At 61.2% G+C, this 56,893-nt stretch carries 53 protein-coding genes (1 of these 53 only partly in view); 32 read left to right on the forward strand and 21 right to left on the reverse strand.

The window, feature by feature from the left end; translation table 11 throughout:
- Positions 1-742 (reverse strand): DUF2059 domain-containing protein (locus HX783_RS18180; RefSeq protein ID WP_177017802.1); only part of this gene is annotated, 742 nt, incomplete at its 3' end.
- A gap of 131 nt (positions 743-873) precedes the next feature.
- Here HX783_RS18180 and HX783_RS18185 point away from each other — a divergent pair.
- Both HX783_RS18185 and HX783_RS18190 read left to right on the forward strand, forming a co-directional pair.
- Positions 874-1,506: a 2OG-Fe(II) oxygenase gene (locus tag HX783_RS18185; RefSeq protein ID WP_177017970.1), complete on the forward strand. Its 633-nt coding sequence runs from the start codon at positions 874-876 to the stop codon at positions 1,504-1,506.
- A 2-nt stretch (positions 1,507-1,508) separates the two neighbouring features.
- Positions 1,509-2,003, forward strand: a complete 495-nt coding sequence (locus tag HX783_RS18190; protein WP_177017803.1) for a DUF523 domain-containing protein — start codon at positions 1,509-1,511, stop codon at positions 2,001-2,003.
- A gap of 36 nt (positions 2,004-2,039) precedes the next feature.
- Here HX783_RS18190 and HX783_RS18195 read toward each other — a convergent pair whose 3' ends face one another.
- Positions 2,040-2,513, reverse strand: a complete 474-nt coding sequence (locus HX783_RS18195) for a transporter substrate-binding domain-containing protein (RefSeq protein WP_177017804.1) — start codon at positions 2,511-2,513, stop codon at positions 2,040-2,042.
- Between the two features lie 133 nt (positions 2,514-2,646).
- Between HX783_RS18195 and HX783_RS18200 the strand changes: the two genes are divergently transcribed.
- On the forward strand, positions 2,647-3,087 hold the full coding sequence (locus HX783_RS18200; RefSeq protein ID WP_177017805.1) for a DUF4399 domain-containing protein: 441 nt from the start codon (positions 2,647-2,649) through the stop codon (positions 3,085-3,087).
- A gap of 62 nt (positions 3,088-3,149) precedes the next feature.
- Here the strand turns inward: HX783_RS18200 and serA are convergent, their stop codons facing one another.
- Complete coding sequence (gene serA / locus HX783_RS18205; protein ID WP_010167810.1) at positions 3,150-4,379, reverse strand: phosphoglycerate dehydrogenase; 1,230 nt, start codon at positions 4,377-4,379, stop codon at positions 3,150-3,152.
- Between the two features lie 225 nt (positions 4,380-4,604).
- Here serA and HX783_RS18210 point away from each other — a divergent pair, with 225 nt between their 5' ends.
- From HX783_RS18210 to HX783_RS18225, 4 genes are all read left to right on the forward strand, one after another.
- On the forward strand, positions 4,605-5,999 hold the full coding sequence (locus HX783_RS18210) for an FAD-binding oxidoreductase (protein WP_159960747.1): 1,395 nt from the start codon (positions 4,605-4,607) through the stop codon (positions 5,997-5,999).
- A gap of 21 nt (positions 6,000-6,020) precedes the next feature.
- A complete protein-coding gene (locus HX783_RS18215) occupies positions 6,021-6,686 on the forward strand; it encodes a fumarylacetoacetate hydrolase family protein (RefSeq protein ID WP_177017806.1) in 666 nt (221 codons plus the stop codon).
- A 255-nt stretch (positions 6,687-6,941) separates the two neighbouring features.
- Positions 6,942-7,865, forward strand: coding sequence for an SdiA-regulated domain-containing protein (locus HX783_RS18220; protein WP_177017807.1), 924 nt, complete (start codon positions 6,942-6,944; stop codon positions 7,863-7,865).
- Positions 7,866-7,985: 120 nt separating this feature from the next.
- Positions 7,986-8,894, forward strand: a complete 909-nt coding sequence (locus HX783_RS18225) for an SdiA-regulated domain-containing protein (protein WP_177017808.1) — start codon at positions 7,986-7,988, stop codon at positions 8,892-8,894.
- On the opposite strand, the gene HX783_RS18230 is transcribed toward HX783_RS18225, so the two are convergent.
- Positions 8,895-10,841, reverse strand: coding sequence for an autotransporter domain-containing protein (locus HX783_RS18230; RefSeq protein WP_177017809.1), 1,947 nt, complete (start codon positions 10,839-10,841; stop codon positions 8,895-8,897). It abuts the gene before it with no gap.
- 367 nt (positions 10,842-11,208) lie between these two features.
- A complete protein-coding gene (gene rpiA / locus HX783_RS18235; RefSeq protein WP_159960739.1) occupies positions 11,209-11,880 on the reverse strand; it encodes a ribose-5-phosphate isomerase RpiA in 672 nt (223 codons plus the stop codon).
- A 137-nt stretch (positions 11,881-12,017) separates the two neighbouring features.
- Here rpiA and ilvA point away from each other — a divergent pair, with 137 nt between their 5' ends.
- From ilvA to HX783_RS18255, 4 genes are read left to right on the forward strand one after another with little or no spacing between them, the layout of a single operon-like run.
- Complete coding sequence (gene ilvA, locus HX783_RS18240; RefSeq protein ID WP_177017810.1) at positions 12,018-13,532, forward strand: threonine ammonia-lyase, biosynthetic; 1,515 nt, start codon at positions 12,018-12,020, stop codon at positions 13,530-13,532.
- 41 nt (positions 13,533-13,573) lie between these two features.
- Entirely contained in the window at positions 13,574-13,987 is a 414-nt protein-coding gene (locus HX783_RS18245) for a DUF2269 family protein (RefSeq protein WP_177017811.1), read from the forward strand.
- Positions 13,988-13,996: 9 nt separating this feature from the next.
- On the forward strand, positions 13,997-15,262 hold the full coding sequence (locus HX783_RS18250; protein ID WP_177017812.1) for an SDR family oxidoreductase: 1,266 nt from the start codon (positions 13,997-13,999) through the stop codon (positions 15,260-15,262).
- Positions 15,259-15,726 (forward strand): DUF2269 domain-containing protein, encoded by a 468-nt coding sequence (locus HX783_RS18255; protein WP_159960731.1) that lies wholly within the window; start codon positions 15,259-15,261, stop codon positions 15,724-15,726. The genes HX783_RS18250 and HX783_RS18255 overlap by 4 nt, the downstream gene beginning before the upstream one ends.
- 101 nt (positions 15,727-15,827) lie before the next feature.
- On the opposite strand, the gene HX783_RS18260 is transcribed toward HX783_RS18255, so the two are convergent.
- Positions 15,828-16,484: an HAD family phosphatase gene (locus HX783_RS18260; RefSeq protein ID WP_177017813.1), complete on the reverse strand. Its 657-nt coding sequence runs from the start codon at positions 16,482-16,484 to the stop codon at positions 15,828-15,830.
- A 143-nt stretch (positions 16,485-16,627) separates the two neighbouring features.
- On the opposite strand from HX783_RS18260, the gene HX783_RS18265 reads away from it, so the two are divergent.
- The gene (locus HX783_RS18265; protein WP_003176750.1) at positions 16,628-17,107 is read left to right on the forward strand and encodes an RNA pyrophosphohydrolase; all 480 of its coding nucleotides are present in this window, start codon (positions 16,628-16,630) and stop codon (positions 17,105-17,107) included.
- 22 nt (positions 17,108-17,129) lie between these two features.
- A complete protein-coding gene (gene ptsP, locus HX783_RS18270; protein WP_159960727.1) occupies positions 17,130-19,409 on the forward strand; it encodes a phosphoenolpyruvate--protein phosphotransferase in 2,280 nt (759 codons plus the stop codon).
- A gap of 124 nt (positions 19,410-19,533) precedes the next feature.
- Here ptsP and HX783_RS18275 read toward each other — a convergent pair whose 3' ends face one another.
- A complete protein-coding gene (locus HX783_RS18275) occupies positions 19,534-20,280 on the reverse strand; it encodes an NRDE family protein (protein WP_177017814.1) in 747 nt (248 codons plus the stop codon).
- 214 nt (positions 20,281-20,494) lie between these two features.
- On the opposite strand from HX783_RS18275, the gene lgt reads away from it, so the two are divergent.
- Positions 20,495-21,307 (forward strand): prolipoprotein diacylglyceryl transferase, encoded by an 813-nt coding sequence (lgt, locus tag HX783_RS18280; protein ID WP_159960723.1) that lies wholly within the window; start codon positions 20,495-20,497, stop codon positions 21,305-21,307.
- A gap of 54 nt (positions 21,308-21,361) precedes the next feature.
- Positions 21,362-22,195, forward strand: coding sequence for a thymidylate synthase (locus HX783_RS18285; protein ID WP_106575719.1), 834 nt, complete (start codon positions 21,362-21,364; stop codon positions 22,193-22,195).
- Positions 22,196-22,320: 125 nt separating this feature from the next.
- Here HX783_RS18285 and cadR read toward each other — a convergent pair whose 3' ends face one another.
- Positions 22,321-22,770 (reverse strand): Cd(II)/Pb(II)-responsive transcriptional regulator, encoded by a 450-nt coding sequence (cadR, locus tag HX783_RS18290; RefSeq protein WP_159960721.1) that lies wholly within the window; start codon positions 22,768-22,770, stop codon positions 22,321-22,323.
- Positions 22,771-22,855: 85 nt separating this feature from the next.
- Here cadR and HX783_RS18295 point away from each other — a divergent pair, with 85 nt between their 5' ends.
- The 10 genes from HX783_RS18295 (at position 22,856) to HX783_RS18340 (ending at position 33,761) form a co-directional block, all read left to right on the forward strand.
- Entirely contained in the window at positions 22,856-25,138 is a 2,283-nt protein-coding gene (locus tag HX783_RS18295) for a heavy metal translocating P-type ATPase (protein WP_177017815.1), read from the forward strand.
- Between the two features lie 16 nt (positions 25,139-25,154).
- Positions 25,155-26,018, forward strand: coding sequence for a LysR family transcriptional regulator (locus tag HX783_RS18300; protein ID WP_159960717.1), 864 nt, complete (start codon positions 25,155-25,157; stop codon positions 26,016-26,018).
- 229 nt (positions 26,019-26,247) lie between these two features.
- Complete coding sequence (locus HX783_RS18305; protein ID WP_177017816.1) at positions 26,248-27,312, forward strand: putative 2-aminoethylphosphonate ABC transporter ATP-binding protein; 1,065 nt, start codon at positions 26,248-26,250, stop codon at positions 27,310-27,312.
- Between the two features lies 1 nt (position 27,313).
- On the forward strand, positions 27,314-29,020 hold the full coding sequence (locus tag HX783_RS18310; protein ID WP_177017817.1) for a putative 2-aminoethylphosphonate ABC transporter permease subunit: 1,707 nt from the start codon (positions 27,314-27,316) through the stop codon (positions 29,018-29,020).
- Between the two features lie 22 nt (positions 29,021-29,042).
- Positions 29,043-30,056: a putative 2-aminoethylphosphonate ABC transporter substrate-binding protein gene (locus tag HX783_RS18315; RefSeq protein ID WP_177017818.1), complete on the forward strand. Its 1,014-nt coding sequence runs from the start codon at positions 29,043-29,045 to the stop codon at positions 30,054-30,056.
- Positions 30,057-30,179: 123 nt separating this feature from the next.
- Positions 30,180-31,310 (forward strand): TIGR03364 family FAD-dependent oxidoreductase, encoded by a 1,131-nt coding sequence (locus HX783_RS18320; protein WP_177017819.1) that lies wholly within the window; start codon positions 30,180-30,182, stop codon positions 31,308-31,310.
- On the forward strand, positions 31,307-31,900 hold the full coding sequence (locus HX783_RS18325; RefSeq protein WP_177017820.1) for a phosphonate degradation HD-domain oxygenase: 594 nt from the start codon (positions 31,307-31,309) through the stop codon (positions 31,898-31,900). The genes HX783_RS18320 and HX783_RS18325 overlap by 4 nt, the downstream gene beginning before the upstream one ends.
- A 59-nt stretch (positions 31,901-31,959) precedes the next feature.
- A complete protein-coding gene (locus HX783_RS18330; RefSeq protein WP_177017821.1) occupies positions 31,960-32,496 on the forward strand; it encodes a hypothetical protein in 537 nt (178 codons plus the stop codon).
- Between the two features lie 48 nt (positions 32,497-32,544).
- Positions 32,545-33,120 carry a hypothetical protein gene (locus tag HX783_RS18335; RefSeq protein ID WP_177017822.1) on the forward strand — a complete coding sequence of 192 codons (576 nt, stop codon included), beginning with the start codon at positions 32,545-32,547 and terminating at the stop codon, positions 33,118-33,120.
- A 113-nt stretch (positions 33,121-33,233) separates the two neighbouring features.
- Entirely contained in the window at positions 33,234-33,761 is a 528-nt protein-coding gene (locus HX783_RS18340; RefSeq protein WP_177017823.1) for a hypothetical protein, read from the forward strand.
- Here HX783_RS18340 and HX783_RS18345 read toward each other — a convergent pair.
- Complete coding sequence (locus tag HX783_RS18345) at positions 33,758-35,125, reverse strand: DUF3482 domain-containing protein (RefSeq protein WP_177017824.1); 1,368 nt, start codon at positions 35,123-35,125, stop codon at positions 33,758-33,760. The genes HX783_RS18340 and HX783_RS18345 overlap by 4 nt on opposite strands.
- Entirely contained in the window at positions 35,118-36,497 is a 1,380-nt protein-coding gene (locus HX783_RS18350) for a DUF2868 domain-containing protein (protein ID WP_177017825.1), read from the reverse strand. Before HX783_RS18350 ends, HX783_RS18345 begins: the two co-directional genes overlap by 8 nt.
- 69 nt (positions 36,498-36,566) lie before the next feature.
- Between HX783_RS18350 and HX783_RS18355 the strand changes: the two genes are divergently transcribed.
- A complete protein-coding gene (locus tag HX783_RS18355; RefSeq protein ID WP_177017826.1) occupies positions 36,567-37,079 on the forward strand; it encodes a dihydrofolate reductase in 513 nt (170 codons plus the stop codon).
- A 130-nt stretch (positions 37,080-37,209) separates the two neighbouring features.
- Here the strand turns inward: HX783_RS18355 and HX783_RS18360 are convergent, their stop codons facing one another.
- A complete protein-coding gene (locus tag HX783_RS18360; protein ID WP_177017827.1) occupies positions 37,210-38,601 on the reverse strand; it encodes an L-cystine transporter in 1,392 nt (463 codons plus the stop codon).
- 241 nt (positions 38,602-38,842) lie between these two features.
- On the opposite strand from HX783_RS18360, the gene HX783_RS18365 reads away from it, so the two are divergent.
- Positions 38,843-39,901, forward strand: coding sequence for a haloacid dehalogenase-like hydrolase (locus HX783_RS18365; protein ID WP_177017828.1), 1,059 nt, complete (start codon positions 38,843-38,845; stop codon positions 39,899-39,901).
- Between the two features lie 186 nt (positions 39,902-40,087).
- Here HX783_RS18365 and ilvD read toward each other — a convergent pair whose 3' ends face one another.
- Positions 40,088-41,929 carry a dihydroxy-acid dehydratase gene (gene ilvD / locus HX783_RS18370; protein ID WP_159960700.1) on the reverse strand — a complete coding sequence of 614 codons (1,842 nt, stop codon included), beginning with the start codon at positions 41,927-41,929 and terminating at the stop codon, positions 40,088-40,090.
- 305 nt (positions 41,930-42,234) lie between these two features.
- On the opposite strand from ilvD, the gene HX783_RS18375 reads away from it, so the two are divergent.
- Positions 42,235-43,968 carry a DUF4153 domain-containing protein gene (locus HX783_RS18375; RefSeq protein ID WP_177017829.1) on the forward strand — a complete coding sequence of 578 codons (1,734 nt, stop codon included), beginning with the start codon at positions 42,235-42,237 and terminating at the stop codon, positions 43,966-43,968.
- A gap of 37 nt (positions 43,969-44,005) precedes the next feature.
- Here HX783_RS18375 and HX783_RS18380 read toward each other — a convergent pair whose 3' ends face one another.
- Positions 44,006-45,202, reverse strand: a complete 1,197-nt coding sequence (locus tag HX783_RS18380) for a class I SAM-dependent rRNA methyltransferase (protein ID WP_003213799.1) — start codon at positions 45,200-45,202, stop codon at positions 44,006-44,008.
- Positions 45,203-45,498: 296 nt separating this feature from the next.
- Here HX783_RS18380 and HX783_RS18385 point away from each other — a divergent pair, with 296 nt between their 5' ends.
- Together HX783_RS18385 and mutM are read left to right on the forward strand one after the other, a co-directional pair.
- Positions 45,499-46,311 (forward strand): HDOD domain-containing protein, encoded by an 813-nt coding sequence (locus HX783_RS18385; RefSeq protein WP_177017971.1) that lies wholly within the window; start codon positions 45,499-45,501, stop codon positions 46,309-46,311.
- Positions 46,312-46,332: 21 nt separating this feature from the next.
- The gene (gene mutM, locus HX783_RS18390) at positions 46,333-47,145 is read left to right on the forward strand and encodes a bifunctional DNA-formamidopyrimidine glycosylase/DNA-(apurinic or apyrimidinic site) lyase (protein WP_159960696.1); all 813 of its coding nucleotides are present in this window, start codon (positions 46,333-46,335) and stop codon (positions 47,143-47,145) included.
- Positions 47,146-47,278: 133 nt separating this feature from the next.
- On the opposite strand, the gene HX783_RS18395 is transcribed toward mutM, so the two are convergent.
- From HX783_RS18395 to HX783_RS18415, 5 genes are all read right to left on the reverse strand, one after another.
- Complete coding sequence (locus tag HX783_RS18395; protein ID WP_003213796.1) at positions 47,279-47,530, reverse strand: YfhL family 4Fe-4S dicluster ferredoxin; 252 nt, start codon at positions 47,528-47,530, stop codon at positions 47,279-47,281.
- Positions 47,531-47,755: 225 nt separating this feature from the next.
- A complete protein-coding gene (gene coaD / locus HX783_RS18400) occupies positions 47,756-48,235 on the reverse strand; it encodes a pantetheine-phosphate adenylyltransferase (RefSeq protein WP_003176711.1) in 480 nt (159 codons plus the stop codon).
- A 114-nt stretch (positions 48,236-48,349) separates the two neighbouring features.
- Complete coding sequence (locus tag HX783_RS18405) at positions 48,350-49,945, reverse strand: GMC family oxidoreductase (RefSeq protein ID WP_177017830.1); 1,596 nt, start codon at positions 49,943-49,945, stop codon at positions 48,350-48,352.
- Positions 49,946-50,096: 151 nt separating this feature from the next.
- Positions 50,097-50,642 (reverse strand): twin-arginine translocation pathway signal protein, encoded by a 546-nt coding sequence (locus tag HX783_RS18410; RefSeq protein WP_177017831.1) that lies wholly within the window; start codon positions 50,640-50,642, stop codon positions 50,097-50,099.
- Positions 50,643-50,670: 28 nt separating this feature from the next.
- Positions 50,671-52,098 (reverse strand): coniferyl aldehyde dehydrogenase, encoded by a 1,428-nt coding sequence (locus HX783_RS18415; protein ID WP_177017832.1) that lies wholly within the window; start codon positions 52,096-52,098, stop codon positions 50,671-50,673.
- A gap of 146 nt (positions 52,099-52,244) precedes the next feature.
- Between HX783_RS18415 and HX783_RS18420 the strand changes: the two genes are divergently transcribed.
- The gene (locus HX783_RS18420; RefSeq protein ID WP_177017833.1) at positions 52,245-52,916 is read left to right on the forward strand and encodes a TetR/AcrR family transcriptional regulator; all 672 of its coding nucleotides are present in this window, start codon (positions 52,245-52,247) and stop codon (positions 52,914-52,916) included.
- A 33-nt stretch (positions 52,917-52,949) separates the two neighbouring features.
- Entirely contained in the window at positions 52,950-53,804 is an 855-nt protein-coding gene (locus HX783_RS18425; protein ID WP_177017834.1) for a sulfurtransferase, read from the forward strand.
- Positions 53,805-53,925: 121 nt separating this feature from the next.
- Here HX783_RS18425 and HX783_RS18430 read toward each other — a convergent pair whose 3' ends face one another.
- The 3 genes from HX783_RS18430 to HX783_RS18440 all read right to left on the reverse strand — a co-directional run.
- A complete protein-coding gene (locus HX783_RS18430; protein ID WP_177017835.1) occupies positions 53,926-54,921 on the reverse strand; it encodes a hydrolase in 996 nt (331 codons plus the stop codon).
- A 103-nt stretch (positions 54,922-55,024) separates the two neighbouring features.
- Complete coding sequence (rsmD, locus tag HX783_RS18435; RefSeq protein WP_159960682.1) at positions 55,025-55,642, reverse strand: 16S rRNA (guanine(966)-N(2))-methyltransferase RsmD; 618 nt, start codon at positions 55,640-55,642, stop codon at positions 55,025-55,027.
- A protein-coding gene (locus tag HX783_RS18440) for a pitrilysin family protein (protein WP_177017836.1) crosses the window boundary here: on the reverse strand, positions 55,642-56,893 show its 3' portion. The gene runs 239 nt beyond the window's last position; 1,252 of the gene's 1,491 nt are visible here — the last part of the coding sequence; the start codon falls outside the window, past its right edge; it ends in the stop codon at positions 55,642-55,644. The genes rsmD and HX783_RS18440 overlap by 1 nt, the downstream gene beginning before the upstream one ends.

The following is a 56,893-nucleotide window of genomic DNA, read 5'->3' on the forward strand; positions in this document are numbered from 1 at the left end:
GGCTTGAGGTGCTTTGGCCGACGGCAAGGCCAGCGCGAATCGCTGCCAGCGCCGCCTTGTAATACGCCCGACCGTCCGGCGACTCCGCAAAGGTGGCGAATTCCTCCAGCTCCGGGTCAGACAAATCCCGATAGACGTACAGCAGCGTGTTATTCAGGTCATTGCCAATCTGCTGCATCAGCCGCTCACGCTGACCATTCAACATGCCTTGCGCCTGACCGCCGCCCAACAGGCCGGGAATCATCTGGCTCAAGCTGTCGGCGGCCACGCCGGCAATCGCCAGGCTGACCTCCGCACCGGCTTCGCGCGCAGGCAGCGCTTGGGCCAGGTGGCCGATGATCAGGCTGCGGGTGGCGTCGGCCTCGATGTGTGGCAGGCCTTGGGCGTTTTTCGCCAACTGGTCGCGGCGCGTGGCCAGCAACTCGGCGGCGACAATCTTGCGGCCCAGCGGCGACTGGAAAAACGCCAGGGCGGGTTTCGGGTCTGCGAGGTTCTTGCGCAATTGCGCCTCGGCGCGCTGGTCCACGGCCTGGGCGGCGAAGCGTTTATTGCTATTGTCCACCAGCGCCTGGTACACCGCCGGCGGCAGGCTATTGCGGTAGCGTTGCTGGGCGGCAGTGAGGGCGTCATTGAAATGCGCACGTTGTTCGGCCCAGCCGGCGACCTTGTACAACTGGTCATGGCCGTCTGCCCAAGCGGGCAAAACGCAGAACATCAGCATGGAAAAAAACAAACGACGCATATGGACTCCTGTCAGTCGGCCACTATTGTCCGTGTCGGGCGTAGGATTTGTCGAGAAATCCTATCGGTCACCTGACTAAAGTGTATTCAGACGCTCGGCGGCTCTGTCGGATTTACAGGCGTATGGATACTATGCGCGCCATGCAAATACCCCTCGATCATCCTCTGCTGCAACGCATTGTCGACGACCTGGCCGAAAAAGGTTGGTCGCAGCAGAACGGCTTCCTGCCCCAGGCTCTGACCCTGGAACTGGCGGCTGAGTGCCGTAAACGTGCGGCGCAGGGGGAATTGGCACCTGCTGCTGTAGGACGCGGCCCGGCCCAGGAGATCCGCGAGGGCATTCGCGGTGACCATATCCAGTGGCTGGAAGAAGGCGATGCGGCCGTCTGCGAGACCTACATGGGCGTGATGGACAGCCTGCGCCAGGCGATGAATCGTGGTTTGTTCCTCGGCCTGGAAGACTTTGAAAGCCACTTTGCGATGTACCCGCCGGGTGCGTTTTACCTCAAGCACGTGGACCGTTTTCGCGACGATGACCGGCGCATGGTCTCGGCGGTGGTGTACCTGAATGACGCGTGGCTGCCCGAACACGGCGGCCAACTGCGCATGTACCTCAAGGACGGCGTCGAATACGATGTGGTGCCCACGGGCGGTTGCCTGGTGGTGTTCCTGTCGGGTGAAGTGCCCCACGAAGTCCTGCCCGCCACGCGCGAACGCCTGTCCTTGACCGGCTGGTTTCGCCGGCGGGGTAACGAGCCGTTTTAAACATGGAAAAGATTCTGATCAGCCGCTGCCTGCTCGGGCACAAAGTGCGCTACGACGGCGGGGCCAGCGGCCCGTTCGACCAACTGGCGGCGTGGCAGGCTGAAGGCCGTGTGGTTGCGATCTGCCCGGAAGTGTCGGGCGGTTTGCCTACGCCGCGGCCCTCCGCCGAGATCCCTGGCGGGCAGGGCATTGATGTGTGGGAAGGCCGCGCCCAGGTGCTGACGGCCGAGGGCGAAGATTTCAGTGCCGCCTTTCTCGACGGCGCTCGCCATGCGTTGGCGTTGGTGCAGCGCCACGGCATCCGCATTGCCATTCTCAAGGCCAATAGCCCGTCCTGCGGCAACGTGCTGACCTATGACGGCACGTTCAGCGGTGTGAAGGTCAGCGGCGAAGGGGTGACGGCGGCGTTGCTCAAGCGCCATGGGGTGTTGGTGTTCAGTGAGCTGGAGTTGCCTGAGGCGGTGCAGGCGCTGACGCAACTCTCTGGCCGAACCTGAATCGAGTGTGGGAGCCAGCTCCCACATTGACCGCATTTACTCAGACTCGAACCACTTCTGCGTCAACGCCTTCAGTCGGCCATCGGCCTTGATGTGCTGCAACGCCTTGTCCAGGCTACTTTTGAACGCTGGGTTACCCTTTTGGAATGGAATCGCCAGCTCAGGTGTTTCCTTATAGGGTGCACTGAAATCGAAACGATCCCGTAGCTCGGCAGTCATAGCGATATGGTTGATGGCTACGTCGTATTTGCCGGTTTCAACGCCTGGCAGCAAATCGGTGTCATCGGTGGTGATGAACGAGGGGCGCACATCCATTTCCTTCGCCAGTTGCTCGCCCAGTTCCACTTCGAACCCGGTGAGCTTGTCACCGTCCTTGAAGTTGAACGGCGGCGTGTTGGCTTCCAGGGCAATGCGCAGTTCGCCGCGATCAAACACATCATCGATCAATTCGGCGTGAGCCAAAGGACTCAGAAGGGGTAGCAACAGTACAAGGCCAGGCGAAAAGCGCATGGTCACTCCTAAAGAATTCGTAATGCGAGGCGCCATTCAGCATCGCTTTGCTATGGTGTTGAGTGCCTTGGACAGCAATTTGTCGCGAAGTTGTCATAACCCAACAGATTTCCTGCAGAAACTGGAGAAGTGAATGAAAGCTCTATTGTCCCGTGCAACGATTGCCAGCCTGCTGCTGGGTGCCTCGATTTTGGCCACTGCTGCTGACGGTATTCCGCGCAGCGCGCCACCTGAAGGTGCCAAAGTCTTTATCGTGTCGCCAAAAGACGGCGCCACCGTGGATAAAACCTTCACCGTCAAATTCGGCATGGAAGGCCTCAAACTGGCCCCGGCTACCAGCCAGGACCCAGGCACTGGTCACCATCACCTGCTGATCGACCAGAAAGAGCTGCCTGACGCCAGCGTACCGATCCCGGCCACCGACACCGTGATTCACTACGGCAAGGCCCAGACCGAAACCGAGCTGACCCTCACCCCAGGCAAGCACACGCTGCAACTGGTCGCGGGCGACAAACTGCACATGCAGTTCAACCCGACCGTAGCCTCGAAAGTCATCACGGTTAACGTCAAGTAAGCGTCGTTGAGACGAAAAAAAGGGAGCCCTAAGGGCTCCCTTTTTTGTGCAGCGTTGAAGCCTTAGAACAACACGCGGCTACGAATCGTGCCGTTGATGTGCTGCAGCTTCTCTTGCGCCAGGTCCGAGTACTCGGCGTCGACGTCGATCACCACGTAGCCGACCTTCTCGTTGGTCTGGAGGAACTGACCGGAGATGTTGATGCCGTTTTCCGCGAAGACCTTGTTGATCTCCATCATCACGCCAGGAATGTTCTGGTGGATGTGCAGCAAACGGTGCTTGCCAGGGTGAGCCGGCAGCGCCACTTCCGGGAAGTTGACCGAGGACACCGACGTACCGTTGTCGCTGTACTTGACCAGTTTTTCGGACACTTCCAGGCCGATGTTGGCTTGGGCTTCAGCGGTGGAACCGCCGATGTGCGGGGTCAGGATCACGTTGTCCAGGCCACGCAGCGGGCTTTCGAAGATGTCGTCGTTGGAGCGTGGCTCTACCGGGAACACGTCGATGGCGGCGCCGATCAGGTGCTTGTCCTTGATCGCGTCGGCCAGGGCGTCCAGCTCAACCACAGTGCCGCGTGCCGCGTTGATCAGGATGCCGCCTTTCTTGATGGCGCGGATTTCCTTCTCGCCGATCATCCACTGGGTCTCAGCGGTTTCCGGCACGTGCAGGGTGACGATGTCGGACATGCCCAGCAGTTCGGTCAGGCTCGACACCTGGGTGGCGTTGCCCAATGGCAGCTTGGTCAGGGTGTCGTAGAAGAACACCTGCATGCCCAAGCCTTCGGCCAGGACGGACAACTGCGTGCCGATCGAGCCGTAACCGACGATACCCAGCTTCTTGCCGCGGATTTCGAAGGAGTTGGCCGCGCTTTTGATCCAGCCGCCACGGTGGCAGGAAGCGTTCTTCTCAGGGATACCGCGCAACAGCAGGATGGCTTCCGCTAACACAAGCTCCGCAACGGAACGGGTGTTGGAGTACGGGGCGTTGAACACCGCGATGCCGCGCTCGCGCGCTGCGTTGAGGTCGACCTGGTTGGTGCCGATGCAGAAACAGCCGACAGCCACGAGTTTCTTGGCGTGGTCGAAGATCTCTTCGGTCAGCTGAGTGCGGGAGCGAATGCCGATAAAGTGCGCGTCGGCGATCTTTTCCTTTAACTGGGCTTCCGGCAGAGAACTGGTGATGTACTCAATGCTGGAGTACCCAGCGGCTTTCAGTACGTCGACAGCCGATGGGTGGACGCCTTCCAGAAGAAGGAACTTGATCTTGCTCTTATCGAGAGAAGTCTTGCTCATCTGCGTAAACCTGTATCCCGGAGAAAAATGGCAGGGAATCGAGCAGTTAGTGCCCTGAACCAGTGCACAAGAGCTGACCCGGACGGCAGGAAAGCCGTCACCGCAGAACGCCCTTGGGCTCTGTCCTGCGGGGGCGGTATGCTAGCATACGCGCCCCGCTAAACACCTATTCCTGCGACGTGAAGCGTTCTCAGGATGACCATGAATTGTTCGAGAGTTCTGTCGATGACCCATCCTGCCCTGATTGATGAGCTAAAGACCCTGGTTGAGCCCGGTAAAGTGCTGACCGATGCAGACTCCCTGGAGGCTTACGGCAAGGATTGGACCAAGCACTTCGCACCCGCGCCTAGCGCCATCGTGTTCCCCAAGACCACCGAGCAGGTGCAAGCCATCGTGCGTTGGGCCAATGAACACAAGGTCGCGCTGGTGCCATCCGGTGGCCGTACTGGTCTGTCGGCTGCTGCTGTGGCGGCTAATGGCGAAGTGGTGGTGTCGTTCGACTACATGAACCAGATTCTCGACGTGAACCTCACCGACCGCACCGCCGTGTGCCAGCCGGGTGTGGTCACCAAGCAATTGCAGAACGTCGCCGAAGAAAAAGGCCTGTACTACCCGGTGGACTTCGCGTCGTCGGGTTCGAGCCAGATTGGCGGCAATATCGGCACCAATGCCGGCGGGATCAAGGTCATTCGCTACGGCATGACCCGCAACTGGGTGGCCGGTATGAAAGTGGTCACCGGCAAAGGTGACGTGCTGGAACTGAACCGCGACCTGATCAAGAACGCCACCGGCTACGACATGCGTCAGCTGTTTATCGGCGCCGAAGGCACGCTGGGCTTTGTGGTCGAAGCCACCATGCGCCTGGACCGGGCGCCGAAAAACCTCACCGCGATGGTGCTCGGTACTACCGACTTCGACTCGATCATGCCGGTGCTGCACGCATTCCAGAGCAAACTTGACCTGACCGCCTTCGAATTCTTCTCCGACAAAGCCCTGGCCAAAGTGATGGGCCGTGGCGACGTACCGGCGCCGTTCGAAACCGAGTGCCCGTTCTACGCACTGCTGGAATTCGAAGCCACCACCGAAGAAGTCGCCAACCACGCGCTGGAAACCTTCGAACACTGCGTCGAGCAGGGCTGGGTGCTGGACGGCGTGATGAGCCAGAGCGAAACCCAACTGCACAACCTGTGGAAACTGCGCGAGTACATCTCCGAGACCATTTCCCACTGGACGCCCTACAAGAACGATATCTCGGTGACTGTCTCCAAAGTGCCAGCGTTCTTGAAGGAAATTGACGCGATCGTCGGCGAACACTACCCGGATTTCGAAATTGTCTGGTTCGGCCACATCGGCGACGGCAACCTGCACTTGAACATCCTCAAGCCGGAAAACCTGAGCAAGGACGAGTTCTTCGCCAAGTGCGCCACTGTGAACAAGTGGGTGTTTGAAACCGTCGAGAAGTACAACGGCTCGATCTCCGCCGAACACGGCGTGGGCATGACCAAGCGCGATTACCTGACCTATAGCCGCTCGCCGGTTGAAATCGAATACATGAAGGCAGTGAAAGCGGTGTTCGACCCTAACGGGATCATGAACCCTGGCAAGATCTTCGCTGTTTAACCGCCCTGAAGGAGTCGTTTCATGAGCTACCAGCACAAGTATGTCGACGGCACCAACATTCACTTTCCCCTCGGCAAAGTGGTATGCATCGGGCGTAACTACGCCGAACATGCCAAGGAACTGGACAACCCGGTGCCGACCGAGCCGTTGCTGTTCATCAAACCGGGCAGTTGCGTGGTCGCGCTGGAAGGCGGCTTTGCCATCCCAACCGAGCGCGGTTCGGTGCACTACGAAGCGGAAATCGCGGTGTTGATCGGCAAGCCGTTGTCGACCAAGCCCAGCCGTGAAGAAGTGCTGGACGCCATCTCCGGCTTCGCCCCGGCGCTGGACCTGACCCTGCGCGACAAGCAGGCCGAGCTGAAAGCCAAGGGCCTGCCGTGGGAAATCGCCAAGTCCTTCGACGGCGCGGCGGTGATTGCACCGTTTGTGGTCAGCAGCACGTTTGCCGACGTGACCGACATCGGCATTCGCCTGACCATCAACGGCGAAGTGCGTCAGGACGGCAACAGTTCACAGATGCTCAACCCGATCATCCCGATGATCCAGCACATGTCCGGCTGCTTCTCGCTGCAGGCTGGCGACGTGATTCTCACCGGCACACCGGCCGGTGTTGGGCCGTTGAATGTGGGTGATGAGCTGGTGCTGGAATTGGCGGGCGTGAGCCGCTTCGAAAGCAGCGTTCGCTAAAGGCTGTATACAGCGCCGATCGTTCCCACGCTTTGCGTGGGAATGCAGCCCTGGACGCTCCGCGTCCGCCCTTGAGTTCGTGACGCGGAGCGTCACAAGAGGCATTCCCACGCGGAGCGTAGGAACGATCAGTACGTTCTGGATCCCTGCTTTTGCATTTTTTTCACACGCCATCCGGATAATCCTCAGCCTCCTGCGCGCGGGCCCGTTGATCCTGTGCTATCACCTAACGCTGACTTCCCGGAAAAGCGCTCAATGGCCGTGACTTTGCCCTCCGCTGCACCCAAGCCCCGTTCACGCTTTGCCCTGCGCTGGTATTCCTGGCTGTTTCTGGCCGGTGCGATTGTGTATGGCGTTGCCTGGCTGATGCATTGGGACGACCGTGGCGTGCTGTGGGTGGCGGAGCGCTTTGAATCGCCGGCCGAGCGACAAGCCAGCGTGTGGCTGCCGAACTACCACGTCGTCATCGACGCCAAGTTGCTGCCGGGCATGGAGAAGGACGAGGCTTCCGACCTGTCCTACAACCCGCAGACCAAAACCCTGTTTTCCGTCATGGGCAAAAACCCTTTCCTGGTCGAGCTGAACCTGCAAGGTGACGTGCTGCGCAAAATGCCCCTCAACGGCTGGAACAACGCGGAAGGCGTGACGGTGATGGAAAACGGCCTGATGGCCATCGTCGATGAGCGCATGCACACCCTGACCGTGGTGAAGGTCGACGCAAACACCCAACAACTGAATATCGCCGACTTCAAAAGCTACGACCTGGGCCCCTCCAAGGACCAGAACAAAGCCTTCGAAGGCGTGACCTGGGACAAGCGCAACCAACAGATCGTGCTCGGCGAAGAGCGCCCACCGGCGCTGTTCACCTGGAAAAGCGATGGCGCCACGCTGACGGGCGACAAGCAAAAAATCGCCAACACCGAATTGGACATGCGCAACCTCTCGGCCCTGGCCGTCGACCCGCGCACCGGGCACTTGCTGGTGTTGTCGGCCGACTCACACCTGTTGCTGGAGCTGGATGAAAAGGGCGAGCAAGTCAGCTTCATGACCCTGCTCGGCGGCTTCAACGGCCTCAAGCACACCATTCCGCGTGCCGAAGGCGTGACCATGGATGAGGGCGGCACGTTGTACATGGTCAGTGAGCCGAACCTGTTTTACCGTTTCGAAAAACAGAAATAACCCAGGTTTACGTCGAGTATTTCTCCAATAGCGGCATTCGCCACACATCCGGCAGCGTTTAAGTTTAAATTCAGACAGGCGTGATATTCATTCGCCACTTTTTGACTTCGAGCTGCCCTGATGCGTCGATTTGCCCGCCCCAAACCCGCGTTTTTCATTGTGTTGCTGATCGCCCTCGTGGCTGCCGGGGTGGTCGCACAGCAATTTCGCTTGTTCGAGCGCGCGTGGTTTAACTGGCAGGCCTGGCGCCAGCCCGCCGACGAGCGCTCGATTGGCTTGGCCGATTACCGCGTCAGCCTGGAGGCCAAGGTGATCGACGGCCTCGACGATGATGTCTCGGCCCTCACCTATGACCCAGTGCGCAAAAGCCTGTTTACCGTCACCAACAAAAACGCCGAGCTGATCGAACTGTCCCTGGACGGCAAGATTCTGCGGCGCATTCCCCTGGTGGGTTTTGGTGATGCGGAAGCGGTGGAGTTCATCAGCGACAACATCTACGTGATCAGCGATGAAGCCCAGCAGCGGCTGATCAAAGTGCATGTGGATGACGACACCCAGTTTCTCGACGCCGCCGACGCGGAGCAGATGACGCTGGGCGTGCACATCGGTGGCAACAAGGGCTTTGAGGGCCTGGCCTACGACTCGGTGGGCAAGCGCCTGTTCGTGGCCAAGGAGCGCGACCCGATGCTGATCTACGAGGTCCACGGTTTCCCCCACTTCAAGCCGGAAAAAACCTACTCGGTGCACGTAATCAACAACCCCAAGCGCGATGCCGGGCTGTTTGTGCGCGACCTGTCGAGCCTGCAATACGACGAGCGCAGCGGGCATTTGCTGGCGCTGTCGGATGAGTCGTTTCTGGTGCTGGAGCTGGACATCGACGGTCGCCCATTGAGCAGTCTTTCTCTGCTCAACGGGCGCCATGGCCTGCAAAAACGCGTGCCCCAGGCCGAAGGCATCGCCATGGATGACGAAGGCTCGCTCTACGTGGTCAGCGAGCCGAACCTGTTTTACGTGTTCAAGAAGCCCTGATCAGAACATCCATTGCACGCCCAGTGAATAGCCGGTCTGGCTGCCTTCGGTGTGCCCAAGGCGGCTGTTCACCTCGGCGTAAACGCCCAGCTGCGGGGTGATCGCCAACTGGCTGCCGACTTGTGCGCGGCCAAAACTTTTATCCACTGAGCCCAATTTGGCGGTGCGTGCCTGGCCATCGGCGTGGGCGGTCAATTGCAGGTCGTCGAGGCGCCCGTCGGCCAGCTCCCTGACCCAGGCGATATCGCCGTAAGGCAACAGGCTCAAGCCATAGGGCAGGGCGACCGCGCCGCGCACGCGCCAACCCAGGCTGGCTTCCACGGAGTCGAAAGACTGCTCTTCGTACTCCAGCGCGGTGCGCAGGTTTTGTTTTTCGTGGAATTTATCGATGCGCGAGTGGCTGTAGTCCAGGCCGGCAAACGGCCCGCTCTTGATCGCGCCGAAGTCGAAGTCATAACCACCCAGTACGCGTGCGCCTAATGTCAGGGCGTCGGTGTTGCCGCTGAGTTGCTGGTTGAGCAGCACCGGGCCGCCGTTGGCCTGGATCAGCAGGTTGCGCTTGGCGTCGAACCGCGTATGGCCGACGCTCAGGTCACCGGCCAGCCAGCTCGGCCCTCCGTCGTTGAGCAAGGCGTAGGCCGCGGCCTGCCAAGTGTCGCTGTCGAGTTTGCCGCGGTGTTCGAGTTTGTCGCGGCCGTTGAGGTAGCTCAGGCTTGCGCCGATGTTCAGGCTGGAAGTGAGTTGATAGTCGCCGAGGGCATGCACGCCCAGGCGGTGGGCGTCGCGGTTCAGCGGGCTGTCGAAGCCGCTGTCCGGGGTGTATTCACCGTCCACGCCGACTTCTCCATCGAAGCTGCCCACCTCGCGGCTGGCCGCTTGCAACGTCAGCCAGCGGCGATCATGCAGGCGCACCATGGCCTGGTGCTGGCGCTGCAAGTTGTCCTGCATATTGCGCGCAACCGCGCCGCCCGAAGCAGTGGAGGCCATCAGGTCGGCGTTGGTCAGCTCCAGCACCAGGCGGCTGAGCAGGCGCGAATAATCGCGCAGGCGCTGGTCGATGCGCGCCTGGCCGAAGGCGTCGGTGAGCACGGCTTTGTTGTCTTCGGCAGGGTCGTGCCAGGTGGAACCGCCGGGGATTTTCGGGTTGTTGGTCTGGGTATAACCGTCCAGGTCGCCCAGCTCCCAGTTGGTGGCTTCTATGTACAGAATCGGGATTTTCAGCGGTTCAAAAGGCTCGCCATCGCTGCAGCAGCCGGTGCCCTTGGGGTATTGCGGGTCCAGGCCCGGGTTGGTGAACAGTGGGATATTCAACTCCCTGGCAATCTGGAAAGCGTGCTCGCGCAATGACGCCAAGGCCGGGTTGGCGGTGCTGTTCTGGCCGGCGTGGGCGTACATCATGTCGCCGGTGATCAGGCTGTCGAGGTTGATCATCGCCAGCATGTTTGCGCGCTGGCTGGCGCTCAGTGAGTCGACAAATGCCTTGGAGCCGCGCAGGCCTTCTTCTTCCGCGCCAAAGCCGACAATCTGCAAGCCATTCTCCAATTGCAGGCCGCCGAGGTTCTTCGCCACTTCGGTCAGCACGCTGGCGCCGGAGCCGTTGTCGTCCAGGCCTTGCAGGGTGGGGCGGCCGAAGTAGGTGTCGAAATGCGCGCCAATCACCACGTACTGCGCTTTGGTGCCGGCGGCGTAGGCCACCACGTTTTGCGAGGCGCGACTGCCGTTGTTCCAGGTGAAGTTCTGGCGGCTGAGGCTGTAGGCCGAGCCCATCTGGCTCTGCATCCAGTCTGCAGCCCCGGCGAAGTTGGCGGTGCCGCGATACCGGCCGGGGTAGTCGTTGATCAGCTTTTCCAGAGTGGTGTTGGCGTGCTGGCCGTAATCGTAGGCCTGGGTTTGCATCGACAGCAGGCTGCCGACAACGCTGATGGCGAGGGCTAGGGGCTTTATCACAAGGTCGTCCTTGAGGTGATAGGGAGGTTCGAGTCCAGACCCATTGCACAATGCGCGCCTTATTCCCTGGGCGATTGCGAAGTGGCGCATTGTTAAACGCGTGGGTCGCTTGGCTGTAATTTGTAACAGGTTTGATACTAATGCAGGCGTGACATGCCGTGAGGTAGCGCACGATTTTGGCGAGGGGTGCAGCGAAAGGTAGCGTTTTTGTTACATAAATATCGAGGTCAGCACATAACAAATGTGGGAGCGGGCTTGCTCGCGAATGCGGTGTGTCAGGCAACTGATCTGGGGACTGACCCACCGTATTCGCGAGCAAGCCCGCTCACACACAAAACCGGTTCCCACAGGGGGATTGGCGGTGCTTTTAGGCCTTGAGGGTTTTCACGCCTTCAGAAGTGCCCAGCAACAACACATCCGCAGGGCGCGCGGCGAACAAACCATTGGTCACTACGCCCACGATTGCATTGATCTGCGTTTCCAACTCCACCGGGTTGGTGATCTGCATGTTGAACACATCAATGATGATATTGCCGTTGTCGGTCAGCACACCTTCGCGGTACACCGGGTCGCCGCCCAGTTTCACCAGCTCGCGGGCCACGTGGCTGCGGGCCATCGGGATCACTTCCACCGGCAGCGGGAACGCGCCGAGTACTGGCACCAATTTGCTCGCGTCGGCGATGCAGATAAAGGTCTTGGCCACGGCCGCGACGATCTTCTCGCGGGTCAGGGCGGCGCCGCCGCCTTTGATCAGGTTCAGGTGCGCGTCGCTTTCGTCGGCGCCGTCGACGTAGAACTCCAGGTCGCTCACGGTGTTGAGCTCATACACCGGAATGCCATGGCCCTTGAGGCGTGCGGCGGTGGCTTCGGAGCTGGCCACGGCGCCGTCGAACGCGCCCTTGTGCAGGGCCAGCGCGTCGATAAAGCAGTTGGCGGTGGAACCGGTGCCGACACCGACGATGCTCTTGTCGTCGAGTTTAGGAAGGATTAAATCGACGGCGGCTTGGGCCACTGCCTGTTTGAGTTGATCCTGGGTCATGCGGGCTCCGGAACGGGCGGGGAGTTATCGAGGGCGGCGAGTATAACCCAACAAAACCTCGGGATTCGTGTGGTCGCCCGGCCAAACGCTGGGTTAGACTCCTTGGCCCTGCCCAACCTGCTCAGTGATGCCCGCCGATGCTTGAACAGTACGTCAAAAAGATCCTCACCTCGCGCGTTTACGACGTTGCCGTCGAAACCCCCTTGCAGACCGCTCGCCAGCTCTCCGAGCGGCTGGGCAACAAGGTCTGGCTCAAGCGTGAAGACTTGCAGCCGGTGTTCTCGTTCAAGATTCGCGGCGCCTACAACAAGCTGACCCAACTGAGCAGCGAGGAGCGTGCGCGCGGCGTGGTCACCGCGTCTGCCGGCAACCACGCCCAGGGCCTGGCCCTGGCGGCCAAGGTGCTGGGGGTCAAGGCGACGATCGTGATGCCCAAGACCACCCCGGAAATCAAGGTCGAAGGTGTGCGCTCACGTGGCGGCAAAGTGGTGTTGCACGGTGATTCCTTCCCGGAAGCGCTGGCCTACTCGCTGAAGTTGGTCGACGAAAAAGGCTACGTCTACATTCACCCCTACGATGATCCACACACCATTGCCGGGCAGGGCACCGTGGCAATGGAGATTCTGCGCCAGCACCCTGGGCCGCTGGACGCGATTTTCGTACCGGTGGGCGGCGGCGGGCTGATTGCCGGTATCGCGGCGTACGTGAAATACCTGCGCCCGGAAATCAAGATCATCGGCGTCGAGCCGGACGACTCCAACTGCCTGCAAGCCGCCATGGCTGCCGGCGAGCGTGTGGTGTTGCCGACCGTCGGTATCTTCGCCGATGGCGTGGCCGTGGCGCAGATCGGCCAGCACACCTTCGACATCTGCAAAGACTATGTGGACGAAGTGATCACCGTCAGCACCGACGAAATCTGCGCGGCGATCAAGGACATCTACGACGACACCCGCTCGATCACCGAGCCGGCTGGTGCGCTGGGCGTGGCCGGGATCAAGAAATACGTGGAGACCCGTGGCGTTACCGGGCAAACCCTGGTGGCCATCGACTCCGGCGCCAACGTCAACTTCGACCGCCTGCGCCATGTGGCCGAACGCGCCGAGCTGGGTGAAGGCCGCGAAGCCATTATCGCCGTGACCATCCCCGAAAAACCGGGCAGCTTCAAGGCGTTCTGCGAGGCCGTGGGCAAGCGCCAGATCACCGAATTCAACTACCGCTACCACTCCGGCCGCGAGGCGCACATCTTCGTCGGCGTGCAGACGCACCCGGAAAACGACCCGCGCAGCGCGCTGATCGCCAGCCTCACCCGCCAGGGTTTCCCGGTGCTGGACCTGACCGAGAACGAACTGGCCAAGTTGCACATTCGCCATATGGTTGGCGGGCATGCGGCGAAAGTCAGCGACGAGCTGGTGTTCCGCTTCGAGTTTCCGGAGCGTCCGGGGGCGCTGTTCAACTTTCTTAACAAGTTGGGCGGGCGCTGGAACATCTCGATGTTCCACTATCGCAACCACGGCGCGGCCGACGGCCGTGTGGTCGCCGGCCTGCAAGTGCCGGCGGACGAGCGCCACCTGGTGCCGGCCGCGTTGGCAGAAATCGGCTACCCGTATTGGGATGAGAGCGAAAACCCGGCCTACCAGCTGTTCCTCGGTTGAGCGACTACGCTGACTGAGCGGCCTATCAAGGAATCGAGACCATGGAAACGCTGACCACCCTCAAGGTTATCCACATCACCGCCACCGTGTTGCTGTTGCTCAGCGGCCTCGGCCTGGCGGTGCTGGCCTGGCGCAAACGCAGCGCCGGGCCAACGGTTACCGTGCAACGCCCGTGGGCGTTTGTGTGGTTGCTGATGGGAATTTGCGTGGTCAGCATGCCGTTTACCGGCTGGTGGCTGGTGCATCTGACCGGCTGGCCGCTGGGGCAAACCTGGATTCTGGGTTCCAGCATCCTCTATACCGTGGCAGCGCTGGCCTGGTTCTGGCTGGTGGCGCGGCTTAATCGCCTGCGACTGGGCGGTGGTGGCAACCTGAATTTCACCTTGGTGCTGGCAGTCGTCAGCCTGGTGGGGTTTGTGGCGATTGCCGGGCTGATGGGCGCCAAGCCGGTCTAAAGGAGCTTCATGAACGTACTTCTGGTCGGCGCCACAGGGTTTGTGGGCCGCCATCTATTGCGCGCCTTGCAGCAAGCAGGGCATTGCGTGATTGCCACCTCTCGAAAACCTCAACATCCGGATTTTCCAGGCGTGGAGTGGCGTGCGCTGGATTTAGGCCAGTTGGCTGTCGATCCCGAACATTTCGTGTTTCCTGCGACTGTTGATTTATTGATCAATGCGGCCGGCCTGCTGAGTGTGGATGCGGCTGAACTGAGCCGGGTGCAAGACCGAGGCGCGCGCGTGCTGTTTGATCTGGCCGCCCAGCGTGGTGTGCGGGTGTTGCAGATTTCCGCCCTGGGCGCTTCGGCGCACTCCGACCTGCCGTTTCTGGCCAGCAAAGGTTCGGCGGACGACTACCTGCTCAGCCTGGGCATAAGCGCTGTGGTGTTGCGGCCTTCATTGGTGGTGGGCGCGGGCGGTGCCAGCAGTGGCTGGTTGGCCGGGCTTTCGCCTCTGCCGCTCATTCCATTACTGAACCTCACCGCGCAGGCGCAGCCGGTGCATATCGACGATCTGGTCGGCGCGGTACTCGCCTTGATGCGCCAGTGGCCCGCCGAATCCATGGTCTTGCCGCTGGTGGGGCCTGAGCCGATGAAGCTCTCCCAACTGATTGATCACCTGCGCACCGCTCAGGGCTGGGGCCCTGGACGCTACCTGCAAGCGCCGCTGCTGGGCTTGGGCGGATGGTTGGGCGATCTTCTGGGCTGGCGGGCGTTGAATCGACAAAGCATCGCGCTGGCGCAACAGGACAATGTGGCCGACCCCGACGTGTTGGCCTCGGTCTGTGGATACACCGCCGCGCCGTTGGCCGCGCGACTGCAAGACTGGCCGACGCCTGCCCAGAGCAGCCAGCCCATGATCCGCCCGCTGATGTTGGCGGTGCTGGTGCTGATTTGGCTGGGCACGGCAGCGGTGTGCCTCGGCCCGGGCTACGACTGGGGTCTGCGCATCCTCGCCGAGGCTGGCGTGCAAGGCGCGTGGGCGACGCTGGCCGTGATCGCCGGTGCCGTGTGCGATGGTCTGCTGGGCCTGGGGCTGTTAGTCAGGCGCTGGCGCAGGCGGGCGTTGATCCTGCAACTGCTGCTGATGGGCGGGTATACGGTGGTTATCAGCATAGTCCTGCCCCATTACTGGTTTGATCCCTACGCCGCCGTCGCCAAGAACCTGGTGCTGATGGTCGCGACCCTTTGGCTGTTCTGGACTGAACCTTTTTTGACTGAGCCCCGGCAATGAGCGCCTACCTGCTGCTGAAAACCCTGCATATCCTGTCGTCGACCATCCTGTTCGGGTTGGGCGCGGGCTCGGCGTACTACGCCTTGCGCGCCTGGCGCAGCGGCAAGGTTGAAGTCATCGCTGTGACCTTCAAACATCTGGTGTTCGCCGACTGGGCGTTTACCGCGACCACGGCAGTGTTCCAGCCCTTGAGTGGCATTGGCTTGATGCACTTGGCGGGTTGGTCGATGCAGCAAAGCTGGCTGCAATGGACCGTCGGCCTGTATTGCCTGGCGGGGATTTGCTGGCTGCCGGTGGTGTGGCTGCAGATTCGTGTGCACAAGATGGCGGAGCAGGCGTTACGCGATGGCACGGCGATGCCGATCAAGGCGGCGACCTATATGCGCTGGTGGTTTGGCTTGGGCTGGCCGGCGTTTCTGGCGTTTATGGTGATTTTCTATTTGATGGTGGCTAAGCCGATGTAGGGCTTGGGATTCGGGGGACTTCATCGCAGGCAAGCCAGCTCCCACACTTGGATGTGTGAATGCATTCAAATGTGGGAGCTGGCTTGCCTGCGATGGGGCCATCAGCTTCGCAGTGTAATCACCGGCCAGCCACGCTTTTCAGCTTCAGCCCGCAAATTCGGATCCGGATCCACCGCCACCGCGTGCGTCACCTGCTCCAGCAACGGCAAATCATTCATCGAATCGCTGTAAAAGTAGCTGTCCTCCAGGCTGTACCCGGTTTCTTCCAGCCAACGATTCAAGCGCGTCACCTTGCCTTCACGGAAGCACGGCACATCGGTACTGCGCCCGGTGTAGCGGCCATTTTCCATTTCGCACTCGGTGGCGATCAGGGTTTCAACGCCCAGGCGCGCGGCAATCGGCGCGGTGACGAAGCGGTTGGTGGCGGTGATGATCACCAGCTTGTCGCCGGCGGCGCGGTGCTTGGCCAGCAACTCCAGCGCCTGGGGCAGCACGATTGGCTCGATGCAGTCGCGCATATAGTCGCGGTGCCATTCATCCAGCTGGGCCATCTCGGTGCGGCCAAGGATTTCCAGGCAAAAGTTCAGGTACTCGGCGTTATCCAGCTTGCCGGCCAGGTAGTCCTGGTAAAACTCATCGTTGCGGGCTTTGTAGGCCACCGCGTCGAGAATCCCGCGTTCGCAGAGGTAATCGCCCCAGGCGTGATCGCTGTCACCCCCCAGAAGCGTGTTGTCCAAGTCGAATAAAGCCAGGCGCATTGCAGTTACTCGCTGAAAAGTCTGTAAAAAGGCGTCCAGAATACGGTCTTTTCACAAGAGTGCACATAAGGTAAGAAGCCTCGTTGCCGCTGGAACAACCTTTGTGGAACAATGCGGCGACATGCGTTTGCGAGGTTGTTGCCGTGATCGACCCCGATGGTTTCCGTCCTAATGTCGGGATTATTCTTACGAATGATGCCGGACAGGTGCTATGGGCTCGCCGAATCAACCAAGATGCCTGGCAGTTTCCTCAAGGTGGAATCAACCCCGACGAAACCCCTGAAGACGCCTTGTACCGTGAGTTGAACGAAGAAGTCGGCCTTGAGCGTGAAGATGTGCAAATTCTGGCCTGTACCCGCGGCTGGTTGCGCTATCGTTTGCCGCAACGCCTGGTGCGTACCCACAGCCAACCGCTGTGCATCGGCCAGAAGCAGAAATGGTTTCTCCTGCGCCTGATCTCCAACGAGCAGCGGGTGCGGATGGATTTGACCGGTAAACCGGAGTTCGATGGCTGGCGCTGGGTCAGTTATTGGTATCCGTTGGGCCAGGTGGTGACATTCAAGCGCGAGGTTTATCGTCGCGCTCTCAAAGAGCTTGCCCCGCGCCTTTTAGCGCGCGACTGACGACGGAGTTCGACCCCGAGCCATGCTCAATACGCTGCGCAAGATCGTCCAGGAAGTTAACTCCGCCAAGGATCTCAAGGCGGCGTTGGGGATTATTGTGTTGCGCGTCAAGGAAGCCATGGGCAGCCAGGTCTGCTCGGTTTACCTGCTGGACCCCGAGACCAACCGTTTTGTGCTGATGGCCACCGAGGGCCTGAACAAGCGCTCCATCGGCAAGGTCAGCATGGCGCCCAATGAAGGTCTGGTGGGCCTGGTGGGGACGCGTGAAGAACCCCTGAACCTCGAAAACGCGGCCGATCACCCGCGTTATCGCTACTTTGCCGAAACCGGCGAAGAGCGCTACGCCTCGTTCCTCGGCGCACCGATCATTCACCACCGCCGCGTTGTCGGCGTGTTGGTCATCCAGCAAAAAGAGCGCCGCCAGTTCGACGAAGGTGAAGAAGCCTTCCTCGTGACCATGAGCGCGCAGCTTGCCGGGGTTATTGCCCACGCCGAAGCCACGGGCTCGATTCGTGGCCTGGGCCGCCAGGGCAAGGGCATCCAGGAAGCCAAGTTCGTCGGCGTACCGGGTTCACCGGGTGCTGCCGTCGGTACGGCGGTGGTCATGCTGCCACCGGCCGACCTCGATGTGGTGCCGGACAAGACCGTCAACGACATCGACGCTGAAATCAAACTGTTCAAGACCGCCCTGGAAGGCGTGCGCGCCGACATGCGCAACCTGTCGACCAAGCTGGCCACGCAACTGCGCCCCGAAGAGCGCGCGCTGTTCGACGTGTACCAGATGATGCTCGACGACGCGTCCCTGGGTAACGAAGTCAAAACCGTGATCAAGACCGGCCAGTGGGCCCAGGGCGCGTTGCGCCAGGTGGTCACCGATCACGTCAACCGTTTCGAATTGATGGACGACGCCTACCTGCGCGAGCGGGCTTCGGACGTGCGTGACCTGGGTCGCCGTCTGCTGGCCTACCTGCAGGAAGACCGCACCACCAACCTGGTCTACCCCGACAACACCATCCTGATCAGTGAAGAGCTGACCGCCACCATGCTCGGCGAAGTGCCGGAAGGCAAACTGGTGGGTTTGGTCTCGGTACTGGGTTCGGGTAACTCCCACGTCGCGATCCTGGCCCGTGCCATGGGCATTCCGACGGTGATGGGCCTGGTGGACCTGCCGTATTCCAAGGTCGACGGCATCGACATGATCGTCGATGGGCATCGCGGCGAAGTCTTTACCAACCCCAGCGAAGTACTGCGCAAGCAATACGCCGAGGTGGTGGAAGAAGAGAAGCAGCTGGCGCTGGGCCTCGATTCGCTGCGCGAGCTGCCGTGCGTGACCCTCGACGGCCACCGCGTGCCGCTGCTGGTCAACACCGGCCTGCTCGCCGATGTGGCCCGCGCGCAACAGCGCGGCGCCGAAGGCGTGGGCCTGTACCGCACCGAAGTGCCGTTCATGATCAACCAACGGTTTCCGAGTGAAAAGGAGCAGCTGGCGATTTATCGCGAGCAACTGTCCGCCTTCCACCCGTTGCCGGTGACGATGCGCAGCCTGGACATCGGCGGCGATAAGTCACTGTCCTACTTCCCGATCAAGGAAGACAACCCCTTCCTTGGCTGGCGCGGCATTCGCGTGACCCTCGACCACCCTGAAATCTTCCTCGTGCAGACCCGCGCCATGCTCAAGGCCAGCGAAGGCCTGAACAACCTGCGCATCCTGCTGCCGATGATCTCCGGCACCCATGAGTTGGAAGAAGCCCTGCATTTGATTCACCGCGCCTGGGGCGAGGTGCGCGACGAAGGCGCCGATGTGCCAATGCCGCCGATTGGCGTGATGATCGAAATCCCGGCTGCTGTGTATCAGGCTAAAGAGCTGGCGCGGCAGGTGGACTTTCTCTCGGTCGGCTCCAACGACTTGACCCAATACCTGCTGGCCGTGGACCGCAACAACCCACGCGTAGCCGACCTTTACGACTACCTGCACCCGGCCGTCCTGCAAGCCCTGCAACACGTGGTGCGCGACGCCCATGCCGAAGGCAAGCCGGTGAGTATCTGCGGTGAAATGGCCGGCGACCCGGCGGCGGCAGTGCTGTTGATGGCGATGGGTTTTGACAGCCTGTCGATGAACGCCACCAACTTGCCGAAGGTGAAGTGGATGCTGCGCCAGGTTGAGCTGAGCATGGCCAAGGATTTGCTGGCGGAGTTGATGACCATCGACAACCCGCAAGTTATCCACAGCTCGCTGCAGTTGGCGCTGAAGAACCTGGGGCTGACGCGGATGATCAACCCGGCTTCGGCGAAGACCCTCTAACTGATCGTTCCCACGCTCTGCGTGGGAATGCCGCCTGGACGCTCTGCGTCCGCTCTTGAAGGCGTGACGCGGAGCGTCACTGGATGCATTCCCACGCAGAGCGTGGGAACGATCAACATTACCGCTAAATGCTCAGTTCTACTTCACCCAACCGCCCACCCAGCGGCCCGAAACTGCGCTCCACCATCCGCCGCGTCCCATCCGCATTCACAATCAACGCCGTACTCGCCCGCGTCCCATAACTGGGGCTGGCGATGAACACGCTCGACAGCAGACTTTCGGTCGCCAAGCCCACGCCTGTGTCCGGCAGGTCAGCAAACGACGCGGTCTGTGGGTCGCTCAAAATATCCAGCAAGGCCTGAGGTTGTGGGTTCTCCAGCAACTCACTCAACGCCGCCTTGGCCTTGAGCAATTTGGGCCACGGCGTATCCAGCCCGGCATTGGATAACCCATAAACCCCAGCCTCCAGCCGCGTCGGCTCAGTCTGATTGGCGTTGTAATGCCACAGCTCATCACGCGTACCCACCAGCAGGTTAAATCCGGCATATTCAATCGAACGGCCGTTAACGTCGGCTAAGTAGTCGTCAATCGGCGTTGAGCCGCTGAGAAAACGCGCCACCAACTCCCCGCGCGACTTGCGTGCGGGCGGCTGGTGCGGGTCGCGGATATTGGTCAGGGCCGCAAACCGCCCATCGGCGTTTACGCCAAGCCAGGTGCCGCCTGCTTCCTGGTCGCGGCCGGCGTAGATGTGCGGCGCATCCGGCCATTGGGCCAGCGGCAGGCTGGGGCGGGCGTAGAATTCATCACGGTTGGCCGCGACGATCAGCGGTTGGGCATGGCCCGGCCGCCAGGCGAAAACAATCAGGCACATCAGGCGATCCCTTTTGTGTTTTCCCTCACTCTACCCACACAACGGCGGGCGTTCCATCGTATCGAAGTTGGGTCGCATGCCTTCCATCCGTTAACATGCCGGGCTATTGGGCGCGTCTGAACTTCTTAATTTGAAATTGCGGCTGTAACGCAGGCTTAATCCCACACCGGCATGGTCCGGTGCGCCATGACTATTGATTTAACGAGGAGTCGCAATGCTGCCTTACCCGCAGATCAACCCGGTGGCCGTGGCCATCGGTCCGCTGCAAATCCATTGGTACGGGTTGATGTACCTGATCGGCATCGGCGGTGCCTGGCTGCTGGCTTCCCGGCGCCTGAACCGTTTCGACCCGACCTGGACCAAGGAGAAGCTCTCCGACATGGTGTTCTGGATGTCGATGGGCGTCATTGTCGGCGGGCGTCTGGGGTATGTGCTGTTTTACGACCTGCCGGCCTATATCGCCAACCCGACGCTGATCTTTGAAGTGTGGAAGGGCGGCATGGCGTTCCACGGCGGCTTTGTCGGCGTGATGATCGCCGCGTGGTGGTTCGGCCGCCGCAACGGCAAGTCGTTCTTCCAACTGATGGACTTCGTCGCACCGTTCGTGCCGATTGGCCTGGGCGCCGGGCGTATCGGTAACTTCATCAACGCCGAGTTGTGGGGCAAGCCAACCGACGTTCCGTGGGCCATGGTGTTCCCGCCGTTCAGCGACCCGGCGCAATTGCCGCGCCATCCGTCGCAGCTCTACCAGTTCGCCCTGGAAGGTGTGGCGCTGTTCCTGATTCTGTACATCTTCTCGCGCAAGCCACGCCCAACCATGGCCGTATCGGGGATGTTCGCGTTGTTCTACGGGATCTTCCGCTTTATCGTCGAGTTCGTCCGCGTGCCGGATGCACAGCTGGGCTACCTGGCGTGGGGCTGGTTGACCATGGGGCAGATCCTCAGCATGCCGATGATCCTGGCGGGCCTGGGCCTGCTGTGGTGGGCGTACAATCGCCCGCAAGGCATCAAGAACACCGCGCTTTAAATTCGAATGCCGGGGCTTTTGCGTAGCCCCGGCTTCAACGATACGGGTACTAAAATGAAGCAATATCTCGAACTACTGAACGACGTCGTGACCAATGGATTGACCAAGGGCGATCGCACCGGCACCGGCACCAAGGCCGTGTTTGCCCGTCAGTATCGGCATAACTTGGCCGACGGCTTCCCGCTGCTGACCACCAAGAAGCTTCATTTCAAAAGCATCGCCAACGAATTGATCTGGATGTTGAGCGGCAACACCAACATCAAGTGGCTGAACGAAAACGGCGTAAAAATCTGGGACGAATGGGCCACCGAAGACGGTGACCTGGGCCCGGTGTACGGCGAGCAGTGGACCGCCTGGCCGACCAAGGACGGCGGCAAGATCAACCAGATCGACTACATGGTCGACACGTTGAAGAACAACCCCAACAGCCGTCGCATCTTGTTCCACGGCTGGAACGTCGAATACCTGCCGGACGAAACCAAGAGCCCGCAGGAAAACGCCCGCAACGGCAAGCAAGCCCTGCCGCCGTGCCACCTGCTGTACCAGGCGTTCGTGCATGACGGTCACCTGTCGATGCAGTTGTACATCCGCAGCTCCGATGTATTCCTCGGCCTGCCGTACAACACCGCCGCGCTGGCGTTGCTGACCCACATGCTGGCCCAGCAGTGCGACCTGATCCCCCACGAGATCATCGTCACCACCGGCGACACCCACGCCTACAGCAACCACATGGAACAGATCCGCACCCAGCTGGCGCGTACGCCGAAGAAGCTGCCGGAACTGGTGATCAAGCGCAAACCGGCGTCGATCTACGACTACAAGTTCGAAGACTTCGAAATTGTGGGCTATGACGCTGATCCAAGTATTAAAGCCGACGTCGCCATTTAAAAGTCGGACTCGGTCAAATGTGGGAGCGGGCTTGCTCGCGAAGGCAGTGTGTCAGTCGCCGGAAATGTTGACTGATCTACCGCTTTCGCGAGCAAGCCCGCTCCCACATTTATTGTGTGTACACATCAATGCCCGTGGCTTCTGCCCACATGCGAAGGCTCCGCCTCACTGGCCGCCACACTCCCGCTGAGCTCCAGCCGCTGCAAAATCCCGCACTGATCCATCCCCGGCGCACCGCCGCAGCGTTGGCGCAGGTCGAGCAGTTGCTCCTGCAACGCCAACAACCCGTCGATCCGCGCTTTCACATGGTGGATATGCTCGTCGATCAACGCATTCACACTTTCGCACTGGTCCTGGGGGCTGTCGCGTAGCCCGAGCAGGCTGCGGATTTCCTCCAGCGTCATGTCGAGGCTGCGGCAGTTGCGGATAAAGATCAGCCGCTCGGTGTGCGCCTGGGTGTACACGCGGTAGTTGGCGTCGGTGCGTGCCGGAGGCGGCAGCAGGCCTTCCTTCTCGTAATAACGGATGGTTTCGACCTGACAGTCGGTCAATTTGGCCAATTCGCCGATCTTCATCGCAGCAATCTCCAAATGGGTGCTTGACCCTATAGTGGCTACAGGGTCTTTACTTGGCAACAGGCACCTTTACGGACGCGACAGAATGAGCGATTCCATCCACACCCCAAAAAAGCATGATCACAAGCATGATCATGATCACGACCATAGCCACGACCACGGCGCCAAACTGACGCCGGTCAAGCAGCACGACCATGGCAGTCATGGCGACTCCTGCTGTTCCAGCAAGGTTGCGCCTGCCGTGGTCACGCTGAGCGAAGCGCCGACCGCCGGCTCGCGGCTGAGCACTTTTCGCATCGAAGCCATGGACTGCCCCACCGAGCAGACGCTGATCCAGAACAAACTGGGCAAGCTCGCCGGTGTGCAGCAACTGGAATTCAACCTGATCAACCGCATCCTCGGCGTCACCCATGACTTGCCGAGTACCGCGCCGATCATCGAGGCGATCAAATCCATCGGCATGCAGGCCGACCCCATCGAAGAAGGCGCCCCAGCCGCTGCGCCGCCTGCCAAGAAACACTGGTGGCCGTTGGCGCTGTCTGGTGTCGGTGCTTTAGGCGCTGAAGTCCTGCATTTCACCGGCGTAGCACCGACCTGGGTCATTGCGCTGGTAGCGCTGGTGTCGATCCTCAGCGGTGGCCTCACCACCTATAAAAAGGGCTGGATAGCCCTGAAAAACCTCAACCTGAACATCAACGCGCTGATGAGCATCGCGGTGACCGGTGCAGTGCTGATTGGCCAGTGGCCGGAAGCGGCGATGGTGATGTTCCTGTTCACCGTGGCCGAGTTGATCGAAGCCAAGTCCCTGGACCGTGCACGTAACGCCATCAGCGGCTTGATGCAGATGACCCCGGAACAAGCCACGGTGCAGCAAGCCGACGGCAGCTGGGTCGAAAAAGAAGTTAAAAGCATTGAGCTGGGCGATATCGTGCGGGTTAAGCCCGGCGAGCGCATCGGCCTGGACGGTGAAGTTACTGCTGGCCAATCCACCATCGACCAAGCGCCAATCACCGGTGAAAGCCTGCCGATTGAAAAGGGTGTGGGCGATAAAGTCTTCGCCGGCACCATCAACCAGGCTGGTTCCCTGGAATACAAAGTCACCGCCGCGGCGAACAACTCGACCCTGGCGCGCATCATTCACGCCGTCGAACAGGCCCAAGGCGCACGCGCACCGACTCAGCGCTTTGTCGACAGCTTCTCGAAAATCTACACCCCGGCCGTGTTCCTGTTTGCCCTCGGCGTGGCGTTGATTCCTCCGCTGTTCATGGCTGGCGCCTGGTTCGACTGGATCTACCGCGCGCTGGTGCTGCTGGTGGTCGCATGCCCGTGTGCCTTGGTGATCTCCACTCCGGTGACCATCGTCAGCGGCCTGGCCGCAGCGGCGCGCAAAGGCATCCTGATCAAGGGCGGCGTGTACCTCGAAGGCGGCTATAAGCTCGATTACCTGGCCCTCGACAAAACCGGCACCATCACCCACGGCAAACCGGTGCAAACCGATTACCTGGCGCTGTTCCCGACCGTTCAAGACAGCGCGCCAGCCCTGGCCGCCAGCCTGGCGGGGCGTTCCGACCACCCGGTGTCGTTGGCCATTGCCAATGCGGCTGTGGATAAAAACCTGCCAAGCCACGTTGTGGATAACTTTGAAGCCCTGGCCGGTCGGGGTGTGCGTGGCGATATCAACGGCGAAACCTACCACTTGGGCAACCACCGCCTGGTGGAAGACCTTGGCCTGTGCTCGCCCGAGCTGGAAGAAAAGCTCTTCGCCCTGGAGAAACAAGGCAAATCCGTGGTGTTGCTGCTCGATAAATCCGGCCCGCTGGCACTGTTCGCCGTGGCCGACACGGTCAAAGACAGCAGCCGCGAAGCCATCCAGCAACTGCACGAGCTGGGCATCAAAACCCTGATGCTCACCGGCGACAACACCCACACCGCCCAGGCGATTGCGGCCCAGGTCGGCATCGACAAGGCTCAAGGCGACTTGCTGCCCACCGACAAACTGCAAGCCATCGAAACCCTCTACGGCCAAGGCCACCGCGTGGGCATGGTCGGCGACGGCATCAACGACGCGCCGGCCCTGGCCCGTGCCGAGATTGGTTTTGCCATGGCCGCCGCCGGCACCGACACCGCCATCGAGACCGCTGATGTGGCGCTGATGGACGATGACTTGCGCAAGATTCCGGCATTCATTCGTCTGTCGCGGCAAACGTCGAGTATCCTCAAGCAGAACATCGCCCTGGCGCTGGTGATCAAGGCGATCTTCCTCGCGGTCACTTTCCTGGGTATGGCGACCATGTGGATGGCGGTGTTCGCCGACATGGGCGTGAGCCTGCTGGTGGTGTTCAATGGCCTGCGCCTGTTGCGCAAATAGATGATGAGAGGGTGGTGTGCTGAGTGCCGAGCTGAAGGCGTTTTTTATGGTCGCCCGCCTGGGCAGCATTACCCAGGCGGCGAAGAAGCTCGGCCTGAGCCAGCCCACGGTCACCACCCAGATTCGCAACCTGGAAAGCCAGTACGGCGTTGAACTGTTCTACCGTGGCGGGCGCCGTCTCACCGTCAGCGACGACGGCGCGCGCCTGCTGCCGATGGTCAAGGCGCTGTTGCAGCAGGAAGCCGATATCGAGTTTTTCCTGCGCAACAACGGCCAGGTCCAAGGTGCTTTGAGGATTGCCGCAACGGCGCCTTATTACATCCTCGACTTGGTCAAAGCCTTCCGCGAACGTCTGCCTCAAGTGGACGTGTCGGTGGAAATCGGCAACTCCCAGCAGGTGCTTGAAGCGCTGGACGACTACCGCGTCGATGTTGCCGCGTCCTCACAATTGCTCGAAGACCCGCGCCTGATTCGCCGCGTACTCGGCACCGATCCGCTGGTGCTGGCAGTGCACCGTAATCACCCGTTGGCCAAGCTCGATCACGTGCCGCTCAATGCGTTGGCCGGGCACACGCTATTGATGCGTGAAGTCGGCTCCACCACCCGGCGGCTGACCGAAGAAATGCTGCAGGGCGCGGGTGTGAGTTATGGGCCGTTGCTGGAGATCGGCAGCCGTGAGTCGATTCGCGAAGCGGTGCTGCGCAACATCGGCATCAGCATCATTGCCCGCCAGGAAGTGCCCCATGACCCGCAGTTGCGGGTGCTGACCATCGAGAATGCGCCGCAGATTGCGGAGTATTTGTACTGCCTCAAGGAGAGAAAAGGCGCGCGGTTGCCGGCCGCTTTTCTTGGGCTGGCGCAGGAAATGTCGCCCCTCTGAGTGTGTCGCGGCACCTGTGGCGAGGGAGCTTGCTCCCGTTGGGCTGCGTAGCGGCCCCAAAAAGCTTGGGAGCGCTGCGCACTCCAGCGGGAGCAAGCTCCCTCGCCACAAGGGGAGCCGTTCCTACACAAATCCACCAATACCACTATCACCGCCTTTTGCCTTCCTGCCACATCCGGGAAGCATTGCCCCCCTAGCATGGCCTTCATCAGTTTGATGAGGTGCCTCCATGAACACAGCCCTGACCAACCCCGGCGCGCCGATGACGGTGCGCGGTATCCAGAAACGCTTCGGCGCCTTTACCGCGCTGGACAATGTGTCCCTGGACGTCGCCGCCGGCGAGCTGGTGTGCCTGCTGGGCCCGTCCGGTTGCGGCAAAACCACCTTGCTGCGCTGTATCGCCGGCCTGGAACGCCAGGACAGCGGTGAATTGCGCCTCGGTAATCGCGACGTTTCCCTACTGCCGCCCCAGGCCCGGGACTACGGCATTCTGTTCCAGTCCTACGCACTGTTTCCCAACCTGACCGTTGAAGCCAACATCGGCTACGGCCTCACCGGCAGTGGCCGCGATGAAGTGCGCAAGCGTGTTGGCCAGATGCTCGAACTGGTCGGCCTGGTTGGCAGCGAAAAGAAATTCCCCGGCCAGCTCTCCGGCGGCCAACAACAACGCGTTGCCCTGGCTCGCGCCCTGGCACCGGCGCCTTCGCTGTTACTCCTCGACGAACCCATGTCAGCCCTCGACGCCCGTGTCCGCGAACACCTTTGCACCGAGCTGCGCCAGCTGCAACGGCGCCTGGGCATCACCACGTTGATGGTCACCCACAACCAGGACGAGGCTATGTTGATGGCCGACCGTATTGCCGTGATGAACAACGGCAAGGTCGAGCAATACGCCACGCCCCAGGAAATCTACGACCGCCCGGCCACGCCGTTTGTGGCGGAGTTTGTCGGCCAGGGCAATTGGCTGCCATTCAGCCGCAACAGCGCCAGCCACGCCCAGGTCGGCGGCATGAACATGCGCTTGGCCGACGATGCCGGCGTGGCCAAATCCGGGCGCCTGTTCTGCCGCCCGGAAGCCATCAGCGTCAACCCGCCGGTGCATGAAGAAAACCTGTTCCCGGCCAAGGTCCGCGAAATTACGTTCCTCGGCAACCGCTGCCGCATGAGCTTTGAACTGGAGCAACTGCCCGGCCATCCGCTGCTGGCCGAACTGGCCCCGGAAGCCATGCCGCGCCTGGGCGCCCAGGACATCTGGGTGGCCTTGCCGCCGCGCAGCCTGCAGGTGTTTGCCTGAGATGGCGGCTGTGATGACATTGCCGCGCCAAGTCTCGCGCGCCGAGCACGGCGACCGCCTTTTTGTGCTCGGCGGCAAACTGCTGTGGCTGGTGCTGTTGGGCATCGCCGTATTGCTGCCGTTACTGGCGATCTTCTGGCGTGGTTTCAGCAGCGAGGCCGGGCAGGGCGGTGGGCTGGTCGCGGCGCGAGAACTGCTGACCAGTGCCAACTTCCACTGGCTGCTGGGCAATAGCCTGAAAGTTTCCCTCAGCGTGGCGGCCATCGTCGTACCGCTGGCCTACCTGTTTGCCTACGCCCTGCAACGCACGCTGATTCCCGGCAAGGCGATCTGGCGCGGCCTGTCACTGTTGCCATTGATGGCCCCGTCGATGCTGCCGGGCATTGCGCTGGTGTACTTGTTCGGTAATCAGGGCATGTTGCGCGGGCTGCTCTCGGACAATATTTACGGCTTCTGGGGCATTGTTCTGGGCGAGGTGATCTACACCTTCCCACACGCGTTGATGATTCTGCTGTCGGCGCTGTCGCTGGCGGATGCGCGACTGTTCGATGCGGCATCTAGCATGGGCGCCAGCCCTGCACGAGCGTTTCGCAGCATCACCTGGCCCGCCACGCGCCAAGCCGTGTTCGCGGCGTTTTGCCTGGTGTTCACCCTGACCATCACCGACTTCGGCGTGCCCGTGGTGGTGGGTGGCGATTACCAAGTGCTGGCGCTGGAAGCCTACAAGGCGGTGGTCGGCCAGCAACAGTTCGGTCGCGGCGCGTTGATCGGCATGGTCCTGCTGCTGCCGGCGCTGTTCAGCTTTGGCGTCGATGCGTGGTTGCGTCGCCGTCACGGTGATTCCATGAGCGGCCGCGCCCAGGTATTTCAACCGGCACCGTCGCGACTGCGTGATGGCTGCTACCTGGCCATCGTGCTGCTGATTTGCGCAGTGTTGCTGCTGGTGTTCGGCATGGCGGTGTACTCGTCGCTGGTGAAGTTCTGGCCGTATAACCTGTCGCTCTCGCTCAACCACTATCAATTCGAAGACACGGCGGGCGGCGGCTGGCTGGCCTATCGCAACAGCCTGACCATGGCCCTGTGCACGGCACTGATCGGCAGCGTGCTGATCTTCACCGGCGCCTACCTGATGGAAAAAACCAAGACCCAGAAGGGCCTGAACCTGGCGCTGCGCATGCTCAGCTTTGTGCCGATGGCCGTACCGGGTTTGGTGCTGGGCCTGGGCTACGTGTTCTTTTTCAACCTCAACGGCAACCCGCTGCATGTGTTCTACGGAACCATGACGTTACTGGTGGTGTGCACCATTGCGCACTATTTGACCACTGCACAGATGACCGCGACCACGGCGCTGCGCCAGCTGGACAGTGAATTCGAAGCCGCCGCGCTGTCCCTCAAGGCGCCGCTGTATCGCCATTACTTGCGCGTGACAGTGCCGATCTGCCTGCCCGCCCTGCTGGACATCGTGCGCTACCTGTTTGTGTCGGCGATGACCACCGTGTCCGCCGCGATCTTCCTCTACAGCCCCGACACCATCCTCGCCGCCGTCGCCGTGTTGAACATGGACGACGCCGGCAATGTGGGCGGCGCTGCGGCCATGTCGACCCTGATCCTGTTCACCTCAGCCGGCGTCTCGCTGCTGCTGGCGTGGGCCTCACGTGGCGCGCTGCGCCGCTCCCAAGCCTGGCGCCAGACCGCGCCCGGCCAATAATCATCCTTGTAGGAGGTGTTCCATGTTCAAGCCCCTGGCGCTGGTCGCTGCGGTACTCACTGCATTCAGCCTGAATGCCTTCGCCAAGACCGAACTGACCGTGTACACGGCCCTCGAAGCTGAGCAGTTGAAGACTTATAAGCAGGCTTTCGAGAAAGCCAACCCCGACGTCGAGATCAAATGGGTTCGCGACTCCACCGGCATCATCACCGCCAAGCTGCTGGCCGAAAAAGATCGCCCGCAAGCTGACGTGGTGTGGGGCCTGGCCGCCTCGAGCCTGGCGATTCTCGATCAGCAAGGCATGCTGGAAAACTACGCGCCGAAGGATTTGGACAAGATCGGCAAAAACTACCGCGACGCCGCCAACCCACCGGCGTGGGTCGGCATGGACGTGTGGGCGGCGACCATCTGCTTCAACACGGTCGAAGCCGAGAAACAAGGCCTGACCAAGCCGGTGAGCTGGCAGGACCTGACCAAGCCTGAGTACAAAGGCAAAATCGTAATGCCCAACCCGGCGTCGTCCGGCACCGGTTTCCTGGATGTCAGTGCCTGGTTGCAAACCTTCGGCGAGAAGCAGGGCTGGCAGTACATGGACGACTTGCACCAGAACATCGGCCAGTACGTTCACTCCGGCTCCAAGCCGTGCAAGCTGGCGGCTTCGGGTGAATTCCCGATTGGCATTTCGTTTGAATACCCGGCGGTTCAGCTGAAACGCCAGGGCGCGCCGCTGGACATCATCCTGCCCAAAGAAGGCCTGGGCTGGGATATCGAAGCGACAGCGGTGATCAAGGGCACTGCCCACGCCGACGCGGCTAAAAAGCTCGCTGATTTCTCCGCCAGCGCTGCGGCGATGGACCTCTACAAAGACAACTTCGCCGTGCTCGCCCAGCCGGGTATCGCCAAGCCGCAGACTGAATTGCCGGCCGACTACGAGCAGCGCCTGATCAAGAACGACTTCGCCTGGGCCTCGAAAAACCGCGACAGCATCCTGACCGAGTGGCGCAAGCGCTATGACGGTAAGTCGGAGAAACAGTGATTGATCGTTCCCGCGCTCCGCGTGGGAATGCCGCCCTGGACGCTCCGCGTCCGCTCTTGAACGTCGTGACGCAGAGCGTCACCGGATTCATTCCCACGCGGAGCGTAGGAACGAGAGGAACGCATGAGTAGTGATCTCTTAGTCATCGGCGCCGGCATCCTCGGCCTGTCCCACGCCTACGCCGCCGCCAAACGCGGCCTCAAGGTCAAAGTCTTCGAGCGCAGCGCCACGCCGCTGGGCGCCTCCGTGCGTAACTTTGGCCAGGCACTGGTCACCGGCCAACCGCCAGGGCCGATGCTCGACCTGGCTCGGGAAAGCCGTGATATCTGGGGGCGCTGGGCGCAAGTGGCCGGCTTGCAGCTCAAACGCAATGGCTCGTACCTGTTTGCGCGTACTGAGGCGGAAGAACATTTGCTGGAAGCTTTTCGCGCCGATCGCGCCCAGGCGCACGGCTATAACGTCGAGCTGCTGCAAGGCGCGGCGCTGCGGGATTTGTATGGCGGCCAGTTCCATCATCACCGCGCGGCGCTGCACGGCAAGGACGATCAACAGCTGTATTCGCGCGAAGCGATCCCGGCGCTGATCAACTACCTTCGCCGTGAATTGAAGGTGGAGTTTCACTTCTCCACGTTGGTACGCGACGTCGAGCCGGGCCAACTGCACAGCACGGTAGGCAGCTTTCGCGGCGAGCAGATCATTGTGTGCTCCGGCCATGATTACCAAACCCTGCTGGCCGAATCGATTGCCGCACTCAACCCGAGTATCTGCCGCCTGCAAATGCTGCGTGCGCGGCCCGCGATCAATCTGAACCTGCAACACGCCTTGCTCACGGGCTTGAGTTGCGTGCATTACGGCGCCTTCGCCGACCTGCCGGAAGCTGCGCCGGTGCAGGCGCAGATCCTGCGTGAAGCGCCGCACTTGCATGAACACGGCATTCACCTGCTTATCAGCCCGACGCCCCATGGCGAACTGATCATCGGCGACTCCCACGACTACGGCAGCGATGCCTCGCCGTTCAACGCCGAGCAGATTGATGACTGGTTGATCGAACTGGCCGAGCAAACCCTGGGCTGCAAGATCCAGGTGGTGGAGCGCTGGCAAGGCGTGTACGGCTCACGCGGGCCGGCGCCGTTTTCATTCTTGTGTGCGGCACCGGGCGTGAGCGCAGCATTGATGCACAGTGGTGTAGGCATGAGTGTGGGGCCGGCACTGGCCGAGCGAAATATCAGCGCATTGTGGGGCGCGCAAACATGAGCCCGGAACAGGCGATAGCCGAAATCTTCGGTTTGTATGAGCAGCACGGCACGGCGGATTACATCGGCGAGCCGGTGTCGCAGATCGAACACATGTCCCAGGCCGCACAGCTGGCGATGGCTGAAGGCTTTGATGATGAAGTGGTGCTGGCGGCGTTTTTCCACGACATCGGCCACCTCTGCGGTCACGGCGGGGAGAACATGGGTGGTTATGGCGTGGTCAGCCACGAACGGTTGGGCGCGGACTACTTGCGCCGCGCAGGCTTCAGCGAGCGCATGGCCAAGCTGGTGGAGTATCACGTGCAAGCCAAGCGTTACCTGACCTTCAGCCAGCCGGAGTATTACGCTCGGTTGAGTGAGGCCAGCCGTCGCACGCTGGGGTATCAAGGCGGCGTGATGAGCGCTGAAGAGGCCCAGGCTTTTGAGCAAGACCCGCTCTGCCAGGCCAGCCTGCGCATGCGTCACTGGGATGAGAAAGCCAAGGAAATGCACGTGCCGGTGCTGGACCTTGAGCGATTGAAAACCATGGCGCACCGTCTACTGATATCAGGCAGCGTGAATTCATACGCCCAGCCCGGAAGCGACGGCTAGCGACGCTTTTGCCCCGGTCATTACTCTCATGCGAATTCAGCCACGCAAGAGAGCATGTGATGCATTACTTGAAAGCCACCGCGCAGGATCGCAGCGGTAATGGGAAGGCCGATATGGTTGTCCTGCAATTTTTCGAGCAGGTCCCCAACGAACCTGACGAAATGGTTCATGAGGCGGTGGCCATCGACATCACTGCGGACGGGGCCGCTGATATTTTGTTGCCCGGTGATATCAATCGTGACGGTTGCAAATCGGCGCAAGATAAATTGCTGCTTAAGCGCTTTACCGACATTTACTTGAAGTTGAACTGGTTCAACGCCGGAGAGACCTGGCGCCGGTATATGACCATGCACGTCGTGCACACCGCCAAAAACGGTGTTCCAAATGCCATCAAGCTGAGTTTTTACGAGTGCTGTACGTCACGGGGCAAACGCACTCTGGTCTATACCGCCGCAGGCTATGACGGCGACAGCGATGGGGTGCTGGAGTCGTTCACCAACAGCGACCTCGACCGCAATGGCATTGCCGACCACCACGACAAGATCGCCATAAAGGACTTATGCAACACCTTCCTGGCGTTCGACTGGGTTGCATGAACATTGGCTGGCCTTAACGGAATGGCCGCAACGACAAGGGACAAGTAAATGCGTTATCTAAAGGTTTTCGCACAGGACCGGACCGGCGATGGTCGTGCAGACACGGTACAGCTTCAGTTCTATCAAGCCACCCCTGGCATTCAAGACAGATTGGTCAATGAGGCCGTGGCCTACGATTTTCCTACCGATGGAAACGTGGACTACAGCAGGGGTGACGTGACGAACAACGGGCAGGAAGACAGCCTGGATAAAGTGTTGCTGGACAGGTTTGCCACCGCCTACTTGAAGCTCAACTGGTTGAACCCTGGGACTGCTTCAAGGCGCTACATGAAGATTTTTTCCGAAGACTTCTATAAAGACGGCACGCCCGACACCGTGCGCCTGCATGTGCAGGACGGGGTGGGGATTATTAACCCACACACGCTGGTCGCCTGGAATGCCGCGTATGACTTTGATAACGACGGCAAGCTTGAGTGGAACATTCATTTCGACATCAACCACGATGGTGTAATCGACGCGGTTGACCAGAGCCTGGTCCAGCAGTTGGCCGAGCTCTACCTGGCGTTCAATTGGCACGAGCCCGAAGCCTTTGAGGTCAGGGTCGTTGATCTCCCGGCCTCTTGAACGGTGACTGTTTGCGTGTCGCAGTTTCTGACTTGATGTGACGCCAATAGCACCTGTGATCGGGCCTTGGGCAGAAGTATGTTGAGGTCTGTTTTTTGACTGAGGCAGTACCCATGCGTTATTTAAAAGTCGTCGTGCAAGACCGGAGTGAAAACGACCGGGCAGATACGGTGAAGCTGCATTTTTTGCAAAAAGATCCGGATTTACCTGACGAGCTGATCCATCAAGCCGTGGCGTTCGACACGACGGCCGACGGCGAGGTGGACTTTCAGTCGACCGGGGATGTGGATTTTGACGGGGCGTCGACGCTCAAGGATCGGCGGTTGCTCAAGACGTTTGCCAACCAGGCCCTGAAACTCAGTTGGTTCAGTAAAGGTGAGGTGGCGGACCGTTCATTGAATCTGTGCGTGGGGCGTTTTGACGAACTAGGCGTGCCGGTGGAGGTCCGGTCGGATTTGTATCAGCACAACCGTAAGGTGGGCCGGGATGCTCTGATGTACAGCGTGATTGCCCATGATAAAAATGCCGACGGTATTCTGGACCCCTTGGAAGGCGATGATCAGCTTGAGTTGTTCGATACCGTGGACCAACAAACCCTCCACGCCTTGAGCAAGTTGTACCTGAAATTCAACTGGTACTAGTCATCATTAAGTTTTTGCGCCAGCACTAGAATCTGCTCCTGACGTTCAGCATGGCTCAGTTTTGCCTGGGGATTGAGCGACGACCATTGCGGATAGGCGCGGGCTTTGTGCAGGGCCTCCGGCAACTTGCCTTCGCGCCAGGTCTTGTCCTGGGGCGTGTCGACCTTGATGCTGTGCATCGCCGCGTGGCCGCGCAGGTTCAGAGCCTTGAGCAACTGGCGTTGGCGCAAGGCGAGCAGGCGCAGCACGCTGTCGTCGACGGTCAGCTCGCGTTGGCCCTTGATCTTGCCGAGCAGGCGGCTGCCGTAGCTGCGTGCGGTTTGCAGCGCGCCACCGGCAATCGCACCGGCAATCGCAGCGGCGCCAAGGGTCAGGCCGCCGACCAGCAGGTCCACACCGGCACCGGCGGCCGCGCCTGCGGCAATCCCACCGCCGACGCGCACGCCGAGTTGCTTGAGGGTTTCGGGGTTGAACAGGTCATCGCCCCAGCGCCCGTCCAGCAAGGGTAAATCGCTGGCGGCGGCGTCTTGTGGGCGGAAGCCGAACAGTTTGAGCAGGGCTTCCACACACTTTTGTTCGCGCTGGCGCACGGCCTTGCGCAAGTCGCTGATGGCTTGCTGCTCCTGTTCAGTGACCACGCTGCGCCGGCACGCGGCGCAGTCGATCAGCAGCTCGGCGATCAGCTGCGCCGCGCTTTGCTGGCGTGCGACGCGCTGGGCTTGCTGGTCGAGCATCAAGCGCTCCAAATGCGGCCGCGCGTTTTCCAGCAGCAAGGCCAGGCTTTCATATAAGCGACGTTCGCCGTCTTCCGGTGGCGCCACACTGTCGAAACGTACCAGCGCATGCAGGCCGAGGCGGGCCAGGGCTTCGCGCCAGTCCGGCTCGCGGTGGTCGCTGCTGCTGACAAAATTGAGGACTGGCAGTAACGGCTTGCCGCAACTGGCCAGCACTTGCAGCTCGTCGCGGTATTTGGCCAAAACCGGCTCGCGGGCGTCGATCACATACAGGCCGGCGTCCGAGGCCAGCAACTGGCGCAGCACTTTGGCTTCCTGTTCGAAACGCTGGCGCGCTTCGCTGCCGTCCAGAAAGCGCGCCAGACGTGCCGGGCCGTCGAGGCGTTCGCCGGGCCGGTCCAGGCGCTCCAGGTAATCGAGCAGGGCGATGGCGTCTTCGAGGCCGGGCGTGTCGTATAGCTCCAGCAAGGCTTCGCCGTCGACTGACAAGCGCGCGCCTTCGACATGCCGCGTGGTGCTGGGACGATGGGAAACTTCGCCGAAGCCGACATCACGGGTCAGCGTGCGCAGCAGCGAGGTCTTGCCGACATTGGTGTGGCCGACCACGGCGAGTTTCAGCGGCTTAGTCATGACCAGTCTCCAGCCACGTCAGCGGCGCGCAGTCGGCGAAGGGCACTTCAAGGTTTTGCAGCGCGGCATGCCAATCGCCCAAGCGTTCGGCGTCCAGCGCCTGGCCGGGCGGGGCTTGCAGCAGCCACACGCGGGTGGCGGTGGCGCTGCGGGCCAGCTCGGCGATCAACGCCAGGCTGCCACGGTCGGGCGAGCGGCGGGGGTCGCAGGCAATGGCCAGGCGCGCGGGCGGAAAACGCGTGAGTTGTTCCAAGAGCTTGTTGCGCGATTCGCGGCTATCGAGGACACCGGCGTTTTTAACGCTGGCCGGCAGTTTGGGCGGCCAGGCGTGTTGGTCATCCAGTTCGATGGCCACCAGCAAGGCGCCGTCGCTTTCCAATTCGCTGACGCCGCCGGTAACGGAGTGCAACTGTTCGGGGGCGGCGTCGTTGACGCCAAGGCGTTCGCTGCTCGGCATCAACCGCTCGCGCAGTTGACTGTAGCCGGGCAAATTCAGGTCCAGACGCAGCGCCGCGCGCCCACGTTTCCAGCGCCACAGGCACAGCAGCGCGAGGACCAGCCGTGGCAGCAGGCCGTAGACCAGCAATACGCCTACCAGCCAGGCGGCCCAGGCTTGGCGGGCGCTTTCGATATTCAGCGCCGAGTCGCCGCTGGCGCGGATCATTTCGACCGTCGGCACGTTGAAGCCCAGCAGCGCGGGCAGGCTGCCGAGGGCTTGGGTGACGGCGACAAAGGTGTCGGCGCCGAGGATTGTGGTTTCCCACACAAAGCCGTAGCGCCGCGTGGCCAGCAGTGTCAGCAAAATCGCCATGGCGCTGAGCAATGCCAGCAACCATAGGCTGTTGACCAGCACACCGACGGCCCAGCGATTGAGTTTCTGGCGTTGCAGCAATAGCAATAACGCAGGTGCCAGCTGTGCGGCCTTGGCGTCACGCGCGAGTTTTTCGCTGAGCCACAGCCACAGGCGGCCGAGGCTGGCGCTGTGCTCGCCGGCAAACAGCAGGCCCAAGGCCCAGCTCAATAGCAGAATCAGGTTCAAGCCGAGCAGGCTGCCCAAGGCCCAGAACACATTAACCGGCGTCAAACCGTTGCCCAGTGCGGCAAAGGCCAGGCCGGCGCCGCTGATCACTGCGACGATGGCCAGCAACACCAACGCCAAACGCGCACCTTGCAGCCAGCGGGTGAGGGCGGCGGTCAAGCCATCGCGCTCGGCCAACTGCAGGGCGCGCTGTTGGATGCGCGTCGGCAAGTCGCCGCCGGCGGTGCGGGCCAGGCGGTTGGCTTCCAGGTCTTCCAGGGGACCGGCGTGTTCTTCACGCAGGCGCACGGTTTCCGTCAGCCAGAGTTTGTGCAGCGGGGTCAGTGCAGTCACGCGTCGTCCTGTTGAGCCAGTGAGCTTGGAGCATAACCGCAGACTCGCGGCTCTGGTATTCTCGTCGCCATGAAAAAAACTCTCCCTTTAAGCCTGATCGCAGCCCTCGGTGAAAACCGTGTGATCGGCGTCGACAACAGCATGCCCTGGCATTTGCCGGGGGATTTCAAATATTTCAAAGCCACCACGCTCGGCAAGCCGATCATCATGGGGCGCAAAACCTGGGATTCCCTGGGTCGACCGTTGCCGGGGCGCTTGAACATTGTGGTCAGCCGTCAGACCGATTTGGCGCTTGAAGGTGCGGAAGTTTTTCCGTCACTGGACGCAGCCGTCGAACGCGCAGAGGCGTGGGCGCTGGAGCAGGGCGTGGATGAGCTGATGCTGATCGGCGGTGCGCAGTTGTATGCGCAGGGGCTGGAGCAGGCGGACCGCCTGTATTTGACGCGGGTTGCGTTGAGCCCGGAAGGGGATGCGTGGTTTCCCGAGTTTGATTTGAACCAGTGGAAGCTGGTGTCGAATGTCGAGAACCTGGCTGAAGGTGATAAGCCGGCGTACAACTTTGAGGTTTGGGAAAAAGCTTAAGAGCATCAAGATCGTTCCCACGCTCCGCGTGGGAATGCCTCCTGTGACGCTCCGCGTCACGGCCTTCAGGGACGGACGCAGAGCGTCCTGGGCTGCATTCCCACGCGGAGCGTGGGAACGATCCAGGGCTTTAGGCCTGCGCTAACTCAGCATGCTCATCGGCATCCAACAACGCCTTATCCGTCTGCCCCATGACCTGGCTGGTAATCGCGCCCGCCGTCATCGAACCGTTCACGTTCAGTGCCGTACGGCCCATGTCGATCAGCGGCTCAACGGAAATCAGCAGCGCCACCAGTGACACCGGCAAGCCCATCGCCGGCAGCACGATCAGCGCGGCAAAGGTCGCACCGCCGCCCACTCCGGCCACACCGGCTGAACTCAAGGTCACAATTGCCACCAGGGTCGCGATCCACAGCGGGTCCAGCGGGTTGATGCCCACGGTCGGTGCAACCATCACCGCCAGCATGGCCGGGTAGAGACCGGCGCAACCGTTCTGGCCAATCGTCGCGCCAAACGAGGCGGCGAAACCGGCGATGGATTGCGGGATGCCCAGGCGGCGCGTCTGCGCTTCAATGCTCAACGGGATGGCCGCTGCGCTGGAGCGGCTGGTGAAGGCAAAGGTCAGCACCGGCCAGACCTTGCGGAAGAAACGCAGCGGGTTGACCCCGGCCAGCGACAGCAGCAGGCCGTGCACCACAAACATCAAACCCAGCGCCAGGTACGACACCACCACAAAACTGCCGAGCTTGATGATGTCTTGCAGGTTGGAACCGGCGACCACTTTGGTCATCAGCGCCAGCACGCCGTAAGGCGTCAGCTTCATCACCAGGCGCACCAGGCGCATCACCCAGGCTTGCAGGGTGTCGATGGCGTTGAGCACTTTCTGGCCTTTTTCCACGTCATCCTTGAGCAGCTGCAGCGCGGCAACCCCCAGGAAAGCGGCGAAAATCACCACGCTGATGATCGACGTCGGCTTGGCGCGGGCCAGGTCGGCGAAGGGGTTCGCCGGCACGAACGAGAGCAGCAATTGCGGGATATTCAGGTCGGCGACCTTGCCTGCGTAATCACTCTGGATCACCTGCAGGCGCGCCATTTCCTGGGTGCCGGCCACCAGGCCTTCGGCGGTGAGGCCGAACAGGTTGGTCAGGCCGATACCGATCAGCGCCGCAATGGCGGTGGTGAACAGCAGCGTGCCGATGGTCAGGAAGCTGATCTTGCCCAGGGACGAGGCGTTATGCAGGCGCGCCACGGCACTGAGGATCGAGGCGAACACCAGCGGGATCACGATCATTTGCAGCAGTTGCACATAACCGTTGCCGACCAGATCAAACCAGCTGATCGAGGCTTTGAGCACCGGGTTACCGTCGCCATAAATAGTGTGCAACGCCGCACCGAACAGCACGCCGAGCACCAGCGCGAACAGCACCTTCTTGGCGAGGCTCCAGTGTGTGCGGCGGGTTTGTGCCAGGCCCAAAAGCAGGGCAACGAACACCAGTAAGTTGAGAATCAGGGGCAGATTCATTGAAGCTCCGTTGAGAAGGCAGCCAATCGCGTGAGCCTGCGATTGCGAACCGGAAATGCTAACAGCTTGAAATATATTGATTTAATACCGATATGGAATGGTGACTGTCGTTTTTGGAATAAGCGTTTGACGCTCAGGCACATGCCTTTGGCGCAATCACGACGCAAGCGGTCGCGCTCGGGCGATAACTGTCACACAGATTTGTTAGCGTCGATGTCTTTCACTCAGGGAGAAAACGCTTATGAAGCTCGCGCCAACACTACTTGCCGCTGCCTTCTGCTTCGGCCTCGCCAGCCAGGCATTCGCCGCCACCGAGTTGAAACACTGGCCGGCGCCTGCCGCCGAGCAACTGAACAAGATGATCGCCGCGAATGCCAACAAAGGTAACTTCGCGGTGTTCGACATGGACAACACCAGCTACCGCTACGACCTCGAAGAGTCCTTGCTCCCGTACCTGGAAAACAAGGGCCTGATCACCCGCGACACGATGGACCCGTCCCTGAAACTGATCCCGTTCAAGGACACCGCCGACCACAAGGAAAGCCTGTTCAGCTATTACTACCGCCTCTGCGAAGTCGACGACATGGTCTGCTACCCGTGGGTCGCGCAGATTTTCTCCGGTTTCACGCTCAAGGAACTCAAGGGCTACGTCGACGAGATGATGGCGTCTGGCAAGCCGGTGCCGGTCACCTATTACGACGGTGACGTGGTGAAGAACATGGAGGTGCAGCCGCCGAAAGTCTTCACCGGCCAGGCTGAGCTGTTCAACAAGCTGATGGAGAACGGCATCGAGGTGTATGTGATGACCGCCGCGTCCGAGGAGCTGGTGCGCATGGTCGCTGCCGATCCGAAGTACGGCTACAACGTCAAACCCGAAAACGTCATCGGCGTGAGCACGCTGCTCAAGGACCGCAAGACCGGCGAGCTGACCACTGCGCGCAAACAGATCGCCGCCGGTAAATATGACGAGAAGGCCAACCTCGGCCTGGAGCTGACCCCGTACCTGTGGACCCCGGCAACCTGGATGGCCGGCAAACACGCGGCGATCCTGACCTACATCGACGAGTGGAAAAAACCGGTGATCGTGGGTGGTGACACACCGACCAGCGACGGCTACATGCTGTTCCACGATGTGGACGTGGCCAAGGGCGGCATCCACCTGTGGATCAACCGCAAGGATAAATACATGACCCAACTCAACGGCATGATGGCCAAGCACGCTGCCGCACAAGCCAAAGAAGGGTTACCGGTGACGGCGGACAAGAACTGGGTGATCGTCAAGCCTGAGGAGATTCAGTAAGACCGTACTGATCATTCCCACGCTCTGCGTGGGAATGCAGCCCTGGACGCTCTGCGTCCGCCCTTGACTGCGTGACGCGGAGCGTCACCGGAGGCATTTCCACGCGGAGCGTGGGAACGATCGGTTGGAGCGTTAGCCAGGCAAAAAAAAGCCCCGCACATGGCGGGGCATTTTTATGGGCGGGGTTTACAGGCCGTCGAGCATCGCCTTGTTACGCACCGCGCCCTTGTCGGCACTGGTGGCCAGCAACGCGTAAGCCTTCAACGCGGTGGTGACTTTGCGCGGGCGCTTCTCGACCGGCTTCCAGCCTTTCTTGTCCTGCTCGACCCGGCGCGCGGCCAGTTCTTCATCGCTGATCAACAGGTTGATCGAGCGGTTCGGAATGTCGATCAGCACTTTATCGCCATCCTGCACCAGGCCAATCGCGCCACCGGCAGCAGCTTCTGGCGAAGCGTGGCCGATGGACAGGCCTGAAGTACCGCCGGAGAAACGGCCGTCGGTCAGCAAGGCGCAGGCTTTGCCCAGGCCTTTGGATTTCAGGTACGACGTCGGGTAGAGCATCTCTTGCATGCCCGGGCCGCCTTTCGGGCCTTCGTAACGGATGATGACGATGTCGCCTTCTTTCACTTCGTCAGCAAGGATGCCGCGCACGGCGCTGTCCTGGCTTTCGAAGATCTTGGCGTTGCCTTCGAACACATGGATCGACTCGTCCACACCGGCGGTTTTCACCACGCAGCCATCCAGCGCGATGTTGCCGTACAGCACGGCCAGGCCGCCTTCTTGCGAGTAGGCGTGCTCGACACTGCGGATGCAGCCGTTTTCACGGTCGTCGTCCAGGGTGTCCCAACGGGTCGACTGGCTGAACGCGGTTTGCGTCGGGATGCCGGCCGGGCCGGCCTTGAAGAAGGTGTGCACGGCTTCGTCGTCAGTCTGGGTGATGTCCCACTTGGCGATGCCTTCGGCGATGGATTTGCTGTGCACGGTCGGCAGGTCGGTGTGCAGCAGGCCGCCACGGGCCAACGAGCCTAGAATCGAGAATATCCCGCCGGCGCGGTGCACGTCTTCCATGTGGTACTTCTGGATGTTCGGCGCGACCTTGCACAGCTGCGGCACGTGACGGGACAGGCGGTCGATGTCGCGCAGGTCGAAATCGATCTCGGCTTCCTGCGCTGCGGCCAGCAAGTGCAGGATGGTGTTGGTGGAACCGCCCATGGCGATGTCCAGGGTCATCGCGTTTTCGAACGCCTTGAAGTTGGCGATGTTGCGCGGCAACACCGACTCATCGTTCTCGGTGTAGTAACGCTTGCACAGCTCGACGATGGTGCGGCCGGCCTGCAGGAACAGCTGCTCGCGGTCGCTGTGGGTGGCCAGCGTCGAGCCGTTGCCCGGCAAGGCCAGGCCCAGGGCTTCCACCAGGCAGTTCATCGAGTTGGCGGTGAACATGCCGGAGCACGAACCGCAGGTCGGGCAGGCGCTGCGCTCGTATTCCGCGACTTTCTCGTCAGAAGCGCTGGAATCGGCGGCGATCACCATGGCGTCTACCAGGTCGAGGCCGTGGGAAGCGAGCTTGGTCTTGCCGGCTTCCATCGGGCCACCGGAGACGAAGATCACCGGGATGTTCAGGCGCAGGGCGGCCATCAGCATGCCGGGGGTGATCTTGTCGCAGTTGGAAATGCACACGATGGCGTCGGCGCAGTGGGCGTTGACCATGTATTCCACGGAGTCGGCGATGATCTCGCGGCTCGGCAGGGAATACAGCATGCCGTCATGGCCCATGGCGATGCCGTCATCCACGGCGATGGTGTTGAATTCCTTGGCGACGCCACCGGCGCGTTCGATCTCACGGGCGACCAGTTGGCCCAGGTCCTTGAGGTGGACATGGCCGGGTACGAACTGGGTGAACGAGTTGGCAATCGCGATGATCGGCTTCTTGAAGTCGTCATCTTTCATCCCCGTGGCACGCCACAGTGCGCGCGCGCCGGCCATGTTGCGGCCGTGGGTGGATGTTTTCGAGCGGTAATCTGGCATGGAGCACTCCGGGCGGCTAATCAGGTACTTCTAATCAGGTACTAATGGGGAGTGAGCTTCTATTGACGTCTGGAACACTCAGAAAATGGCCGCGTGTCCAAAAGTTGCCACTCGCGTCGCGGGATCGCCGCTTGCTTGGGCCTCGAGCTCATAAACCCGCCGGGGGATGACTGGCGATGAATAGGGTCGATTCTACACCGCTGGCGGCGGGAGGGAACGGGGGATGTGAAGGCGTATTACCCAAGGGCACGGGCTTTGTTTAGACTTGCGGCCCTTTGCCTTCACCCCACTCCAAAGGAATTGGAATGCCTGGCCTTAATCGTTTTCTTGGGTTTTACCTGCTGATCGGCCTGCTTCAGGGCGTGGTGTTTAATTACGCCGACCGGTTCTTCAATTCGAACCAGGCGCTGTTTACCGGCGTTATGGTCGTGGCCTTGGTGGGCGGGACCACGTTGCAGCTGCTGGGGGAAAAAGCCCGGCAATGGCGCGCTTTGCTGCCTACGCTGGCGTTTACGTTGCTGATGAGCGGCATGACGGCGTGGGTCTTTTACCGAGAAGAACACCTCCTGATTAGCCGACGGGAGGTGGACGCCTGGTGCCTCAGCCTGGTGCTGCTGAGCTACATCGGCGCCAGCTTTCTGTGCGCCTGGCCCGCCGCGAAGGGGCAGCGCTGGCGGTATGAGAACCTGTTTCAGCAAGCCTGGAACAGTGTGTTCATCGTGCTGTACGCCCTGATGCTCGTCGGTCTTTTCCTGTTGTTGCTCAAGCTCTGGAGCCGGCTGTTCCTGATGCTGGGCATCGAATTCTTTGAGCTCCACTTCTGGAGCCAGACGTTCATGTGTTTCAGCGTGCCGCTGGTGTTCGCGCTGGGCATGTACATGGCGGGGCGCAGTGAGAAGGTTATCGGACAGATGCGTGGCATGCTGTTTGGCGCCTGTGGGCTGTTGTTGCCGTTGATCGCCCTGATCAGTGTGCTGTTTACCCTGACGTTGCCCTTCACCGGGCTCGACCGGATTTGGGCGACGGGCTACTCCACGCCGATATTGCTGGTGTTGGCCGGCGCCCAACTGTTCTTGCTCAATGGCGTCTTTCAAGAGGGCGGGCAGCCTAGGCCATACCCCAAGTGGCTGATGCGCTTTGTTGAATTCAGCGTGGTGTGCCTGCCGATTCTCGCGGCGCTGGCGTTCTACTCCAGTTGGCTGCGCGTCGAGCAATATGCCTTGTCGCCACAACGTTTCATCGCGCTGGCGCTGGCTCTGCTGTGCAGTTTGTATGGCCTGGCGGCGGTGTGGGCGGTGGCCTTGCGTTCGCCGGCCTGGCTAAGCAACCTGCGCGTGACCAACCCGGTACTGGCGTTGCTGTTTTGCCTGCTGTTGGTGTTGGTCAACACGCCGGTACTCAACCCAATACGGCTCAGCGCCGACGATCAGGTGCGGCGCTTGCTCGATGGGCGCACTAACCCTGAAGCGTTTGATGCCCATTACCTGCGCTTCGGCTTGGGGAAGGCCGGCGAGCAGGCTTATGCCCAGTTGCAGATGGACGTGGATCAGGAGCGCATTCTGAACCCGGAATCGCGCCGCGCCCTGCGCGAGAGAATGGACGACACGTCGCTGAGTTTTGACGAGCAGTTGGCCAAGGAGCGGGCTCGAGCGCCCAAACCCGAGCTGGAATGGATCGGCCCCAAACCCAAAGGCAGCGAGCAGTTTGTGGATATGAGTGAGAGTGCAGACTCACCTTGCGAGTCGGGCTGTGTGTTGTGGGCGGTCGACCTCGACGGGGACGGCCAAAGCGAGGTGCTGGTGGTGCCCCTCACCAGTTTTCGCAACGAGTACAAGGTCCCGCGCATTTATGCCCTGGATGAAAAAGGCCAGTGGGACGATCGCGGCCCGCTGCTATGGACACAACTGCCCAGCGGTCACGTGGACACCGAGATGCTGATCCACGACATCCGCGAGGGCAACATATCGTTGGTCAAGCCGCGATACCGGCAGCTGCAGACCCGCGATATGTTGCTGACCCCCGTGATCCGGGAGCCTTAGCGGCGCCCGATCCCACATGTTGACCTGCGTTTACTGTTTAGCTATTGGGCAGCAACCGGCACGTAATGCTCTTGATGTAGCGCGTCTCGGCAATCGCCGGGTGCACCGGGTGATCCGGGCCCTGGCCGCCGCGTTCGAGCATCTGGATATTGCGGTCCAGGTGACGGGCGCTGGTCAGCAGGATGTTTTGCAGGTCGTCTTCCGGCAAGTGCATCGAGCACGAAGCGCTCACCAGGATGCCGTCCTTGCTGAGCAGGCGCATGGCTTGCTCGTTCAGGCGGCGGTAGGCGCCTTCGCCGTTTTTCATGTCTTTTTTACGTTTGATGAAGGCCGGTGGGTCGGCGACGATCACGTCGAAGCGTTCTTCGCTGGCTTTCAGTTCTTTCAGGGCTTCGAACACGTCGCCTTCGATGCAGGTCATCTTCTCGGCAACGCCGTTCAGCGCCGCGTTGCGCTCCACGCCGTCTAGGGCGAAGGCGGAGGCGTCGACGCAGAACACTTCACTGGCGCCAAAGGCCGCGGCTTGCACGCCCCAGCCGCCGATGTAGCTGTACAGGTCGAGCACGCGTTTGCCTTTGGCATACGGGGCCAGGCGCGCGCGGTTCATGCGGTGGTCGTAGAACCAGCCGGTCTTCTGGCCCTGGATCACCGGGGCTTCGAATTTCACGCCGTTTTCTTCCAGCGCGACCCATTCCGGCACCAGGCCGAATACGGTTTCGACGTAGCGGTTGAGGCCTTCGGCGTCACGTGCGGCGGAGTCGTTCTTGAACAGGATGCCGCTTGGTTTGAGCACTTGAGTCAGGGCGGCGATCACGTCTTCTTTGTGCGCTTCCATGGTCGCCGAAGCGATCTGCACCACCAGGATGTCGCCGAAACGGTCGACTACCAGGCCCGGCAGCAGGTCGGAATCGCCGTAGACCAGGCGGTAGAACGGCTTGTCGAACAGGCGATCACGCAGGGACAGCGCGACGTTGATGCGGTGCACCAGCAGCGACTTGTCCAGCGGCAACTTGATGTCGCGCGACAGCAGGCGTGCGCAGATCAAGTTGTTCGGGCTCATGGCCACGATGCCCAGGGTCTTGCCGCCGGCCGCTTCCAGGATAGCCTGGTCGCCTGCCTGGAAGCCGTGAAGTGGGGTGGCGGCCACGTCGATTTCGTTGCTGTAGACCCACAGGTGGCCGTTGCGCAAACGACGATCGGCGTTGGCTTTGAGACGCAGGCTTGGCAGGGACATGACGTCGCTCCGGAAAAAAGAGCGGGAGTATACCGTGTTGTGCATGAATTCGCGGCGCCGCCGGACATGTGGGAGCGGGCTTGCTCGCGAAAGCGGTGGATCAGCCCCTGTATTCGGTGACTGACACCGAGCTTTCGCGAGCAAGCCCGCTCCCACATTTGATCCGGTTTCAGTTCGGCATTTGGGTGTCGGTCAAGTCTTCATAAGGGTTAGAATCCCCGCCTAGCCCAGAGTGTGTACTTATGTCCCAAGAGCTTTCCGCCGAGCAGATCCAACAGGCCCTGCAAGGCATCAGCGTGCCGCCTCAACCGCAAATCATGGTGGATTTGCAGATGGAGCAGTACATGCCCGACCCGGACCTGGAAGTGATCGCGCGGCTGATCTCCCAGGACCCAGGCCTCTCCGGTGCCTTGCTGAAAATCGTCAACTCGCCGTATTACGGCCTGAGCAACAAGATTGCCTCGATCCAGCGCGCCGTGAACCTGCTGGGCAGCCGCTCGATCATCAACCTGATCAACGCGCAGTCGATTAAAGGCGAGATGAGCGACGACACCATCGTCACCCTCAACCGCTTCTGGGACACCGCCCAGGATGTGGCCATGACCTGCCTGACCCTGGCCAAGCGCACCGGTTCGCAAGCCGTCGACGAGGCCTACGCCTTGGGCTTGTTCCACGACTGCGGCGTGCCGTTGATGCTCAAGCGCTTCCCCAATTACATGACGGTGCTGGAACAGGCCTACGCCAACGCCGGCCCCGACTGCCGCGTGGTCGACACCGAAAACAACGCGTTCAACACCAACCATGCCGTGGTGGGCTATTACACGGCCAAATCCTGGCGCTTGCCGGAGCATGTGACCGACGCCATCGCCAACCACCACAACGCCCTGGCGATTTTCAGCGATGAATCGGCACGCAACCCACAGCTGAAAAACCTGCTGGCGATCCTGAAGATGGCCGAGCATATCTGCTCGTCCTATCGCGTGCTGGGCAACCAGACCGTGGACCATGAGTGGAATGCCATCGGCCATCTGGTGCTGGATTACGTGGGCCTGTCGGACTACGACTTTGAAAGCATGAAGTTGTCGATCCGCGAACTGGGCGCGCACTGACCCTTTCTTCACGAGGTACACATGCCCGAGTTACCAGAAGTCGAAACCACCCGGCGCGGGATTGCGCCGCACCTGGAAGGCCAGCGCGTCAGCCGTGTGGTCGTGCGTGAGCGGCGCCTGCGCTGGCCGATCCCGGAAGACCTCGATGTGCGCCTGTCCGGGCAGCGCATCGTGTTGGTGGAACGGCGAGCCAAGTACCTGTTGATCAATGCCGAAGTCGGCACGCTGATCAGCCACTTGGGCATGTCGGGTAATTTGCGTCTGGTGGAGGTCGGCCTGCCGGCGGCCAAGCATGAGCATGTAGACATCGAGCTGGAATCCGGCATGGCCCTGCGCTACACCGACCCACGGCGCTTCGGCGCGATGCTGTGGAGTCAGGACCCGCACAATCATGAGCTGCTGATTCGCCTGGGCCCGGAGCCGTTGACCGACCTGTTTGACGGTGAGCGGCTGTTTCAACTGTCCCGTGGCAAGTCGATGGCGGTGAAGCCGTTCATCATGGACAACGCGGTGGTGGTGGGCGTGGGCAATATCTATGCGACGGAAGCGTTATTCGCCGCCGGGATTGATCCGCGTCGGGCCGCTGGCGGTATTTCACGCGGGCGTTACCTGAAGCTGGCGATTGAGATCAAGCGTGTGTTGGCGGCGGCCATCGAGCGTGGCGGCACCACCTTGCGCGATTTTATCGGCGGTGATGGGCAGCCGGGGTATTTCCAGCAGGAGCTGTTCGTCTACGGGCGGGGCGGCGAGGCGTGCAAGGTGTGCGGCAGCGAGTTGCGCAATGTGGTGTTGGGGCAGCGGGCGAGTGTGTTTTGCCCTAAGTGCCAGAGCTGAGTGGTGTGTGATGGCTGATGCCGCCTTCGCGAGCAAGCCCGCTCCCACAGTTGACCGAGTTCCAAGATGAGAATGCGGTCGAATGTGGGAGCGGGCTTGCTCGCGAAGAGGCCTTGACAGGCACTAAAGAACCTCAGGCTTTACCGGTAATCAACCGGTACTTCTCCATCAACTGCTCTTCAGTCTCAGGATGAGCTTCATCCAGCGGAATGCAATCCACCGGGCACACTTGCTGGCACTGAGGCTCGTCGTAGTGGCCGACGCACTGGGTGCACAGGTTGGGGTCGATCACGTAGATCTCTTCGCCCTGGGAAATCGCAGCGTTCGGGCACTCGGGTTCGCAGACGTCGCAGTTGATGCAATCGTCGGTGATGATCAGGGACATGGAAACTCCTGCCAGGGCCGTCAGCCAGGGCATCTGAAAACTAATGCGCGCAATTGTGCCGCATTGGCGCCCGCAGTGCGAGCGTGTGGCAAGCCCGAATGTCGTTCGCAATCTCTGTGGCGAGGGAGCTTGCTCCCGCTGGGGCGCGAAGCGGCCCGCTCTGCTGGAAAAGATGGGGACTGCTGCGCAGTCCAGCGGGAGCAAGCTCCCTCGCCACAATGAGCCTTACTTCTTGAAGCGCAGCGTCAGCGCATCCGCGACAGCCGGGTGCACGAACTTGGTGATATCCCCGCCCAAAGCGGCGATTTCACGCACCAACGTCGAGGAAATGAACGAGTAACGCTCCGACGGCGTGAGGAACAGGCTTTCCACGTCCGGCGCCAGTTGGCGGTTCATGTTGGCCAGCTGGAATTCGTACTCGAAGTCCGACACTGCACGCAGGCCACGCAGGAACACATTGGCGTTCTGCTCTTTGGCAAAGTGCGCCAGCAAGGTCGAGAAACCTACCACTTCTACGTTGGGCAGGTGCTTGGTGACCTCACGCGCCAGCTCCACGCGCTGTTCCAGGGGAAACAGCGGGTTTTTCTTGGGGCTGGCAGCGACCGCGATGATCACATGGTCGAACAAGCGAGAGGCGCGTTCGACCAAATCGCCATGGCCTTTGGTAATCGGGTCGAAAGTACCTGGGTACAACACTCGGTTCATCGCGTCGTCCTGGCGGAGTCCGTTGGGGAACCGGATGGTATCGCAGCCATCCCGGTCGGCCAAGTCAACTTATGCATAAGAAAGCACTATAGACACCGCGAATAACCTGTTTTTTCACGCTGTTTTCAGACGTTCGGCCAAGGCTGTCGCCAGTTGCGCGGTTAACCCATACACCGACAATTGCGGGTTAGCCCCAATACTGGTGGGGAATAACGAGCCGTCGTGGATCGACAGATTGCGCAATTGGTGATGGCGACCCAGGCTGTCGGCCACCGCGTTTTTCGGGTCTTCGCCCATGGCACAACCGCCCATCACATGGGCGCTGCCCAGCGTGGTGCGGTGCAATTCCAGGCTCAAGCCGTCAATCAGGCTGCGCGCTTCGGCCAGGGTGTTCACGTAGCGCGCATCGTGGTGCAGCGGTTTGACCGACTTGGCGCCCGCCGCGAACTGGATCTCGGCCATGCTGTGGAAGGCGCGGCGCAGGCCATCCCACGCGTAGGGCGACACCTGATAATCCAGCACCGGCGTGCCGTCCCCGCGCAAATCCACGGTGCCGCCGGTGCTGTCGGGGTGGAAGCCGTCGCGCAGCAGCGCAAGCATGGCGTGGGTGTGGGGCAGTTGGCTCATGTCCAGCGCGTTCCCGGTGCCGTAGCCGCCGAACAAGGTGCTGGCCAATCCTGGGTGTAAGGGCGGTGCCTCCAGCTTGTAGGACATTTTGCCGGTGGTGCCGTCCTGCCACTGGAAGTGATCGGAGTAGATCGACTGCGGGGCGCCGTAGAACGGGTTGATCACCTCATCGAACTGCCCGGCGGAGAAGTTCACCAAGTGCAGGAACGTGCGCTTGCCCACGCGCGAATGCGGGTCGGGCGCGTCCGAGCGCAGCAACAGCGCCGGGCTGTTGATACCGCCGCCCGCCAGCACGTAATGCCGGGCCTTGACCGTAATCTTGCGCCCGGTGGGCGCCACGCAGCGTTCGTCCATCGCCACGCATTCCAGGCTGCTGATGGTATCGCCGCTGTATTTCAAGCGTTCGGCGCGAGCCAGGTACAGCAGCTCGCCGCCTTTTTCCAACGTGGACGGGATGGTGGTCACCAGCATCGATTGCTTGGCGTTGACCGGGCAGCCCATGCCGCAATAACCCAGGTTGAAGCAGCCGCGTACGTTGCGCGGGATAACGTGCCAGCTGTAACCGAGCTTTTCGCAGCCTTTGCGGATTACATCGTTATTGGCGTTCGGTGGGATGGCCCACGGCGCGATGCCCAGGCGCTGTTCCATCTTCTCGAACCACGGTGCCATCTCGGCGCTGCTGTGGCCTTTCACCGCGTATTCACTGGCCCAGTGGGAAAGCGTGGCGTCGGGCGTGCGAAAACTCGACGTCCAGTTGATCAACGTGGTGCCGCCCACGGCTCGACCTTGCAGGATGGTGATGGCGCCGTCCTTGCTCATGCGGCCGATGCCTTCCTGGTACAGGCTGGCGTAGGCCTCGTCCTCGAGCAGCTTGAAGTCACTGCTGGTCTTGAGCGGGCCTTCTTCGATCAGCAGCACTTTGTAGCCCGCAGCGCTGAGGATTTCGGCGGTGGTGCCGCCACCGGCACCGCTGCCGATGATCGCCACGTCGGCTTCCAGGGTCAGGTCGCTGTCGAGCGCGGCGCCATTGTGGGTTTTCCAGCCGCGGGCCAGGCCGTCGCGGAACAGATCGGGTACGGGCATAGGAGTGCACTCTTATTTTTCTGTACGAAGTTACAACCAATGTGGGAGCTGGCTTGCCTGCGATAGCGGTTTGCCTGCCGATCAATTCATCGCTGATGCACCGCCATCGCAGGCAAGCCAGCTCCCACATTTTCCAATCGGGTTGTCGGGGCTAGATCTTGGGCGGGCCGGGGTAGCCGCAATGGGCCCAGGACTGCGGCCGGAAGTACCAGGCCATGATCACCAGCTTGAGCAGCGAGCCCTGGCCCATGCGCAGCAGGTTCAGGTAACTGTTTTCCCAGCGGTGCAGGAAATTGCGGATCTGATCGCTGCTGGCGTTTTCCCAACTGCCCCATATGCCGGTCAACGGCCCGCGCGTAATCCCCATGCCGAGCACATCGAACAGTTGCTGGGTGAGCTTGAACATCTCCGGCGATAGGTGCTGCAGGCTGTAATCGAGCTTTTTCAGGGTGTCTTCAATGCCGGCGGCCACGTCCTGGGCGCTGGCCGCGCCTTCGAGCAGCACCGGGATCACCGCGCGCAGGAACGGCAAGTCACTGCTGCGCAGCATCGCAAAGCCGCTGGCCGGGGTGCTGCTGGAGCAGCCGCTGAGGCTGGCGCCCAACCCGGCAGTCGCCAGGAAGGCGCTGGCGCACAGGCCGATTTTGAGGACGCCGCGCCGCGACAATTCGGGTGTTTCAGTCAGGCTGGGGTTCATTGTTATTGTTATCCCGTGAGTGGCGGAATCAGCGAACAAACAACTTTTGAATCAACTTCTGGATCGATTTGCCATAGGGCGGGTAGATCAACTTCGCCGCGTTCAGGCGCTGTTTCACCAGCACGCCCTTGGCCTTGCTGAACGTGAGGAAGCCTTCGTGGCCGTGATAGTGGCCCATGCCCGAAGGGCCGATGCCGCCGAAGGGCATATCGTCCTGGGCCACGTGCAGCAGGGTGTCATTCAGGCACACGCCGCCGGAGTGGGTTTCGTGGAGTACGCGGTTTTGCTCGCTCTTGTTGTAGCCGAAGTAATACAGGGCCAGTGGGCGAGGGCGTTGGTTGATGTAGGCAAAGGCCTGATCGATGCCGCGATACGGCACTATCGGTAGCACCGGGCCGAAGATTTCGTCCTGCATCACGGTCATTTCATCGCTGACATTGAGCAGCAGGCTGTGGGCCATGCGCCGGGCCTGGCCTTGGTCGTACAGCGGAATCAGAGTGGCGCCTTTGTCGGTGGCGTCTTTGATGTAGGCATTCAGCCGGGCCTGTTGCCGCTCGTTAATGATGGCGGTGTAGTCCGGGTTGTCGGCCAGAGTCGGATAGAACCCGCGAACCGCCTTGCTGTAGGCCTCGACGAAGCCTTCAACGCGATCTTCGGGCACCAGCACGTAGTCCGGTGCCACGCAGGTTTGCCCGGCATTCAGGCATTTGCCGAAGGCGATGCGCTCGGCGGCGTCCTTGAGCGGTACGTCGGCGGAAACGATGGCCGGTGATTTGCCGCCCAGCTCCAGCGTTACCGGCGTGAGATGTTCGGCCGCCGCACGCATTACGTGCTTGCCGATGCTGGTGGCGCCGGTAAACAGCAAGTGATCGAAGCGCAACTTGGAAAACGCCATGCCCACTTCGGCTTCACCCAGCACGACGCACACCAGGTCTTCGGGGAAGATTTTCGCCAAGAGTGTCTTGAGCAATTCACCCGTGGCGGGCGTGGACTCGCTGAGCTTGAGCATCACCCGGTTGCCCGCCGCCAACGCACCGACCAACGGGCCAATAGCCAGATACAACGGGTAGTTCCACGGCACGATCACCCCGACCACGCCCAGTGGTTGATAGATGACTTTGGCCGACGCCGGCTGGAAGGCAATGCCTACGGCGCGACGGGAAGGTTTCATCCAGCCTTTGAGGTGTTTGCTGGCGTAGTGAATGCCATGCAGGCTGGGCATCAGTTCGGCGAACAGGGTTTCGTCTGCGCTGCGGTGGCTGAAGTCCTGGCTGATCGCGTTGATCAGGGCCTGGCGTTCGTCGCTGAGCACATCGCGCAAGGCCTTGAGCCATTGCTGGCGCTGCGCCGCCGGTGGCATCGGGTTGGCGGCATAGGCGCGGCGTTGGGCGTCGAACAGGTCCTGGAGGTGGTCCAGCGCCTGGGAATCTTGCAGGTAAGCAATGGTGGCAGACATGGCGCAGTTCCCAATTGTTATAGGTCTGCCTGGATTTTTAGAGTCATTGCTCTAAATTGTCAAATGTCATTGCAGCAACATGCGGTTTTATCCAAACAATGATAGGCCGTAAGATGCCCCATCACGTGTATAGAAGCTGATCCCCTATGGCACCACGAGTAAAGACCAGCGAGCGCATTGTGCAAACCAGCCTGGAGCTTTTTAACCAGCAGGGCGAGCGCAGTGTCAGCACCAACCATATTGCCGCCCATATGGAAATTTCCCCGGGCAACCTGTACTACCACTTCCCCAATAAGCAGGCGATCATCGCCGTGCTGTTTCGCGAATATGAAGCGCTGGTGGACACTTTCCTGCGCCCGCCCCAAGGCCGCGCAGTCACCGTCGAAGACAAACGCTTCTACCTGCAGGCCGTACTGGCCGGCATGTGGCGCTACCGCTTCCTGCACCGCGACCTCGAACACCTGCTGGAAAGCGACCCGGAGTTGGCCACTGGCTACCGGCGTTTTTCCCAGCGCTGCCTGACCCAGGGCAACGCCATTTACCAAGGGTTTGTCGACGCGGGCATTCTCACGATGGACCCGGTGCAAACCGAAGCCCTGACGCTCAATGCCTGGATCATCCTCACCTCGTGGGTGCGTTTCCTGTGCACCACCAATGAAAACTCCACCCACTTGAGCGCCGAGGCGATCAAGCGCGGGGTGTATCAGGTGCTGGTGCTGGAGGCAGGGTTTGTCACGCCGCAGGCGAAAGAGGCGGTGGATGCCCTGTTCAAAGAGTTTTACGTGCCGTTGAACCAGGCACTGGAAGAAGTGAAGTAGGGCCTTTCCCGAATCTGTTTACAGGAGTCCGTCATGCCGCTTGCCCAACTGATCAGCCCCCAGCAACTCGCCGAGCGCCAGAAGGCCGGCAGGCTGGTGATCCTGGATTGCCGCTTTGCCCTCGAAGACCCGGACTACGGGCTTTGCAGCTATGCCGAAGGGCATATCGAAGGCGCGCAGTACGCTGACCTGGAACGCCATCTCAGCGGCCCGGTGACCAAAGGCATGACTGGCCGACACCCATTGCCTGATGCGGACACGTTCATTGCGCAGCTGCGAGCCTGGGGCATCAATGCCGACACCGACATCGTGCTGTATGACGACGGCCCCGGCGCCTATGCCGCCCGCGCGTGGTGGTTGCTGGCCTGGCTGGGCAAACGTGATGGCGTGTTTATTCTGGACGGTGGCCTCAAGGCCTGGCACGCCGCCGGTTTCCCGCTGAGCCTGGACGCGCCATTGGTTGAGCCGGGGACGTTTGCCGGTTCGCCGGACAATCACTTGGTGCTGGACGCCGAACATCTGCAAAAACGCCTGGGCGAACCGGGCATGACCTTGATCGACGCTCGCGCCCAGCCGCGTTTCCGGGGTGACGTGGAGCCCATCGACCCGATTGCCGGGCATATTCCCGGCGCGCAATGTGCGGCGTTTAACGAAAACCTCGGCAGTGATGGCCGCTTCCTGCCGGCTGAGCAGCTCAAACAGCGTTTCGCCGCGCAGTTGCAAGCCCGTTCGCCGGATGAGCTGGTGGCGTATTGCGGTTCGGGGGTGACGGCGTGCCATAACCTGTTCGCCCTGAGCCTGGCGGGTTACCCGTTGGGCAAGCTGTATGCGGGGTCGTGGAGTGAGTGGATTACTGATCCGGCGCGGCAAATCGCAACCGGCGACTAAGCCGCCAGGCCTGCAAACCCAATCAAAATGTGGGAGCGGGCTTGCTCGCGAATGCAGAGTGTCAGTCGATAGATTTGTGACTGATACACCGCCTTCGCGAGCAAGCCCGCTCCCACATTTTTTAACCGTGTTGTGTCAGTAGCCACTCTGGAATACGGCGTTCCAGATAGTAACTGGGGCGCCTGAGAGAACCATCGACAAACCCCACATGCCCACCCTTGGCCAGCAGCTCAAACTCGGTGCAGTCCGACAGTTCGCTGGCCTCCGGCAGGCTGTGGGCGAACACAAACGGGTCATCGGCGGCGTGGATGATCAGCGTGGGTGTGCGAATGTCACCCAAGTAATACCGGCTCGACGCACGACGGTAATAGTCCTCGGCGCTGAGGAAACCGTGTAGCGGCGCCGTCACCCGCCCGTCGAAATCCCAGAACGTGCGCATCTTCTCCAGAGAACCCAGTGACTCCAGGGTTTTCAGCCCGTCCGCACGACCGTCCAGCAAAAAGCGGCTTTGCTTGACGCGGATATACGCCAGCATCTCGCGCATGAAGTGCTTTTGATAAACCCGCGAAAACCCCAGGCCGATGCGGTCGGCACATTGGTCCAGCCGGAACGGCACCGACACCGCCGCTGCGCCTTGCAGCCCCGAGGCCGCGCCGGTTTCCCCCAAGTGCTTGAGCAGCACGTTGCCGCCCAGCGAATAACCCACGGCATACAACGGCGCCAACGGCCGCTTGGCACGCAGATGGGCAATCGCCGCCGCCAGGTCTTCGCTGGCGCCCGAGTGGTAACTGCGCGCCAGCAGGTTCGGTTCGCCCGAGCAGCCGCGCCAGTTCAAGGCTGCGCTGGCCCAGCCTTGAGCGGCGAGGGCTTTTTGCAGGCCGGCCACGTAGGGGGAATTCGAAGAGCCCGTCAATCCGTGCAGCACCAGCACCAGCGGCGCTTGCGCGTCATGGGGGCCGTGCCAGTCAAGGTCGAGGAAGTCACCGTCGTCCAGCCACAGGCGTTCGCGTTGGCGTTCGATATGGGTGGTGGGGCGCCACAATGGCCCCCACAGTGTTTGCAAGTGGGGGTTGCCGAGGCCGAAGGCGGGTTTGAAGAGGTCTGAGTCAGGTGTCATGGGAATCTCTGTGGCGAACGACTCTGTGTGGTGAGCGCGCTGTTGTGGCGAGCGGGCTTGCCACAGCAAGTCCTGTCACCACAACAAGCTCACTCACTACAGATCAGGCAACGCCTTCGACCAACCGATGCCACAGCGCGTAATACACCCGCCCGGACTTCTGCTCCCGGTGCAAACGCCAGGCGCCCGGCAGGCCGAGGGTCGACGGCGCGGTCTCGCTTTCAGTGTAGATCCAGGCATCCGGTGCCAGCCATTGGCGGTCTTCCAGCAATGCACACACGGTCGGCAACAGGTTCTGGTTGAACGGCGGATCGAGAAACACCACGTCGTATTCGGTGGCTGCCTGGGTTTCCAGATAGCGCAGCGCATCGGCAGTTTGAACCTGGCCGGTGGTGCAACGCAGTGTGCCAAGGTGTTCCTTGAGGCTGGACACCGCCACGTTGCTGGCATCCAGCGCCTGGCCCTGGGCCGCGCCACGGGACAGCGCCTCCAGGAACAGCGCGCCGCTGCCGGCGAACGGGTCCAGTACCTTGGCCCCGCCGATGTAAGGCGCGAGCCAGTTGAACAGGGTTTCACGCACGCGGTCCGGCGTCGGGCGCAGGCCTACGACGTCGGGGAAGCTCAGCTTGCGGCTGCCCCATTCACCGCCAATGATGCGCAGTTGGCCCACACCGTTATGCACGTTGTGGACGGGTTTTTTCGGGCGAGATGAACTGGCCATTAATGCTCCGGAACCCCGAGCGGCTGCTCGGCAGGTTTATCAGTGGGGGGCGGTAGTGGCTTTTGCGCAATCGTCGGGCCGGCGGTCACGATGACCATCTTGTCGGCGCTCAAGTGTTTGTTCATTGCAGTCTTGACCTGCTCTACGGTAAGGGCCTGGGATTGTTTCATGAAATCTTCCAGATAGCTCAGCGGCAGGTTGTAGAAACCCATGGCGCCCAGCTGCCCGACGATATCGGCGTTGCTCGCGGTGGACAGCGGGAAGCTGCCGGCCAGCTCACGCTTGGCGTCGTCCAGCTCCTTTTGCGTCGGGCCGGTCTTGAGGTAGTCGGCCAGCACATCTTCAACCAGGCGCAAGGTGCCGCCACTCATTTCGGCGCGGGTTTGCAGGTTGATCATGAACGGGCCGCGTACCTGCATCGGCGAGAAGCCGGAATACACGCCGTAGGTCAGGCCGCGCTTTTCACGTACTTCGCTCATCAAACGGGTGCCGAAGCCACCGCCGCCGAGGATCTGGTTACCCAGTGACAAGGCTGCGTAGTCGGGGTCGGCACGGTCGATACCCAATTGGGCGAACAGCAAGTGCGTCTGCTTGGACGGGAACTCGATATGGCTCAGGCCGGCTTTCGGTTCGGTGGGCTGGGCGATTTTCGCCAGTGCCGGGCCTTTGGGCAGCGATGCCGACACCTTGGCGGTCATGGCCTCGGCCTCGGCGCGCGTCAGGTCGCCGACCACGGCAATCACCGCGTTGCCTGCGGCATACGCCTTGGCGTGGAACGCCTGCAGCTGCGCGAGGGTAATCTTCGGTACGCTTTCAGGCGTGCCTTCGCTCGGGTGAGCGTAAGGGTGGTCGCCGTACAGGCGCTTGAACAGCTCAAGGCTGGCCAGCTTGGCCGGGTTCTGCTTCTGGTACTCGAAGCCGGCGAGGATCTGGTTCTTGATCCGCGCCAGGGAGTCGGCCGGGAAGGTCGGCTTGCCGATCACGTCGTCAAACAGCGCCAAGGCCGCGTCGCGTTTATCGCTGTCGCTCAGGCCGCGCAGGGACACCAGCGCCATGTCGCGGTAAGCGCCATTGCCGAAGTCGGCGCCCAGGCCTTCAAAGCCGCTGGCGATCTGGCTGACATCCTTGCCCGGCACGCCTTCGTTGAGCATGGCATTGGTCAGCAGTGCCACGCCGGGCGTGTTGCCGTCCTGGCTGCTGCCGGCGGCGAACAGGATGCGCATGTCGAACATTGGCAATTCATGGGCTTCG

It is taken from the genome of Pseudomonas sp. D2002, assembly GCF_013385735.1.
Lineage (GTDB): Bacteria > Pseudomonadota > Gammaproteobacteria > Pseudomonadales > Pseudomonadaceae > Aquipseudomonas.

Coding starts and splice junctions, on each gene's coding strand:
- HX783_RS18185 (WP_177017970.1), top strand. CDS start 874: ATGCGCGCCATGCAAATACCCCTCGATCATCCTCTGCTGCAACGCATT.
- HX783_RS18190 (WP_177017803.1), top strand. CDS start 1,509: ATGGAAAAGATTCTGATCAGCCGCTGCCTGCTCGGGCACAAAGTGCGC.
- HX783_RS18195 (WP_177017804.1), bottom strand. CDS start 2,513: ATGCGCTTTTCGCCTGGCCTTGTACTGTTGCTACCCCTTCTGAGTCCT.
- HX783_RS18200 (WP_177017805.1), top strand. CDS start 2,647: ATGAAAGCTCTATTGTCCCGTGCAACGATTGCCAGCCTGCTGCTGGGT.
- serA (WP_010167810.1), bottom strand. CDS start 4,379: ATGAGCAAGACTTCTCTCGATAAGAGCAAGATCAAGTTCCTTCTTCTG.
- HX783_RS18210 (WP_159960747.1), top strand. CDS start 4,605: ATGACCCATCCTGCCCTGATTGATGAGCTAAAGACCCTGGTTGAGCCC.
- HX783_RS18215 (WP_177017806.1), top strand. CDS start 6,021: ATGAGCTACCAGCACAAGTATGTCGACGGCACCAACATTCACTTTCCC.
- HX783_RS18220 (WP_177017807.1), top strand. CDS start 6,942: ATGGCCGTGACTTTGCCCTCCGCTGCACCCAAGCCCCGTTCACGCTTT.
- HX783_RS18225 (WP_177017808.1), top strand. CDS start 7,986: ATGCGTCGATTTGCCCGCCCCAAACCCGCGTTTTTCATTGTGTTGCTG.
- rpiA (WP_159960739.1), bottom strand. CDS start 11,880: ATGACCCAGGATCAACTCAAACAGGCAGTGGCCCAAGCCGCCGTCGAT.
- ilvA (WP_177017810.1), top strand. CDS start 12,018: ATGCTTGAACAGTACGTCAAAAAGATCCTCACCTCGCGCGTTTACGAC.
- HX783_RS18245 (WP_177017811.1), top strand. CDS start 13,574: ATGGAAACGCTGACCACCCTCAAGGTTATCCACATCACCGCCACCGTG.
- HX783_RS18250 (WP_177017812.1), top strand. CDS start 13,997: ATGAACGTACTTCTGGTCGGCGCCACAGGGTTTGTGGGCCGCCATCTA.
- HX783_RS18255 (WP_159960731.1), top strand. CDS start 15,259: ATGAGCGCCTACCTGCTGCTGAAAACCCTGCATATCCTGTCGTCGACC.
- HX783_RS18260 (WP_177017813.1), bottom strand. CDS start 16,484: ATGCGCCTGGCTTTATTCGACTTGGACAACACGCTTCTGGGGGGTGAC.
- ptsP (WP_159960727.1), top strand. CDS start 17,130: ATGCTCAATACGCTGCGCAAGATCGTCCAGGAAGTTAACTCCGCCAAG.
- HX783_RS18275 (WP_177017814.1), bottom strand. CDS start 20,280: ATGTGCCTGATTGTTTTCGCCTGGCGGCCGGGCCATGCCCAACCGCTG.
- lgt (WP_159960723.1), top strand. CDS start 20,495: ATGCTGCCTTACCCGCAGATCAACCCGGTGGCCGTGGCCATCGGTCCG.
- HX783_RS18285 (WP_106575719.1), top strand. CDS start 21,362: ATGAAGCAATATCTCGAACTACTGAACGACGTCGTGACCAATGGATTG.
- cadR (WP_159960721.1), bottom strand. CDS start 22,770: ATGAAGATCGGCGAATTGGCCAAATTGACCGACTGTCAGGTCGAAACC.
- HX783_RS18295 (WP_177017815.1), top strand. CDS start 22,856: ATGAGCGATTCCATCCACACCCCAAAAAAGCATGATCACAAGCATGAT.
- HX783_RS18305 (WP_177017816.1), top strand. CDS start 26,248: ATGAACACAGCCCTGACCAACCCCGGCGCGCCGATGACGGTGCGCGGT.
- HX783_RS18310 (WP_177017817.1), top strand. CDS start 27,314: ATGGCGGCTGTGATGACATTGCCGCGCCAAGTCTCGCGCGCCGAGCAC.
- HX783_RS18315 (WP_177017818.1), top strand. CDS start 29,043: ATGTTCAAGCCCCTGGCGCTGGTCGCTGCGGTACTCACTGCATTCAGC.
- HX783_RS18320 (WP_177017819.1), top strand. CDS start 30,180: ATGAGTAGTGATCTCTTAGTCATCGGCGCCGGCATCCTCGGCCTGTCC.
- HX783_RS18325 (WP_177017820.1), top strand. CDS start 31,307: ATGAGCCCGGAACAGGCGATAGCCGAAATCTTCGGTTTGTATGAGCAG.
- HX783_RS18330 (WP_177017821.1), top strand. CDS start 31,960: ATGCATTACTTGAAAGCCACCGCGCAGGATCGCAGCGGTAATGGGAAG.
- HX783_RS18335 (WP_177017822.1), top strand. CDS start 32,545: ATGCGTTATCTAAAGGTTTTCGCACAGGACCGGACCGGCGATGGTCGT.
- HX783_RS18340 (WP_177017823.1), top strand. CDS start 33,234: ATGCGTTATTTAAAAGTCGTCGTGCAAGACCGGAGTGAAAACGACCGG.
- HX783_RS18345 (WP_177017824.1), bottom strand. CDS start 35,125: ATGACTAAGCCGCTGAAACTCGCCGTGGTCGGCCACACCAATGTCGGC.
- HX783_RS18355 (WP_177017826.1), top strand. CDS start 36,567: ATGAAAAAAACTCTCCCTTTAAGCCTGATCGCAGCCCTCGGTGAAAAC.
- HX783_RS18360 (WP_177017827.1), bottom strand. CDS start 38,601: ATGAATCTGCCCCTGATTCTCAACTTACTGGTGTTCGTTGCCCTGCTT.
- HX783_RS18365 (WP_177017828.1), top strand. CDS start 38,843: ATGAAGCTCGCGCCAACACTACTTGCCGCTGCCTTCTGCTTCGGCCTC.
- ilvD (WP_159960700.1), bottom strand. CDS start 41,929: ATGCCAGATTACCGCTCGAAAACATCCACCCACGGCCGCAACATGGCC.
- HX783_RS18375 (WP_177017829.1), top strand. CDS start 42,235: ATGCCTGGCCTTAATCGTTTTCTTGGGTTTTACCTGCTGATCGGCCTG.
- HX783_RS18380 (WP_003213799.1), bottom strand. CDS start 45,202: ATGTCCCTGCCAAGCCTGCGTCTCAAAGCCAACGCCGATCGTCGTTTG.
- mutM (WP_159960696.1), top strand. CDS start 46,333: ATGCCCGAGTTACCAGAAGTCGAAACCACCCGGCGCGGGATTGCGCCG.
- HX783_RS18395 (WP_003213796.1), bottom strand. CDS start 47,530: ATGTCCCTGATCATCACCGACGATTGCATCAACTGCGACGTCTGCGAA.
- coaD (WP_003176711.1), bottom strand. CDS start 48,235: ATGAACCGAGTGTTGTACCCAGGTACTTTCGACCCGATTACCAAAGGC.
- HX783_RS18405 (WP_177017830.1), bottom strand. CDS start 49,945: ATGCCCGTACCCGATCTGTTCCGCGACGGCCTGGCCCGCGGCTGGAAA.
- HX783_RS18410 (WP_177017831.1), bottom strand. CDS start 50,642: ATGAACCCCAGCCTGACTGAAACACCCGAATTGTCGCGGCGCGGCGTC.
- HX783_RS18415 (WP_177017832.1), bottom strand. CDS start 52,098: ATGTCTGCCACCATTGCTTACCTGCAAGATTCCCAGGCGCTGGACCAC.
- HX783_RS18420 (WP_177017833.1), top strand. CDS start 52,245: ATGGCACCACGAGTAAAGACCAGCGAGCGCATTGTGCAAACCAGCCTG.
- HX783_RS18425 (WP_177017834.1), top strand. CDS start 52,950: ATGCCGCTTGCCCAACTGATCAGCCCCCAGCAACTCGCCGAGCGCCAG.
- HX783_RS18430 (WP_177017835.1), bottom strand. CDS start 54,921: ATGACACCTGACTCAGACCTCTTCAAACCCGCCTTCGGCCTCGGCAAC.
- rsmD (WP_159960682.1), bottom strand. CDS start 55,642: ATGGCCAGTTCATCTCGCCCGAAAAAACCCGTCCACAACGTGCATAAC.